26 protein-coding genes and 1 tRNA gene are annotated in these 44,615 nt (G+C 36.1%); 13 read left to right on the top strand and 14 right to left on the bottom strand.

Features of this window, described 5'->3' with window-relative positions; translation table 11 throughout:
* Nucleotides 1-32: 32 nt before the first annotated feature.
* From EDM02_RS04605 to ndk, 7 genes are all read right to left on the bottom strand, one after another.
* The gene (locus EDM02_RS04605; RefSeq protein WP_070064646.1) at nucleotides 33-1,829 is read right to left on the bottom strand and encodes an ankyrin repeat domain-containing protein; all 1,797 of its coding nucleotides are present in this window, start codon (nucleotides 1,827-1,829) and stop codon (nucleotides 33-35) included.
* A gap of 838 nt (nucleotides 1,830-2,667) precedes the next feature.
* On the bottom strand, nucleotides 2,668-4,167 hold the full coding sequence (locus EDM02_RS04600) for an ABC transporter ATP-binding protein (protein WP_478210134.1): 1,500 nt from the start codon (nucleotides 4,165-4,167) through the stop codon (nucleotides 2,668-2,670).
* A 384-nt stretch (nucleotides 4,168-4,551) separates the two neighbouring features.
* On the bottom strand, nucleotides 4,552-5,178 hold the full coding sequence (locus tag EDM02_RS04595) for a DUF5683 domain-containing protein (protein ID WP_123663453.1): 627 nt from the start codon (nucleotides 5,176-5,178) through the stop codon (nucleotides 4,552-4,554).
* Between the two features lie 35 nt (nucleotides 5,179-5,213).
* Entirely contained in the window at nucleotides 5,214-6,146 is a 933-nt protein-coding gene (locus EDM02_RS04590; protein ID WP_123663451.1) for a ParB/RepB/Spo0J family partition protein, read from the bottom strand.
* 26 nt (nucleotides 6,147-6,172) lie between these two features.
* Complete coding sequence (locus EDM02_RS04585) at nucleotides 6,173-6,937, bottom strand: ParA family protein (protein WP_123663449.1); 765 nt, start codon at nucleotides 6,935-6,937, stop codon at nucleotides 6,173-6,175.
* Between the two features lie 477 nt (nucleotides 6,938-7,414).
* Nucleotides 7,415-9,277: a tRNA uridine-5-carboxymethylaminomethyl(34) synthesis enzyme MnmG gene (gene mnmG / locus EDM02_RS04580; protein WP_123663447.1), complete on the bottom strand. Its 1,863-nt coding sequence runs from the start codon at nucleotides 9,275-9,277 to the stop codon at nucleotides 7,415-7,417.
* 159 nt (nucleotides 9,278-9,436) lie between these two features.
* Complete coding sequence (gene ndk, locus EDM02_RS04575) at nucleotides 9,437-9,856, bottom strand: nucleoside-diphosphate kinase (protein WP_123663445.1); 420 nt, start codon at nucleotides 9,854-9,856, stop codon at nucleotides 9,437-9,439.
* Nucleotides 9,857-10,430: 574 nt separating this feature from the next.
* Here ndk and EDM02_RS04570 point away from each other — a divergent pair.
* The gene (locus EDM02_RS04570; RefSeq protein ID WP_123663443.1) at nucleotides 10,431-12,041 is read left to right on the top strand and encodes an ABC-F family ATP-binding cassette domain-containing protein; all 1,611 of its coding nucleotides are present in this window, start codon (nucleotides 10,431-10,433) and stop codon (nucleotides 12,039-12,041) included.
* 156 nt (nucleotides 12,042-12,197) lie between these two features.
* On the opposite strand, the gene mgtE is transcribed toward EDM02_RS04570, so the two are convergent.
* Complete coding sequence (gene mgtE / locus EDM02_RS04565; protein WP_123663442.1) at nucleotides 12,198-13,601, bottom strand: magnesium transporter; 1,404 nt, start codon at nucleotides 13,599-13,601, stop codon at nucleotides 12,198-12,200.
* Nucleotides 13,602-14,001: 400 nt separating this feature from the next.
* On the opposite strand from mgtE, the gene secDF reads away from it, so the two are divergent.
* The 4 genes from secDF to EDM02_RS04545 all read left to right on the top strand — a co-directional run bounded on the left by secDF (nucleotide 14,002) and on the right by EDM02_RS04545 (nucleotide 24,473).
* A complete protein-coding gene (gene secDF, locus EDM02_RS04560) occupies nucleotides 14,002-16,896 on the top strand; it encodes a protein translocase subunit SecDF (RefSeq protein WP_123663440.1) in 2,895 nt (964 codons plus the stop codon).
* A 171-nt stretch (nucleotides 16,897-17,067) separates the two neighbouring features.
* On the top strand, nucleotides 17,068-18,222 hold the full coding sequence (locus EDM02_RS04555; protein WP_221179608.1) for an MFS transporter: 1,155 nt from the start codon (nucleotides 17,068-17,070) through the stop codon (nucleotides 18,220-18,222).
* 209 nt (nucleotides 18,223-18,431) lie between these two features.
* Nucleotides 18,432-21,308: a putative LPS assembly protein LptD gene (locus EDM02_RS04550; RefSeq protein WP_123663436.1), complete on the top strand. Its 2,877-nt coding sequence runs from the start codon at nucleotides 18,432-18,434 to the stop codon at nucleotides 21,306-21,308.
* A 192-nt stretch (nucleotides 21,309-21,500) separates the two neighbouring features.
* On the top strand, nucleotides 21,501-24,473 hold the full coding sequence (locus EDM02_RS04545; protein ID WP_123663434.1) for an SET domain-containing protein-lysine N-methyltransferase: 2,973 nt from the start codon (nucleotides 21,501-21,503) through the stop codon (nucleotides 24,471-24,473).
* Nucleotides 24,474-25,040: 567 nt separating this feature from the next.
* Here EDM02_RS04545 and EDM02_RS04540 read toward each other — a convergent pair.
* The 4 genes from EDM02_RS04540 to EDM02_RS04525 all read right to left on the bottom strand — a co-directional run bounded on the left by EDM02_RS04540 (nucleotide 25,041) and on the right by EDM02_RS04525 (nucleotide 30,690).
* Nucleotides 25,041-26,153, bottom strand: a complete 1,113-nt coding sequence (locus tag EDM02_RS04540; RefSeq protein WP_123663432.1) for a hypothetical protein — start codon at nucleotides 26,151-26,153, stop codon at nucleotides 25,041-25,043.
* A 389-nt stretch (nucleotides 26,154-26,542) separates the two neighbouring features.
* Nucleotides 26,543-27,997, bottom strand: coding sequence for a UDP-N-acetylmuramoyl-L-alanyl-D-glutamate--2,6-diaminopimelate ligase (locus EDM02_RS04535; protein WP_123663430.1), 1,455 nt, complete (start codon nucleotides 27,995-27,997; stop codon nucleotides 26,543-26,545).
* Nucleotides 27,994-30,117: a penicillin-binding protein gene (locus tag EDM02_RS04530; protein ID WP_123663428.1), complete on the bottom strand. Its 2,124-nt coding sequence runs from the start codon at nucleotides 30,115-30,117 to the stop codon at nucleotides 27,994-27,996. The genes EDM02_RS04535 and EDM02_RS04530 overlap by 4 nt, the downstream gene beginning before the upstream one ends.
* Nucleotides 30,118-30,135: 18 nt before the next feature.
* Nucleotides 30,136-30,690: an FtsL-like putative cell division protein gene (locus EDM02_RS04525; protein ID WP_123663426.1), complete on the bottom strand. Its 555-nt coding sequence runs from the start codon at nucleotides 30,688-30,690 to the stop codon at nucleotides 30,136-30,138.
* Between the two features lie 320 nt (nucleotides 30,691-31,010).
* On the opposite strand from EDM02_RS04525, the gene recG reads away from it, so the two are divergent.
* The 5 genes from recG (at nucleotide 31,011) to EDM02_RS04500 (ending at nucleotide 39,424) form a co-directional block, all read left to right on the top strand.
* Nucleotides 31,011-33,107 carry an ATP-dependent DNA helicase RecG gene (gene recG / locus EDM02_RS04520; RefSeq protein WP_123663424.1) on the top strand — a complete coding sequence of 699 codons (2,097 nt, stop codon included), beginning with the start codon at nucleotides 31,011-31,013 and terminating at the stop codon, nucleotides 33,105-33,107.
* 58 nt (nucleotides 33,108-33,165) lie between these two features.
* Nucleotides 33,166-34,677, top strand: a complete 1,512-nt coding sequence (locus tag EDM02_RS04515) for a carboxypeptidase M32 (RefSeq protein ID WP_123663422.1) — start codon at nucleotides 33,166-33,168, stop codon at nucleotides 34,675-34,677.
* A 729-nt stretch (nucleotides 34,678-35,406) separates the two neighbouring features.
* Nucleotides 35,407-36,531, top strand: a complete 1,125-nt coding sequence (locus EDM02_RS04510; protein WP_123663420.1) for a hypothetical protein — start codon at nucleotides 35,407-35,409, stop codon at nucleotides 36,529-36,531.
* A gap of 161 nt (nucleotides 36,532-36,692) precedes the next feature.
* Nucleotides 36,693-37,514, top strand: a complete 822-nt coding sequence (locus EDM02_RS04505) for a hypothetical protein (RefSeq protein WP_123663418.1) — start codon at nucleotides 36,693-36,695, stop codon at nucleotides 37,512-37,514.
* Between the two features lie 56 nt (nucleotides 37,515-37,570).
* Entirely contained in the window at nucleotides 37,571-39,424 is a 1,854-nt protein-coding gene (locus EDM02_RS04500; RefSeq protein ID WP_123663416.1) for a DNA topoisomerase IV subunit B, read from the top strand.
* A gap of 28 nt (nucleotides 39,425-39,452) precedes the next feature.
* Here EDM02_RS04500 and mreB read toward each other — a convergent pair whose 3' ends face one another.
* On the bottom strand, nucleotides 39,453-40,484 hold the full coding sequence (gene mreB, locus EDM02_RS04495; protein WP_123663415.1) for a rod shape-determining protein: 1,032 nt from the start codon (nucleotides 40,482-40,484) through the stop codon (nucleotides 39,453-39,455).
* Nucleotides 40,485-40,522: 38 nt separating this feature from the next.
* Complete coding sequence (locus tag EDM02_RS04490; RefSeq protein ID WP_184891147.1) at nucleotides 40,523-41,281, bottom strand: UDP-2,3-diacylglucosamine diphosphatase; 759 nt, start codon at nucleotides 41,279-41,281, stop codon at nucleotides 40,523-40,525.
* Nucleotides 41,282-41,642: 361 nt separating this feature from the next.
* Between EDM02_RS04490 and EDM02_RS04485 the strand changes: the two genes are divergently transcribed.
* The 3 genes from EDM02_RS04485 to EDM02_RS04475 form a co-directional block, all read left to right on the top strand.
* Nucleotides 41,643-43,145: a glycine--tRNA ligase gene (locus EDM02_RS04485; RefSeq protein WP_123663411.1), complete on the top strand. Its 1,503-nt coding sequence runs from the start codon at nucleotides 41,643-41,645 to the stop codon at nucleotides 43,143-43,145.
* Between the two features lie 59 nt (nucleotides 43,146-43,204).
* Nucleotides 43,205-43,278, top strand: a tRNA-Ala gene (locus EDM02_RS04480).
* Between the two features lie 25 nt (nucleotides 43,279-43,303).
* The coding region (locus EDM02_RS04475; protein WP_221179607.1) for an Ig-like domain-containing protein at nucleotides 43,304-44,615 on the top strand (1,312 nt) is incomplete at its 3' end.

Below are 44,615 nucleotides of genomic sequence, written 5' to 3'. Positions count from 1 at the left end.
TTCTAGCTACAGCTTTGTTCAAGGCGCTTTTTTTATGAATAAGGTATATCTATTTTCATTGGTATCGTGTAATTTATATCAGCCTCTCTTTCAATCAATAGTTTAGCTATATCCCATTTCCCACGAGTAGCAGCCCATCCTAATAAAGGTATAGTTCTTTCTCTTCCCTCTATTTTTGCCCCTCTTTCAATCAATAGTTTAACTATATCCCATTGCCCACAATCAGCAGCAAATCTTAATAAAGGCGTAAAGTAGTTATCATTAACTCCTTTTTCAATCAATAGTTTAACTATATCCCATTGCTTATGACCAGCAGCCCATACATATAAAGATATAGTTCCTTCTTTTCCCTCTGTTTTTATTGGCATCAAGCAATTTATATCAGCCCCTCTTTCAATCAATAGTTTAACTATATCCCATTGCCTATGCTGAGCAGCCCATCTTAATAAAGGCATAGTTCCTTCTTTTCTCTCTATTCTTATTGGTATCACGCAATCTATATAAGTAACTCCTCTTTCAATCAATAGTTTAACTATATCCCATTGCCTATGCTGAGCAGCCCATCCTAATAAAGGCATATCTATATGTCTCTTATCTATTATCATTGGTATCACGCAATCTATATAAGTAACTCTTCTTTCAATCAATAGTTTAGCTATATCCCATTGCTCACGAGCAGCAGCCCATCCTAATAAGGGTATAGTTCTTTCTCTTCCATTTACTGTTATTAGTATTATTGGTATCACGCAACTTATATAAGTAGCTCTTCTTTCCATCAATAGTTTAACTATATCCCACCGCTCACAAAAAGTAACCCATCCTAATAAAGGTATAGTTCTATATCTTCCACCTATTTCCACTGTTATCATGGAATTTATATCAGCCTTCCTTTCAATCAATAGTTTAACTATATCCCATTGCCTATGACCAGCAGCCCATTCTAATAAAGATATAGTTCTTTCTCTTCCCTCTACTGTTATTGGTATCATGCAATTTATATCAGTAGCTCCTTTTTCAATCAATAGTTTAGCTATATCCCACCGCTTACAAAGAGCAACCCATCCTAATAAAGGTATAGTTCTTTCTCTTCCACCTATTTTCACCACTGTTATCATGAAATTTATATCAGCCTTCCTTTCAATCAATAGTTTAACTATATCCCATTGCCCACGAGCAGCAGCCCATCCTAATAAAGGCATATCTGTATCTCTCTCATCTCTTATTATTGGTCTTATTATTGGTATCACGCAATTTATATCAGCTCCTCTTTCAATCAATTGTCTAACTATATCAAGATGACCATAATAAACAGCATAGAATAAGGCTGTACCATTAGCGTCTGTAATGTCTACCTGAATGTTCTTGCTATGGAGCAATATTTGTACGATTCTCTTATGTCCATTCTCAGCAGCTAGGTGTAAAGGCGTTTTATTATTATTCGTTAATGCATTTACATCAGCATACCAATCTAATAATTCCGCTACGATTTCTAAATGATCCCTAACAACCGCATGGTGCAGAGCAGTCCAGCCATCTGTATCTGATTCATATACGCTAGCACCACTATTTAGCAATCGTTTGATATCACCTAAAACATCATCATTAACAGTACTATTAACAATTACACCATATAGGGTATTTCGTTCGGTATTTCGTTCATTTATTACTGTATTGGTCATGCTAATCTTCTTGGCATGCACTTTATTTTCGTTATCCTGAGCTGCATGATGCATAACTTTGTTACAACCGGTTAAAGTTAATAACCCGTACGATATAAACCATATTATTTTTTTCTGTAGCATTTCTTTTTTTGTAGCATTTCTCTTCATTTTAATTTTAATACGCTTTTCCTTGCACTATGATGTAACTTGTTCAACTACTGTAAAATTCCCATTTCAAGTAGTGATACCTCTATGGACACTATCTAGTAAAGATTATCTCCCTTGTCCTTTCAGGTGTGCATAATTATTTGCGTTGCAAGTTAAGGAACTTACTAGAATTATCATAATGCAGCTAAGGACAGTCATGTAGATAGGGGGCAGTGTATCCGTTCAGCCGCGTGGCCCATGCGTATCCATGTTACCTATTAGAAATAGTGCAATAATGCAAGATCATAAAAACGCGCCTTGAACAAAGCGAGGCCGTTGCAATAGAAAAATCGCAACGTATTTTTTATAGAAATCTAGATGTAAATTGTACATTTTTGTACGTTCACAGCACTAAAATATTATTTTTTATGTACTTTTAAAGACTTTTTAGTAATGGTTAGGTAGACGCTTGTTTCTTTTATTAAATTTTTGTTTCCTATTGCAATGGTCTCAGATTGTAACCCGGTTTTTGATCCTTAGCCTTCTATTTGCTATTGCTACGCTAATAACCTTAAAAATCGGATGGCTAAACTAAAAATGATATATGCTGAGGCCGTTGCAATAGAAAACAAATACATTAAAAACATTTCTGCCACGTAGGTGAACGGACAATGGCGTCAACTTAAGGCAATTCATGATTAACCTACCCTCCTATTCTACTTGGTTATCAATAACAGCTAAACCTTAAGTTGACGCCATTGGGTGAACGGATACAGCCAACCTAACAGTTTTTTGTACCCCCGCCAGAAAATCTTCTGAGCATTAATTTAAACTTTTTAAAAAAGGTCTACTGAAGATTTTATGCCTCATCCTCCATTCTTTCATCGCCCAAAAAGCCACCAACTTGGGCATCCCACAAACTTTTATAAAGTCCAGCTTTGGCTAGCAACCCATCATGGGTACCATCTTCTATAATCTTGCCTTTGTCAAAAACAAGTATGCGGTCCATATGCAGCAGAGTCGATAAACGATGGGCGATGACGATTGTGGTTTTGTTTTGCATTAACTCCCATAAGGACGCTTGGATCAGGCTTTCCGTAACAGAATCAAGTTGGCTGGTGGCCTCATCAAGAATAAGAATTGGTGCGTTTTTTAAAATGGCACGCGCAATAGCAATACGCTGTCTTTGTCCACCAGAAAGTTTTATACCTCGCTCACCAACCAGCGAATTATATCCTTGTAGCAACTTCTCTATAAACGCATGGGCATGTGCTTTTTTAGCAGCATCAATTACTTCCTCATCAGTTGCATCCATGCGACCATAACGGATATTTTCCATCAAACTTCTATGAAATAGCGATGGATCTTGGGGGATCATGGCGATATTTTCTCGCAAACTATCTTGAGTAACGTCCCTGATACTCTGTCCATCAATCAAAATAGCACCATCTATTACATCATAAAGCCTAAGTATCAAATTTACGAATGTAGATTTCCCACTACCTGAATAGCCTACAAGACCAACTTTCTGACCAGCTTGAATTTCGATAGATTTATTCTGGAAAAGAGGCTCAGTGCCTTTGTAATGAAATGTAACGTTGTCGAAGGCGATTTTGCCGTTTGTGCAATTCAAAGCTATGGCGTTTAGTTTATCCGAATGCGTAACCTCGCTTATCTCTAGCAATGCTATTGCTTGATCTACTGCACCCCAGTTAACCATAAAATCATCCCTTAGCGTATGAGAGAATTGGTATAGAATATTAATGATGTTGAAATTGGTCATAATAACAAATGCAAAATCACCAGGACTTATAACACCTTTTTGATACCCAAAAATTAATGCACTTAAGAAAGCTAGCGCATAAAGTGATGTGAGTATGCTTAGAAATCCATACAACCAAATATTGTAAAAACCTACTTTTTCAGCTATATCAACAAAAGGCTTTTGTAATTTGAAAAAACGACTTTGTTCAAAAGTTCTGGCTGCAAAAAGCTTCACGCTCATCATATTGCCAAGATAATCTGCAGCGAGCCCGATTATTTTGGATTTTGCCTCGGCGGATTCTTTACTAAGTTGCATGCTTTTCTTCAGGGAAACAAAAATGATAACAATAAACAATAAAACCCAAATCCCCATACTTAATGCAAAGATTGGCGCAACGGTTGTGAGCAGCCCTAATGAAATGAGTATCAATAGAACAAAATACATAAATGCATTAATGATCGTGAAAATAAGAGATGTCAGGTGTTGAAAAGCATCATTTATTTTCGATGTTAAAGAACCAGAAAGCTGATTTTGAAAAAAGCTATACGNAATTTCGCTATATATTTTGTTATGCAATAGCCGGTCATAGCCCATGCACTCACCAACATAAATTGAAGCAAGGCATAGAAAACAAATACAACCCATAAATTTCCTTGCGCGTGATTTGAGACAATATCAATAAACTGCTTCACTAAAAGCGGCTTGAAGGTATGATCTACCGTGACCAAGCACATAGCTAAAAAGAGACCAAAAATATACTTTTTATATGGCCTTATATTTGCAATAATAAATTTAAGTACTCGCATAAAACTTACTATCCTCTACAGAATGTTCCAAAAAAATTCCCACCATCAACAGTAATGCATGCGCTCGTTATATTCAGACGGATACGCATAGGCCACTCCACTGAACGGATACGAACGGATACAAATTATCAATTTTATTAAATATGGCTACCACGCAAGTGAAAGGATACTATTAAAAATAAATAGGCAAAGAGAGGCTAGCCATTGGCGTAAAAGAAGCTGGTATAGCGACCTCGGTTTGTGGTGCAGCAAGCGGTGCAGCAAGCGGTGAAGCAATATCATCTGTAAAATTAACGGTTTGATCATGTGCCATTGCATAAGCATCATATATATTTAATAAATACCAGGCAATTGTAATCATAATAAACAGATCACGCGTACGTCCGCACTCCTTTATACGCTTTTCCGTATTTCGCGGCAATTTACCGGAATCTAAGAGCTCAAGCTTCTGCCGCTTACATTTATTCATTTCTTTATGCTGTTGATAAGTCAAATAGCCAATAAGCCAAAAACCTAAATAGAAGCAGGGAGGTTTCCAATAATTTTTATTATATATTTGCCCTAAACCAGGAACAATCATGGAAGAAATCCAGGAACGTTGTACCATAGCGTTTACCCGCATATTTTTACGCCGCAATTGTTCTTCATCAGTTAGCTTACGCTTACTAGAAGAAACCGTAGGGGGTTCTTTGGGAAGATCAGGAGGCAACAAGGTAGAAGGTGGATTAACAGCATCTAATACATTAGGCGCATCTAAAATAGCAGCCTGACTAGAAGGAAAAAAATGCAAACAGCCCATGACTATTAAAAAGCACTTATACTTATAACATAATCTCATAGCTCTTTTGTATGTGAGATAATGGCAATAATCCTTTTTAATTCCTCCTCAGAATCAAACAAAATATTAATCGTTCCTTTTTTTTGTGCATCAGTTTTTATAAGTACTTTTGTGTTAAATTGTTGCGCCAATTGTGTTATGGTATTTTTTAAACTTTCCTTAAAAGAAACATGCAATTCTTCAGTTTTAACCGATCGATTAGACGTTTTATTAGTTAGCTGCTTCAGATTACCAATAGTTGATAGAGCTTGTACCAATTTTTCTACTTCTCGTACAGAAAGAGATGATGCTATAATCTTGTGCAGCACATTTAACTGGGTTTCTGGGGCGTGGAGATTAATGAGGGCTCTTGCATGGCCCATGGAAATTTTTTGATCTCGAAGGGCAATCTGAATATCAGGGGGTAATTTAAGCAACCGAAGGTAATTATTGACGGTAGTTCTATCTTTTCCAACCCGCTCAGCTAATGCTTCTTGCGTTAATTGGCACTCTGTTAACAATCGCTGGTAACTCAACGCAATTTCAATAGCATTTAGTGACTCTCGCTGGATGTTTTCAATTAGTGCTATTTCTAGCATATGCTGATCATGTGTAGCACGCACATAAGCTGGAACTTCTTTTAAGCCAGCTAGTTTAGCAGCACGCAAGCGGCGTTCTCCAGCTATTAACTGATACGTACTACCATCTAATTTCCGAACGGTAAGGGGCTGTATAATTCCATGTAACTTTATAGAATCGCTTAATTCATTAAGCGATGCTTGGCTAAAATCTTGTCGAGGTTGGCAAGGATTTACTGTAATCGATTCAAGCTTAATAATTTTAAAAAAATCTTCACTAGGAACAGAGGGCTCTTGTGTAATAGAGCCCTGCAACAAGGCACTTAATCCTCGGCCTAGCACATTTTTATGATTACCTTTTGTAGGCTGCATAATTTGCAATAGTATAAAAGTTCATATTATTTGGATTTACCAATAATTTCCTCAGCAAGGCTCAAATAGCTAACAGCACCTTTACTATCTGCATCATAAATTATGGCTGGCATACCAAAACTTGGTGCTTCGCTTAATTTTATATTTCTTGGAATAATCGTTTCAAAAACCATACTTTGAAAATGTTTCTTTACCTCTGCTACGATTTGGTTTGCCAAACGCAACCGTGCATCATACATGGTCATCAAGATCCCTTCGATTTCAAGATTAGGATTCAGCCGAGATTGGATAATTTTAGTTGTATTTAACAGCTTTCCAAGCCCCTCTAATGCAAAATATTCACATTGTACTGGTATAACCAAAGCGTTTGCAGCCGTAAGGGCATTAATGGTTATTAACCCTAAAGAGGGAGCGCAGTCAATAATAATGTAGTCATACGCTGGACTTACAGGCTTTAACGCTTCTCGTATACGTCCTTCTCTATTCTTAAAATTTACCATTTCTACTTCCGCTCCGACTAAATTGATATGAGAAGGCAAAAGATCCAGATTGGGTATACTAGTCGATTTGATCAATAGTTTAGGGTCTACGGCCTCCACAATACATTCGTAAATGCTATATTCCACCTCTTCTGGCTTAATACCCACTCCAGAAGTTCCATTTGCCTGAGGATCAACATCAATAAGAAGGGTTTTTTTTTCTAAAATAGCAAGGCTTGCTGCTAAATTTATAGCAGTAGTAGTTTTACCAACTCCCCCTTTCTGATTTACAATCGCTACGATCTTTCCCATAAGTGCTGCAATTTATTCGCATAAAGTTTATAACTAATCATATTACAAGTTTTCATATCCAAGCCCTATACAGATGTGCATTTGGTTGTTTTCTTATTTCTGATACCTTATGCATAAGGCACTAGTAACCAAAAAAATGCACATCAACAAAAGGCATAAGGACCACACTTTTAACGACAACACTTTTTTTAACGATAATACCAAGAAAAATCATTGGAACAAAGGCATCAACTCATCCATTTCCTTACCCTATATGGCTATAAACCACCTATGGCATTCTACTTTTCTAATCTATGAAAAAAGAGAAATATATCAAAAACAAATATCGATATGTTGCTTATATTTTTCACTTATAATAAGCATGATCAATTAAATTATTTGATATTAAGCTTAAAATAAAATTCCAAAAAGGGGAACAAAATTACACAAAAAACTATTATTCTTTTTTATGGCAACCTTTTACCAGCACCACCCCGATTAGCCTTTTAAATAAACCATTAGAATAGAAATATCAGCTGGACTTACACCGCTAATACGAGAAGCTTGTCCTAAAGTTGCTGGTCTTTTCTTATGAAGCTTTTCTAATGCTTCTGCAGAAATTGATTTTAAAAGCGTATAATCAAAATCGGCCGGAATTTCATAATGCTCTAATCGCTCCATTTTTTCTACAAGATCCTTTTCTTTAAGGAAATAGTTCTCATATTTAATCTGGATGCTAACCTGCTCCAGCACCTCTTGTTCATAAACAGCTAAAGCATTTGCTTGCTGCCTGTCTAACACAAGCAGATCGTTAAGATCAATTTCCGGCCTCTTGAATAGCGCATACGCAGTCTGTGTTTCTTGTATTAAACTTCCACCCACTGCTGCTAATTTAGGATTAATGTCTTCTGATGATATCTTCCATTTTCCTAAATAATTCAAAATCAACGCTATGTCCTCTTTTTTTTTGTATACTTTCTGCAATCGTTCATTTTCAGCCAATCCTATAGAATGCCCTAACCCTGTTAAACGAAGATCTGCATTATCTTGCCGGAGCAAAAGACGAAATTCAGCCCGGGAAGTAAACATGCGATAAGGCTCTTCTGTTCCTTTGCTTACCAAATCATCTATTAGTACGCCAATATATGCATCTGATCTTTTTAAGACTACTGGACTGAGCGCATTGATTTTTCTATGTGCATTGATAGCGGCCATTAAACCTTGACAGGCCGCTTCTTCATAACCGGTGGTACCATTAATTTGTCCAGCAAAATAAAGATTTTGTACAAGTTGGGTTTCTAGTGTATAATGCAATTGGGTAGGAAGAAAATAATCATACTCAATGCTATAACCCGGACTTAGCATTTTTAAATCTTCAAATCCGACAATAGACCTTAGCATCTTGTACTGTACATCTTGTGGCAATGAGCAGGACAATCCATTGAGATACACGTGAATGGTATTCCAGCCCTCTGGTTCTACAAAGATTTGGTGCCGTTCTTTATCTGCAAATCTATGAATTTTATCTTCTATGCAAGGACAATAGCGAGGACCTTGCGTTTGTATTTGACCATTATATATAGGAGAACGTGCTAAATTTTCCTTAATGATTTCGTGCATTACGCTATTCGTATAGGCAATAAAACAGCTTTTTTGCTTAGTAAGCGGCACAGAATTGAGGAAAGAAAAACTACCCGGCAATGCGTCTCCTAGCTGTTCTTCCATCTTATGGTAATGCAACGTTCGCCCATCTACCCGAGGGGATGTACCCGTTTTCATTCTTCCAGTTTCAAAGCCTAATATTTGCAGTTGTTCGGCAATACCTGTAGAAGCCCTATCCGCAGCACGCCCTCCCGCCATTTTTTTTTCTCCAATATGGATAAGGCCATTTAAAAAGGTCCCATTGGTTAAAATCACAGCCCGACTCCTTACTTCAATACCTAGCGCTGTTTTAACACCCATCACCATACCATCCCTTATAAAAAGCGCGGTAACCATATCTTGCCAAAAATCGAGATTAGGAAGTGTTTCAAGTGCTAGTTTCCAGCACTCTGAAAATAACCTTCGATCATTTTGTGTGCGTGGGCTCCACATAGCAGGGCCTTTGGAAGTATTTAACATTCTAAACTGGATAGCTGATTGGTCTGCTACTATACCAGAAAATCCTCCTAAAGCATCTATTTCCCTAACAATCTGCCCCTTGGCAATACCGCCCATAGCTGGATTACAAGACATTTGACCAATGGTATTCAGATTCATGGTAATAACTAAAACCTTGGAGCCCATTTTGGCGCCGGCTGTAGCCGCTTCACAACCGGCATGCCCGGAACCAACTACAATAATATCATATTCAAGCAACATCTATTTTTTACTGTTCCACGTGAAACAGGTAAGTAGTAAGTAGTTTAAGTAGTTTAATTAACTGATTTTACGCGCTTTATCTATTAAATTTTCCAAACAGGTCTAAACAAAAACCGCTTTTACGCAACGAGCAATTTGCCCTCCTTGGCATTGCTGTTTTTATACAAATTCCCGACCAGCGAAAAAAAATGAAATTTCCCCGGCAGCTGTTGTATCTGTATCTGAACCATGGATGGCATTATGATCGATAGAGGTAGCAAATAACGCTCTAATCGTACCTGCAGCCGCTTCAGCTGGATTGGTAGCTCCCATTAGTTTTCGAAAATCTACTACTGCATTTTCTTTTTCCAATACCATGGCAACTATAGGGCCAGAAGCTATAAATGCACATAGCTCTTTATAAAAAGGTCGATGAACATGTATATCATAAAAGCGTTCAGCAACTGGGTGGTTAAGCTGAAGCATAACCATTGCCTGAATAGAAAAATCTGCTTGCTCTATCATAGCAAGAATAGAACCAATATGATTGGCTCTAACTGCATCTGGTTTAATCATCGAAAAAGTTAATCTTCTTTGCATACGGTTACTTACTTTTGAGGTATAATAATTATATTTAAAATGTTCTGTATGAACTGTTTTTACTCGTTAACGTTTAAATAGGCTACATGGTCTTGTGGTTTTTAACTATATTTTGAAATATTATTCATGTTCAATACTAAATGACAAAACAGCGTTGTCTTAATCTATATCTTATATAAAACCATATACGCTGCATTTTACCACACCTATACGTATAGAACATCCCTCTACCACCTATCCCGGGAATAGCGACTTGATTTTTTTATATTTTTAACCAAGTAAAAAATATGGAGGAGCAAAAACTACAGTCTGGCTTCTAGGAGGCAAATATAATGCTTTTTAAGCACTTACCCAAGCATCATTTGTGGACGAAGCATAACTTCTAAAGAAAGGTATACTACGTATACGCCTAATCTATACTACAGATTCCCCTATGCATTTATATGGAAAAATTATCTTATATTTCGTCTTTCGTACAGTATGGTTCTATATTATCCTACCGTGACCGTGCTGTTGCACTTGGAGCTATACTATTTTTCCCTAATTGGTTTATATAAAGAGCTAATAAAATTTCATGATTGCCATCAACGACCTTACTTACCATTTGGGTAAGAGAACTTTATATGATGCGGCTTCTCTGCATATTAAAGACAAAGACAAAATTGGTTTAATAGGACCTAACGGAGCTGGAAAATCCACTTTGTTAAAAATTATTACTGGCGAGCTTATGCCAGATAGTGGTAAAATTACCAAACCCAAAGAATGTTCCATTGGTTTTTTTAACCAAGACCTGCTTTCCTATCAGACTGAGGATAACATCCGGAACGTAGCTATGCAAGCTTTTAGTGAAGCGTTGGCCACTCAAAAAAAGATTGAAGCTTTATGTCATCAGATGGAGCACAACTATTCAGATGATTTGCTTACTCAGCTATCGCATTTACAGGAAAATTTTGAAAGAATAGGCGGATATGATATACAGTCAAAGAGTGAGGCCATGTTGGAGGGTATGGGTTTTGCTACCAAAGATCTTGATCGATCCCTTTCTGAATTTTCAGGAGGATGGCGCATGCGCGTTATGTTTGCCAAATTGCTCTTGCAACAACCTTCTGTATTGATATTGGATGAACCAACCAATCACCTAGATTTGGTTTCTATCAAGTGGGTAGAAGAATATTTAAGAAATTATGATAGCGCTTTTATAGTGGTTTCCCATGATAGAAGCTTCTTAGATGGCATTACAACTAAAATTGTAGAAATTTCAAATAAAAAATTCACCATGTACGTTGGCAACTATAGCAACTATGAAATAGAAAAAACGGAAAGAAGTGAATCACTCAAAAATGCATATACCAATCAACAGAAACAGATGAAACATGCACAAGAATTTATAGACCGTTTTAGAGCAAAGGCCAGTAAAGCCAAGCTAGTTCAATCTAGAATTAAGGCCTTAACTAGGGTAGAGCAAATAGAACCCCCTTCTGCTAATCGTAAAACAGTAAACTTTCATTTTCCTATCAAACAAAATCCAAGCAAAATTATTGCTGTGATAGAAAAAATAGATAAGTCTTACGGCCCTGTAGAAATTCTAAAAAATACGGCCGTAGAAATTAACCGAGGAGATAAAATTGCCTTAATTGGCGCAAATGGACGTGGTAAAACAACGCTCTTACGCATTATAGCTGGACAAGAGCCAGCCGAGAAGCAGCAAAGAAATTTTGGCAACAATGTTGATATGGCTTTTTATTCTCAACATCAGCTAGAAGATCTAAATATGCATCACAATATTCTAGAAGAATTGGCCCAGCATAGTACTCATGCGGGAAGAGAACGTACTGAACAAGAACTCCGTACCATAGCTGCCATGTTTCTTTTCACTAAGGATGATGTGTTTAAAAAAATAGAGATACTTTCTGGCGGCGAAAAGGCACGTGTTGCCTTAGCCAAGGTACTACTCTCCCAAGCGAATTGTTTACTCCTGGATGAACCAACGAACCATTTAGATATCAATTCTATTAATATATTAGGACAAGCGCTGCAACAATATGAAGGCACCTGCTTGTTTGTATCCCATGATCGTAACTTTATTCAACAGGTCGCCAATAAAATTTGGTTTATCGAAGATAAAAAGGTAAGGGTGTTTCCTAGCAATTACGAAGCGTTTGAAGCAACGGTACAATTGGCTTAAGGTGGTAAAGATTATTTTTTGTATCCGTTCACTCAATGGCGTCAACTTAAGGTTTAGCTGTTATTGATAACCAAGTAGAATAGGAGGGTAGGCTAATCATGAATTGCCTTAAGTTGACGCCATTGACCGTTCACTTGCGTGAACGGATACGAATTTTTAGGCAGGATTAGCGATATCAGTAGCTGGATGTAGTAACCAACATATTACGACATAATAAATGATTAATCCCAACAGCTCAACAATAGTACTAATGGCAGGGTTTGCTGCTACAGCAGGGTCCCCCTTTAAATATTTGGCAGCCAATGGGAGCGATGCCCCTATAAAAGCAGAACCAATAACCTGAAAGACAATACTCAAAGCCACTACAAAAACCACCCGGTAGTTTCTAGTAACTTCTTCACCTATACTACCAACAATAAACATTTTAATAAAAACAAGAAAAAATAAAATAGAAGCAAGCATAATAGCAATTCTGATCTCTTTTAAAATAATGCTAACCCAATCGGATAGGGTAACTTGGCCACGATTTAGCGCTTGTAATACTACGGAAGCAGCTTGCGTACCTACATTGCCTCCCGTATCTCCAATCATGCCCACATAGAACATAAGGTTAAATTGCCCAAAATAATAGCCTTTATAATGCAAAAAGATTTGGCTAACGATACCTAACATAAATACCCCTATAATCCATTTTATTCTTTTTTTGAGATGTTGTGCACTTGATATTTTGAGATAATCCGGTTCATCTTCTTCCGAAGTAATACCCATAAACTTATCCATATCCTCAACTTGTTCAGCCCTGATAATATCTATAGCATCGTCATAACTTACAATGCCTACTATTTGTTTCTCGTGATTTAAAATAGGAATGGCTACTAAGTCATATTGCTCAATTTTTTTAGCTACTGCTTCTTGGTCTTCATCAACCGTGGCGTATAAAAAATTTGTCTTGAGTATCGTATCTATCCTTTCTTGGGGAGCGTGCATAACCAAATCTTTCAGGGAAATAAACCCAACTAGTTTCATCTTTTCATTTACTACATAGATGTAATAAAGCATTTTTTTAGAAGGCGCATCTTCACGAATTTTAGCTATAGCTTCTTCTACCGTCATTGCATTCAAAACGGTTGCAAAGTCTGTACTCATAATACCTCCTGCCGTATCGGGTGAATAGGCATTAAGCATGATAACGTCTTCTCGGACCTTTCTACTCAAATAGGGTAATAAATGGGCATGTTCCTTACCGCTTAAGCGTTGGTAAAAATCGACACGCAAATCGGAAGGCATGCAAGAAAATATCTTTGCAAAAATACTTTTGGGAATACTACCATAGAGTTGCATTTGTAACCCACTATCGTTAAATAATGCAAATATTTCGCCTTGTCGTGCAACAGGAAGAGCACTAAATATGCGTATGATTACATCAATAGATTGTTTTTCTAAGAATCTGGCCACCTCTATCGGGGATGTACGCTCTAAACAATAAATAAGCCTTTTGTCTTGCTGTTGTTTCAACAAACGCATCCATTTAACAAACTTATTATCTCCTTTTTGTTTCATAATATGCAGTGTTTTGCCTCCATAATGATACAATTATGTTTAGCGATGCTAGCTCCTCTACACCAATCCACATTTAGCTTTGAAAATTACACTACGCTTACCCCTACTGTGTTAGCCACAAGTACCATGAATAAGGAGCCCCATTGGGAGGTAAATTTAAGGGAATCTGAATAAAATCGCCAACAAAAAATGCATATGCAAAATGCATAATATTAAATAATATTTACTACCACGCTAAAGGCTATTTTTGTATAGAATCCCTTTATATTTAGGTAATATTAGCCATTTTATAATACCCTCATTTTGAGGTTAACCAATGAGATTAACCAATCTATCATTTGTTTTAATACATTAAAGCAAATATATTTGCTTTAATCAAAATTAAACTTGTATACCACAAATGAGATCTAAAAATATAGTACTTTCCTTGACCATCATTACTTTTTTACTGTCAATCTATTATCTATCTTTTACTTTTGTGGACTACCGCGTGCAACGGCACGCTGAGCAACAGGCCATGGATGCAGAAGGGAAAGTAGATTTTGATAAAAAACAACATTACTTGATGGAGCAGTGGAAAAAACCTGTCTACAATTTGTTGGGCGCTACATATACCTACGAAGAAGTAAAGGAACGCTCATGTAAACTAGGCTTAGACCTGCAGGGTGGCATGCACGTAACCATGGAACTTTCTCCTGTGGAACTGGTAAAAGGATTGGCCTCTTACCATAGGGATCCCTCTTTTGTAGAAGCGCTACAATGGGCACAAAGAGAACGAGAGAAAGGTGCACCAGCCTCATTTTCTAAGCTTTTTGTAGAAGCCTACAAAAGAATGGCACCAGAAGGAGATATAAGAGATATTTTTGCTACTGCTACGAATCGAGCGAGGGCTTACACTTTTTCTAGCGAACAAGATGTTATAAGGGCTATTGACCAAGAAATTGCAAATGCACTAGACCGCTCCCTTACGATTGTACGTTCTAGGTTAGACCGCTTTGGCGCTTCACAGCCCAATATTCAGCAGCTACCTGGCACAGGAAGGATACAAATAGACCTCCCAGGTGTTACCAGTCCTGAACGGGTCAGAAAGCTCCTACAAGGGGTAGGCCAGTTGCGTTTCTGGGAAGTAGCAGAAGTTGAAGAATATGGCCCTCAATGGGAAGCCGTAAATAATTTCTTACTAGATGAAGAAAAAAAGGCATTAGAGGCCACCCTTCCAAAGGATATTACCGAGGAAGAAAAAGCGCAACGCATGCCTAAACAATCTATGCTCCAGCGGCTTTCCAAATGCCCATTCTCTTCTGGGTTAGCTTATGCCCCCCAAGATATGGACCAAATAGAGGCAATCCTTCGAAAGGAAAAGGTCAAATCTTTATTACCACAAATTACTTGGATGTGGGAAAAGAAAGAGCACACCCTAAAGGATGGCACACAAGCGGTTACGCTTTATGCAATTAAACAGTCTAAAGAACAAAAACCTCTTTTAGAGGGAGATATTATTACCCATGCCACTCAAAATTTGGGCGAAGCTAACGAACCATGTGTAAGTATGCGAATGAATAGCAAAGGTGCACAGATCTGGAAACGTATTACGGCCAATAATATTGGTAAACGTATTGCCATAGTTTTAGACAACCGGGTTTACTCAGCACCGATGGTACAACAAGAAATCCCAAATGGCTATTCACAAATATCTGGTAGTTTTACCGTAGAAGAAGCCAAAGACTTAGCAAGTATATTGCAAACAGGGTCCTTACCAGCACCGCTTAAAATGGTTGAAGAAGTCATTATGGGCCCAAGTTTGGGTAAGATGGCGCAAACACAAGGACTTGTTACCACAGCACTGGGCTTAGGGCTCGTGCTGCTTTTTATGATCGTTTATTATGCAAAAGGAGGCATAATAGCCAACATTGCACTTTTATTTAATTTACTGTTTATTGTTAGCGTTTTGGCCCAATTGGATGCCACTTTAACGCTACCAGGTATTGCAGGTCTTGTGCTTACTATTGGTATGTCCATCGATGCAAATGTGCTTATATTTGAAAGGATACGAGAGGAACTAGCCAAAAAAGTTCATATCAAAGAGGCTATCATCCGCGGGTACGAAAAATCGTATAGCTCTATTATTGATTCTAATGTTACTACCTTTCTTACTGGAGTTATCCTCTTTTATCTTGGTCAGGGGCCCGTGCGTAGTTTTGCAATTATTTTAATGATTGGTATTATAAGCTCGGTATTCTCTTCTATTTTTATTACGAGATTGTTTTTTTCTTTTTTTATAGATGGCTACCGTACCCCCAACTTAACTTTTTCCTATGGAAAGTTACCAACGCTTTTTAAGGATATACAGATTAATTTTATTAAAAACCGTTATCGTTTTTACGCATTCTCCTTATCGTTTATAGCCCTTGGGGCTTTCTGTTTTTACCAAAACAAAGGTCTTACTTTAGGGGTGGATTTTGTAGGAGGTCGTTCATACGTGGTGAACTTTTATAAACCTATGGACTCCTCTTTCCTTAAAAAGGAACTCTCCTCTTCTTTTGAAGAAAGTGTAGAAGTGCGTACGTATGGAACGAATAGCGTAATGCAAATCACTACTAGTTATTTGAGTAATGAGGATGCTCCTGAAACTGATAAAAAAGTAAAATGCAAACTGGTTACTGCGCTCAAAGCGCTAACTCCATTAGAAAAAACCGAAACCAATCAGGCTCCCCCAAAAAAGAGTTTTAGTATTATAAGTAGTAGCAAAGTAGGTGCTACAGTAGCGCAAGATGTACAAAAAAGTGCAAAAAAAGCGATTGCGCTGGCCTTGTTTGGTATTTTCCTGTATGTCGCACTACGTTTTAAAAAATGGGCATTTGGATTGGCAGCTGTATGTGCGCTTATACATGATGTCCTGATGGTTATGGCTGGATTTAGTATCGCACGCACCTTCGGATACAATTATGAAGTGAATGAAGTATTCCTAGCTGCAATGCTTACCGTTATTGGTTATTCCATAAATGATACGGTAGTAATATTTGATCGCATACGGGAAAAATTAATCAATAAAACCGCAGCTGTAGATATAAACGTTATCAATCATTCTATTAGAGAAACCTTAAGTAGAACTATTATTACTTCTTTAACAACATTGTTAGCTGTTTCTATGCTCTTCTTCTTTGGTGGAGAGGCATTGCGTAGTTTTTCTTTTGCATTATTATTGGGCGTGCTATTTGGCACTTATTCTTCTATTTGTATTGCAGCGCCACTTATGGCAGATTTTGGAGGTAAGTCTTCTATACTAATTAAGTAGTAGATACAGTTTGGTACGGATACCAAATTCGATACAATAGCCCCATACTATGCAATATAGTACCAAAGTAAAAAGTACATTAACATGAATTTGTATTTACAAAAGAAACATATCATTCCTATTTACTTATGTTTCTCTGGACTGGGCTCGATCGTACAACCCATGCTCCTCATGGGTTGTACGATCGCTCTATTCGACATAGATAAGAGTGGTGTTTCTGCTGCTTACCTAGAACCCGCTCGCTTATTAGGTATTAGTTGTACTGGACTGTTGGGTGTTTTTTTTATTAAATTTTTTTCGTCTTATAATACCATAGTTAAATATATACTTTTATTGACCTTATGCACCTTACTAGGTTTTCTGTTGTATAATGAAGTTAATATACGTTCTGCTGCTATAGCCATATGGGCACTTTCTTGCCTATTTAGTATGATACACCCTATTAGCATTACTTGTATTAATACACAAATAGAGACAGCGGAAAAACCTTTCTTTTTTTCTACTTGCCAAATTTTTTCACAGGGCCTTAATATATTAGCCCCAAAATTGGCTAATATATTATTAGCCAATTTTGGGTTTAAATCATTGCTGCTTTTTTGTATCCTCATTAACATTTTACGTATTTTAGTGTGGAAGCAGTTGGACGCTATAAAGGTTGCTACAAAAGAGGAAAGGATGCAAAAATATGGTATGCTAACCGGGTTTAAGGAAATAGTTCAAAATCCTGGACTATTATGGATGATTAGCTTTCGCATCATTAGTCATATAGGCATTGTAGCCTATACCATTAGCTTGCCAATTATAGCAGCAGAAATAGCCAATGGAAATAGCCAAATACATGCGCAATTATTCAGCCATAATATGAGCATTAATAATCTAGCTTTTATTGTAAGTGGCATATGGGGTTCATGGCAGTTAAAAAGAAACCCCAAATTAATTATTTATTTTTTCAACATTAGTCCTATGCTTATTGTTTTAGCTGCTATTATAGCTTTTTATGCTAGACAGCCCCTGTATTTGCAAATAACAGCATTGTTTTATGGCGCTGGGCTTTATTTTTTTAGAACAGCTACTTCTACTATAGCGCAAGCCTTAACAAAAAAAAATAAGCTCGCATATGCTATTTTAGCTGGAGATGGTACAGTAAAATTTTTTGCTTATGGCATTAGTTATTTGATGCCATTGTGGGTTGTTCTTCCGCCTATTTGGGGCATAGCGCATCCATTTGTAGGATGTATTTTGTGTTCTTTGCTTTCGCTCAGAATAGCAAAACCCATTGTCAAAATGTATTTGTCATCTCTGCGCAAGGAAAATAGTGTGAAATAAGTGTAAACTGCTAAGCGCTATAAACGTATTTATTTTAGCTTGTTTTTTAGAGTTTTTTGTATTTAGCTTTATTATAAGCACAACCAGGTTGTAGGCAATTGCCCTATACAAAACAGTTATATTAATACTTTTATATTTTATAATAACTATTTTTACAGGATCTATTCCAGTGGTTCTAAGAGGAAAATAAAGCAATAAAATTTGTTTATGTGACTAGATCTTATTTTCTACGTATTGCTACTTTGGTGCTATTAATGATTAGTGATATATCTATTCTATTGCAAGCGACTGAATATACTTATTACTACCATTCTGATAGCCATGTTAGTTATTACTATACCCCTGAGACCCACTGCTGGATATTTCCGAAAAGTTGCGTAAAAAAAAGCGATCAAGTCTCAGCCTATACAAAAGTTAGCAAACGACTTTTTAATAAAGATGCCTTCTGGCTTTTCACAAAGCCTAGCTCTAAAAAAGAAGAGGATCAAGCATTAGCGATTGTTAAATACCAGGCGGCAGATCAAATTGTTTTTGATGCAAAAAAAAACATACTCTCTTTACATGGGGCTAGCGTGCTTGATTACGATAAAATGAAGCTTGAAGCGCATGCGGTTGCTTTGGATGTAAATGCACACACGATCCATTCAAAAGGCAAAAAAGATCTGCATAATAAACCCATAGAGAACCCTATTTTTACCTATAAGGATATAAAAAAAGATAAATATGGTAAGGATGGTGCTGAAAAAACCAGAATTTTTTTTATGGAAGAAATTCATTACAACATTGACACAAAACGGGCTTTGGCTTATAAATTACTTACCAAACAAGAAGATGCTATTATAAAAAGTGAACAAGTTAAAAAAGAGGATGAAGAAACATTTTATGCTAAAGATGTGTACTTTACGACTTGCACACTAGAGCGTCCCCATTTTTACCTACGAACTAAACGAAGTAAACTGGTTCAGGATAAACAAATTACTACTGGTCCTTTTTATTTTTCCTTTGATGATGTACCCACTCCATTAGGCTGCTTTTTTGGAGTTTTATTTCTGGAAGGCAAACGTAAACATGGTATAATTCCACCATCAGAAATTACGGAAAGTAGTGATGAGGATGGAGGAAAAGGCTTTTGCATTCGTAATATTGGATATTATATAAATTTCAACGATTACGCAGATAATTCTTTTTTACTTAGCCTTTATACCAATCTAGATATAGAATTTGAGAATAAATTTCGTTACAAAAAAAAATATCTATGTCAGGGAAACATTGATTATGCACAAAATCATTCAGGAGAAGAAAAAAATTGGTCTTTGGCCTGGAAACACATACCGAAAACACGTGGCAACAGAAGCCTACGTGTAGAGGCACGTATCCATAGTAAAGGCTATAAAAAAAGATTTGATGATGAAGGTGAACATAAAAAAAAATCAAGCACAGAGGAAAGTGAATCGACTGGAAGTTTAGCTTATACAGACAAACTAGTAGGCCTACCTTATACACTAAGTGCAAACTTAGATTATAAAATCAATCATAACTCCAATTTTAAGCATTTCACCTTACCAAAAGGAGTATTAAGTGCTACTTGGCATCCTTTTAAAGGAGATAAATCTGAGAGTGGATTCAAGGCATGGTTCCATAACATTAAATTACAACACAATATTGATTTTGAAAATCATTTTCAAAATTTGAAAAAAGAACCTCGCCTTAGTGAAAAAGTTAACGAAGAAGACTCCAAAGCGCTTACAAAGGTTAAATGGAATGAATACAGAGAATATGGTATAAATCATACGCTACCTCTTAACACAACTGGTAAGCTGTTTAAATACTTTAACTTAACGCCCAACTTCACTTATAAGGAAACATGGTACTGGAAAAGGCTAGACTGGAAAAAAAGGGTTTTTAAGAGAAAAGAGTCAGAACCTATGCAGATATCAGGATTCAATCGTGTCTGGAGTTATAATTTTGGCGGATCATTGCATACAACCCTATACCACTTCCAATACTTTAGCAAAGAACAATTCATGCAAGGACTTCGGATTACAACCACGCCAACGATGACTTTTACCTATACCCCGGATTTCTCTAAAGAAAAATATCATTATTTCGAAGAAACAATAAACGATAAAGGGGAAAAAAAAGCAGAATATAAGTTTGAAAATTTTAAACCAGCGCATAGTTTAATGACACGCGCTCAATCTGTTTTAGCGTTTAAGCTAGAAAATAAGGTTCATTTAAAGGTAAAAAAGGAAATAGATTCGAATACAAAAAAAAAGCAAAAGGCTAGTCGTAAAATTGTTTTGATAAAAAATATAGATTTTTCTACAAAATACGATTTTGAGGAAAAAAAACGTCCTTTAGATGATATTAATATATACATTGCTAGCGAAACAGAAATGCTTAAAATAGGCCCAGTTGGAGCCACCGCTGGATTTGGTTTAACTACAACATTTGACCCCTATCACCCCATAGCATCAAAAGAAAATGATAAGCATACAACAGAAAAAGAATCGTTTGATTTTGATTTTGCATGGAACCATGGTGGATATTTAGGAAAATTGATAAAAAGAAAGCTCAAAATAAATATGAAATTACAATCCACAACAGAGGAGAAGCATAAAAAAAAAGCATTATTAAGTGATGATAGTGAATTGGATAAAATTGATGAAAAGGACAAAAAGACAGATTTCGACAATAGCTGGTCCTTTGGTTGCGACTTTGGTATGGATATTACAAGAAAAAGATTATATGAAAAAGATGAAATAGATGAAAATGCATATACAAAAGACAAATATAGAGAAGGAGATGTTAGATATCGTCACAATTACGTAAACTTAGAGGTGGAATTTACATTATTAAAAAAATGGAAATTTAGTCTAGATACCTCTTATGATTTTGATACGCGTAAGCTGAAAGAAGATGATACAAAATTTACAATTGCACGAGATTTACATTGTTGGCTACTTAGTTATAAATGTTATCCATTAAAAGAGAAGCGTAAATATGAATTTTCTTTAGGTGCAAAAGCAAATATTTTAAAAAAATTGAAGCTACCGAGAAAAAGAGAATTTCTGAAATTAAAATAATGGATACTGTATTTTTTTTCAAGTCATAATTTTTGCAATTATAATTTTTTTTTGTATAAACTGGAACCCCTTAACGTGAGTGGTAAGCTTGTAAGCAATAGGAGATGTTTTATTTTATTAATCCAGATTGTATATATGGTCAGGTGGCTGTTAACCCCACATTCACGTTAATTTATACATATTCATTTTATTATGTCGCGTTATACTTTTTTTAGATACCTTAAGCTACAATACTTTTTTATTGCGTTTATATGGCATGCTGGACAATCAACTGCACAAGCTCAGGAAAAAAAGAAAAATACACCAGCTGAAAGTAATCAAAAGTCGTTACAGAATAAAGCAACAACTTCCAATTTAGAAACGAGTGAATATTCTATTAATGAACAGCATATAGAATATGTACATACTATTTTTAAGCGTATGGAAGAAATGAGAGGTAAGCCCACGTGTCCCCCTTCAACAGATCCAGATTATGTTGGTATCCATTTTATAACGATGCTATGTAATTCTAGGGGGGCTAACGCTAACTCTAAAACAAAACTCCACAATAATTTTATAAAAACTATAAGGGAAAACCAAGATGGTATAGCCGTTCTAGCCTATTTATTTAAAGATAAAAAATCCCCTTTGCGTACTTTTTTTCAGAGCACATTATACAGGTCTGGTAAACAAGCAGCTACTAATCTACTAGCATTGGCTAAAGAGTTGTATACAATCCAGCGGAATGAATCAAATAGCGTAAATGAAACAAGTAGTATTACATTTGTTAAAACAAGCAAATTAGAGGCATTGAGAAAAAACCAACATGCTATAGCCTCAAGAAATATTTCTAGTATATTAGCTAATTCAGGTGCGCAGAGTGTTGATCAATTTAAAGCATTATTTGATCTATTTTTTGAAGAAGATGCAGTAGGTGATTATATTTTATCAGCAAAATTGAAAGTTTTTTTGGATAATAATGTGGCGTTTGAGTGTATCTCCAGTATATTGAATGGTTCAGGCAAAAGTGCCGCTAAGGCTTTTGAGGACTTATTTGAGGCACTATTTGAGAAAGAAAATGGAGAAGAAAATGGAGCATATGTGCCTAGTAAGCGGCTAAAGGCCTTTAATGACCATGGTGTAAAGCTAGCAAATGTTTCCAGTATATTACATAGTGCAGGAAATAGCGCTGCTAAGGCTTTTGAGGAGTTGTTTGATACACTATTTGAGAAAGAAAATAGAGAAAAAAATGGGGCATATGTACCTGGTAAGCGGCTAAAGGCCTTTAATGACCATGGTGTAAAGCTAGCAAATATTTCCAGTATATTAGGTGGTGCAGGAAACAGTGCTGCTAAAGCTTTTAAGGAGTTATTTAATGCATTATTTGAGAAAGAAAATAGAGAAAAAAATGGGGCATATGCGCCTGGTAAGCGGCTAAAGGCCTTTAATGACCATGGAATAAAGCTAGCAAATATTTCCAGTATATTAAGTGGTTCAGGCCGCAGTGCTACTAAAGCTTTTGAGGAGTTGTTTGCAAAGTTATTTGAGTGGAAAGATGGAGCATATGTGCCTACTGCTGAACTAAAGGTTTTTAAGGAAAATGGCGTAAAGCTAGCAAATATTTCCAATATATTAAGTGGTTCAGGCAGCAGTGCTGCTAAGGCTTTTGAGGAGTTGTTTGCAAAGTTATTTGAGTGGAAAGATGGAGCATATGTGCCTACTGCTGAACTAAAGGCTTTTAAGGAAAATGGCGTAAGGATAATAAATATTTCCAATATATTAAGTAGTTCAGGCCGCAGTGCTGCTAAGGCTTTTGGCACATTGTTTAAATTATTCTTTACTTTGGAAGGCAATCGTTATGTTAAAACAAATAACCTAACAAATTTAGAAAAAAAAGATATACATCTAGTGCAGCTTATTACGCTCTTATCTGGGGCAGCTACTCAAATAGAAGAAAGATTTAATAATGTATATAAGCTATTAACAGATCCTACACTTCAAGCAAATTTACAAAATGCCTTCGCGCTTTATGATAAAGCCCAGCAAGGTATAGAAGCCACTGTTGAGAAAGATGAGTTGCTGATGGGCCAACAAGCCAAGGCTATTATAGAAAAGTTTTTAGCCCAGCCCGCTACCCTTACAAAGGGGAAATTGTACTATTGGGATAGCAATAATGAAACACCAACCTATAAACTCTCCCCTTATCATTATCAAAAAGAATTTAAAGAATTCTATGAGAATGTATATAAAAAAGATAAAAAGTACTATAGATCAGATTTGTTAAAAGTACGTGGTATAACGAAGCTAGACAGTGGGCCTGAGGCGTTAGTAGGGCAAGAGGGTGTTTTTGCAACGAAACCCATTCTGCCCAATACTATATTGGGTATCTATACAGGCATATTATTATCCTTAGATGAAGATGAAAGAAAAATAAGCCTAGATTTGCAGTCCGAAATAGAATGTCTTCAAAAGCAGCGGTGTGGTGGTTTTAATAAGCTAGATTCCTATGCCTTTAATATTGACTTAGGTTCTGATGTGTTGTGTTTAAGTGGTTACTGTAGAGGTAATGCTTTGCTTAAGATTAATGCGTCCACTACACATGGCCTCCTTAATCAGGAGACACGTCTAGCCAATGTATCCGTATCCCAAGTGCGTTACAATAATGGTGTTCCTTTTATTGTTTTTTATACGGATAAACTTATTGAAAAAGACGCACAATTATTATTTGATTATGGTCGCGACTACTGGGAAGAAAATAAAAGCAATTATTGCGATCTTGCTACCCATGATGCGCCCATCTATAGCCAATATATGGACTTAAACAAAAAGCCATTGGCTTTACCTTTTATAAAATTTCTGAAGTATAATTATCGGGATGTGTATAAAAAATTAATACAAACCAGTGATAATATCTTTGAAGTGCATGATAACGTATTAACCGATGCAGATAGAGTAGTAACAGCTATAACTATAGATAACAGTGGTTTAAATAGTTCTGTTACGGAACCAATACCAAAAGTAAAAAAAGGAAAAAAAGGAAAAAAAAGAAAATTAAACGAAACAGTTGCTAATCCAGCAGCTAAACAAAACAAGAAAGACGTTGAATCTAAACAGAAAGATAAGGGTAATGTAGGCGTACGTCAGGAGCAGGTCTTTCTAAAGTATCCGTTCAGTGGAGTGGCCTAAGCCTCTATAATCGTATCCGTTCACACAATGGCGTCAACTTAAGGTTTAGCTGTTATTGATAACCAAGTAGAATAGGAGGGTAGGCTAATCATGAATTGCCTTAAGTTGACGCCATTGACCGTTCACATGCACGTAACGTATCCGTTCAGTGATGTGGCCTATGCGTATCCGTGCTCGTACCAATTAGAAATAGTACAATAATGTAAGATTATAAAAAACGCGCCTTGAACAAAGCTGTGATTAGAAAATTTTAGTTTGAAAGCTGGTAGAAAATCAACCTGTTTGAGCCCAAGGCTGCAAGCCTGGGCGAGTTTTGATTTTCAGCTTTCAGGCTGAAATTTTCAATAGCTTTGTTCACCAGCGCTTGATTTTTTTTGGCTACTTTTTTTGATCAAGCAAAAAAAGTAGCTTTAATCTATAAAATATGGCTGCCACGCAAGTGAACGGACAATGGCGTCAACTTAAGGTTTGTATCCGTTCAGTGGAGTGGCTTAAATCGGCGAAAGTATAATGCGGCCAAACCTTACATTATTGATGGCAGTAACGATAGGTGTTTTGAAGAGAATACTATCTAATATGTTCCCTAATAAATTTTACTAAATCATCTAAAGCTGGTTCACAATCACTCAATATTTTTACCTTACCACCACTACATTCATATAACCCAGGACTTATTGGTATAATTTGTTTAAAATGAATAAGGTCTTTATAAATATATCCCTCTATATTATTCTGCTCAGGCATCTTCATATAAACTTTATCTTTAAATAACTCGGTTTCAGTAAGGTCATGAAAACTATTCCCTCTGCACAATTGGTTACGTAAGGGAACCATATTATCATGTAATTCCTCCTCCTTCCCGGTAACCAACTTTGTATAAGCCTTCTCTAAATTTTTTATCGTCTGATCATGTGTATCATTAAAATTTTTTTCGCTGAATAATTTTTTAAAATCATTCTGATAACCAGCAATAAGTAAACAAGGAATACCATTAGCTCCTGCTCGTAGGAAACTAGACACCTTTTTAATAGATTCACTACCAGGAAGTAAATCAGTCCCTCCACTGGCGAACCCAGGGATAATTTTTAACAGAGAATAACCCCAACTCCTACCCCTAATACTTAGTTGCGTAGAAAATGCAGAATCACCTTCAAGCAATTTTATTCCATCGCTTGCCTCAGATATGAATTCAGATCCCTTATCTACATTGTTTAACAAGGGGTATCCATTTAAAGGAGCTCCTACAGGAACTAACGCACAAATATTAAGCTCATTTTTATAATTTTTCGCTAATTCAAAAGCCAGCACACCTCCTGCTCCATGGCCTATGATCGCCAATGGAAAAGTTTCAGGGTTTTTATAAAATTTCTTCATTTCAACTTTAATATAATTAAATACATCACTCGCTTGATTCGTTATGGAACGCGTAGGTAAAGATTGTATCGAGGAATTATGATTGGGCTGAATAATGAACATTTCTCTTCCGAATTTATAAGAAATCTTTTCTGCAAGCGCTTGATCTGGACCTACCGCTAAATCATGTAAGAGCAATACAGCAAATGTAGGTTCTTCTTGCATGAAGATAGACGTACTTGCTTTTTGCTGTTCTAATATTTCTCCTTGCTTTTCTGGTTTAGGCATACGCATGTGAACGGTCTGCTGCGTGCAACCAACTAGCATACTTATTTTGGCTAATGCCACTAAAACTAACGAAATGTATTTTTTTGTGCTAAATATGAACATATCCTTTACTTTAAATTTTTTACAATGTAATTAAGTATTAATAAAAATGTAATTAAGTATAATAAATTTTACAACCTATTGTAATTGTAGGATAGCAAAAATATATGGAGTATACAAAAAAATTGGCAAAAAAATGGAACTAATTACAATACTTGTAGGCTAGCTTTTTTTCCCTCCGTTTGCTTATGTGCAAAACCTTGACGCATGGCTTCTACATCTACACATTGAGGCCGTTGCAATAGACAATTAAACTTAGTCATCAATATTCGACTTTCCCCTCATTGAGAAAATGGTTAACTTAACTTGAGTATTTAGAGTTTATTTTTTTACTTATAAATTGCTTGAATAATCTCTTCTTCACAAAAATAATGCTTAACGCCCTTTATTTCTTGATAATTTTCATGACCTTTCCCAGCTATTAAAATCACATCATTGGCATTAGCTAACAAACACGCCATTTTAAGTGCCATAGTCCTGTCTATAATATGAAGTACTTTTTGGCGTGCTGCTACAGGTACACCTAGTTGCATCGAATTGATAATTTCCTGTGGATCTTCATCCCTTGGATTATCGCTGGTAAATATAGCCATATCACTATTATCAGCTAATATTTTTCCAATCATAACCCTTTTCTGTTTATCACGGTTACCCCCACAGCCCATAACGGTTAAGAGTCTACTGTTAGTAGTAGGACGCATAGCATATAACGTAGCCATTACCTTTTCAAGCGCATCGGGTGTATGGGCATAATCTATAATAACGTGTTGTTTTTTTCCATGATATACTTTGTTCATCCTTCCTAAAGCGGGTGGAATGGCAGATAGTGCTACTAAGCTTTTCTGGCTATTCAATCCTAATAACTGTGATGCACCATAAGCCGCTACTAGATTGCTTGCATTAAATGCCCCTATTAATTGAAACCAAATCTGTTGTTGCTCTATTTCCAATTCTAAGCCATCTAAGGTATTGGTAACTATTTTTGCCCTAAAATTAGCTGGATCACAGATAGAAAAGGTAAACTTTTTTGCCTTACAATTCTGAAGCATAACAGAACTATTTTTATCTTCCTGATTCACAAGTGCAAAAGCTGTTGTAGGCAATGTATCAAAGAGTTTTTTTTTAGCTTTAATATAATGCAAGAAATCAATATGATAATCCAAATGTTCATGGCTGATATTGGTAAAAATAGCGCCTAGAAGGTCCACGCCAGCTAATCTATTTTGAACAATTCCATGAGAACTTGCTTCTATAAAACAATATTGACAACCTGCTTCTACCATTAGGTGCAAAAAAGCCTGTAATTGCAGCGCATCTGGAGTGGTATGGCTAGGGGAATAATTTTGATCTAAAATTTTATTGCATATGGTAGAAACCATACCCGCTTTATAACCCATTTGCTTAACCATGTTATACAATAGGTGCACCATCGTCGTTTTACCATTTGTACCTGTAACAGCTACTACTTTTAATTTTTTACTGGGATGGTCATAAAAGTTTGCAGCCATAATCCCTAAGGCCTTATCCGTAGCATCCACAACTATATAGGTTACATCCGCTTGTATGGGTTCAACCAATTCCTCACACACAATAGCGCTACTACCTGCTGCTATAGCCTCTGATACGTAATTATGACCATCTACTTGCGTACCCACTATTGCAACAAAACAGGAATGGGCTACTGCCTGTCGGCTATCAAAACAAAGGGTAGTTATGGGAATATCTATTGGACCTAATAATTTTTTAATAGAGAGGCCTCTTAAAAGGACCTGAAGCATTTTCATAGTTTTTGTAATGTAATAATAATCTGTCGATCAGCCGGTATAGATTTATAAGGAGGAAGTGATTGCTTACATACATGGCCATGGATGGTTCCCTCTATGGCAACGGTTAGGCCACTACTTTCTAACAAAAAGAGTGCATCCCGCAATTTCATATGCAATACATTAGGCACCTCTTTTGGAGCTGGCAGCTTAAGTGCTTGAAAATGGTTTTTAGCAGGGCTAAGGGTAAGGTTTGCCCACATTTCTGCTCCATTTAGCTGGCCGGGTATAGGGAGTTGAAGCCATTGGTATAAAAAACTTAATTCATCGGTCTTACCAGTATTGGATAGATTTACTGCATTAGCATTAGATGGTGCAGGCACTACCTCATTTATTATCTTTCTTCCTTGTAGATCTTTCCCAGCTATTCTATCTACAATATCTTTAAAGATAGGTGCTGGGACCTCTGCACCAAATCGAAATTGTTCGCCTTGCGGGCTGTCTACCACAATAATACAGCTATAGCGCGGATGATCTGCTGGGAAATAACCGGCAAATGAAGTAAGATGATTATCTGTATATTTTCCATTTACCAGTTTTTCTGCTGTACCTGTTTTTCCAGCTATTTTATAAAAACTATGTTTAATACATCGTGCTGAACCCCGTTCTACGGTTCCTTCTAATAGGTTTTGAAGTTTATGCAAAGTTTTGTCTGAACAAATCTTTTCCTTTAAAACAATAGTGGGAAATGTTTGTACAATACCATTGGCTGATTTTATATTTCGTATAAACATCGGTTTAACCATTTTACCATTATTAGCTACTGCATTGTAAAGCACCAATGCCTGAAGGGGGGTTATTTGCAGATTGTAGCCAATAGAAAGCCATGGAAGCGTAACTAAATTCCACATTTTATTTTTGGGAGTAATCATATAAGGTTTCCCTTCCCCCGCCAGTTCAATGCCCAATGGCTTGTGCATATGTAATTGTTCGATATAGTCAATAAATTTTTGAGGATTGGCACCAAATGTTTGTTGAATAATCATAGCAGTACCTACATTAGAGGATTTTTCAAATAATTCTTGCAATGTAATCAATCCATGGCCTCCTTTTTTTACATCACACATCCATCTATCATAGAACTTAACTTTTCCATTTCCCGTATCGATAGTTTCGGTGAGCGGCAAATCTGTTTCCTCCAGAAAGGCCAGCATCGAGACCAGTTTAAAAATAGAACCTGGCTCTACAGTACCTTGGTTTCCCACTGCATAGTTATACGTTTCTGCATATTTTCCCGATTGTGTACGCGTCAAGTTAGCCATTGCTTTAATAGCTCCCGTAGAGACTTCCATTACAATAGCACAGCCATTTTGAGCAGTAGTTTTTTCAAGTACAGCTAGTAAACTACTTTGGGCTACATCTTGTAAATTGATATCGATGGTGGTTTCTAAATCATAACCATGAATGGGACGTACCATAGCACTTTCTTCCACCTGCTTCCAATTACCCCCTACTACTTTTTGATACAGTGCCTGTCCATCTATCCCTTTTAGTTCGTTATTAAAAGCATATTCTAAACCAGATCCATGCGTTACCCTATGGATGCCAATGACACGCTTAGCTAAATCTTGAAAAGGATAATACCGTTTGTATTGTTCCTCAAAAATTACACCACCTTTGAATTTACCTTGCTTAAAAATAGGCCATTGAAGCATTTTTTTCTTTTCTTCGTACGTAATATATCGTTTATGTATCCGTATATATTTTTGTTTTTTGTTACGAGCATGCGTAATCCGTTTTCGGTAAAGTTCGGGGGAAGCATCTCCATAGAAATCAGATAGCTTTTGACTGAGTAACGCTATGCCTGCTTGAAAGGATGCTTCTGAAACTATGGTAGGGTCCAAAGCAACGGTATAAAAAGGAAGAGACGTCGCTAATAAAGCTCCATTATCAGCATAAATATTTCCCCTAGATGCTAAAATAGGTTTATATGCCAATTGTGCAATTTTAGCACGGTTACGCCATTTATCCCCTTCTAAAAATTGCAGGTTAGCTATTTTCCCTATAATGGCAAGCATAAAAAGTACAATAGCAAGTAAGATTATTCTAGCACGTAATAAAATTTCCTTAGTAAATAGCACTTTTCTATAAGTTTATACCTACGAATGTATGTTTGTGATTTTTATCTGTGGATCTGTGGATTTTTTAATTTTAATTCTATAAGGGGGCACTTTGCTCTCATAAATTCCCAAAAGAGCAGCCCGTTTAGCCACTTCTGATTGTTTACTACTAAATATATAACTAGACTGCCACCTCATATATTTTACGCGTAATCCATCTACTACCGGTTGTAATTGATTTATTTGATGGAGTACTTTTTCATGGTAATGGGCATTCCAAATATAAAGCAACCCCAAAAAAAAGAGATATAGTAAGCGATAAAGATAGTAGGTAGACAGCTTTTCTAGAAATGCATTATTCAGACATAATATTTTTTCTAACCGGCCAAATAAAGTTATTTTTTTAATGGGTTTATATATATTTTCTCTCATTTTTATCCAGTTTTTATATAATGGTTTTTCAAATGGATGCAACCCTTTCTCGGTAAAAAGACAGAGTTGGGATTTTCCACAAATCTTTCCACAAATAGCTTGTTTTTTTATCTCCTGATGCGATTTACTAAAAAAAATAGAGGGATCCAATAGAAATAACAACCGTTAGACTAGGGATATACACAAAGTTATTAAGCATGCAATTATACACCTTTTTTCCACAGCTTCTACTATACGCATGGGTTTATGTAAATATATAAACTGATATTCAGATTATTAGCTAATAAATAAGCAGAAAAATGTATACTTATATATTCCACAAGTTATTCTTAACTTATGTTTTCCACAAATCCACAAGGTAATAAAAATTAAATATTCTTCTATTTAATAAATTATGATTATTAAGTAAGGGGTTAAAAGGTGTGGACAAGTAAAATCATTAGAAGCATTAGAAGCATTAGAAGCATTAGAAGAAAAACGTTATGAATATTTTTTTTTCTAAAAGTATAACATTGCTTACAGGCCTAGATAAAGCACAACTACTTAAGGATGAACTGGGGATAAGTACTTACGAGGACCTTTTAAAACATTATCCATTTCGCTATGAAGACAGAAGCAAGCGGTCCACTATTGCAGCACTGCACCCTACTATTTCTGGTGCACATGGTGTACAATTAGAAGGATATATTAAAAAATTACAAAAGATAGAAAAAGGTAAAAAAAGGCTCATAGCACTTTTTGAAGACGAAACAGGACAAATAGAACTCATATGGTTTCAAAATTTTTCTTGGGTTATAAAAAAAATACAACCCCATTTACGCTATCGCATTTGGGGCAAACCTATTTTCCTATCGTCTGGTTATAACCAACTGGTTCATCCAGAAATAACCGCCGTTATTAGCCATCAACATAAGAAGCCTTGCCAACTTCCCTTATACCATAGTACAGAAAGACTAAGAAAAAACCAACTAGATGCTAAAGCTATTTTTACTTGGCAAAAAAAATTATTGGATCAAGTGGGTGGAGATATAAAAGAAACCCTTCCCGCTTATCTGTTGACACATTATAAATTAATTTCCTTGCAAGAGGCTTTTAAAAATATTCATTTACCAAGTAGCCAACAGATGTTAAAACAAGCCCAGCGGCGGCTCAAATTTGAAGAATTATTTTATATTCAGCTTAAATTTCTCAAAATAAAGCAGCGGCGTATGGAAAAGCAAGCCAGTAAAGCGTTTCAGGATTTAGCTCTATTACATACATTTTATCACAATCATTTACCCTTTAATTTAACCAATGGTCAGAAAAAAAGCATTAGGGATATATATCGTGATCTAGCTTCTGGCAAGCAGATGAACAGGCTCTTACAAGGTGAGGTGGGAAGTGGTAAAACAATTGTTGCTTTTATAGCTATGTTAATAGTAATGGGTAGTCAGGGTCAAGTAGCTATTATGGCCCCTACTGAAATTTTGGCTAAACAACATTACGAACGTTTTTATATTTTTGCACAACAGTTACATTTGAATATTGCCCTTCTTACAGGAAATACCAAAAAGAAAGAAAAAGAGCATATTTTATACAGACTCCAAGCAGGTATATTACATATTATAGTAGGTACCCATGCTTTGCTTAGTGAAGGCGTAATTTTTAAGGAACTAGGCTTTTTTGTGATAGATGAACAACATCGTTTTGGTGTAGCACAACGTGCTGGTCTTTTAACTAAAAATAAAGATTATGCACCACATATACTGATTATGACAGCTACTCCTATTCCCAGAACGTTAGCAATGACTTTTTATGGCGAATTAGATCTTTCTACTATTTATGAGTTGCCAGCAGGAAGAAAACCTATTAAAACACAACATTATTACGAAAATTCTCGATTAAAAGTTTTTCAGCTTTTAAGAGCGCAATTGGCACTAGGTAGGCAGATATATATGGTTTATCCGCTTATTGAAGCATCTGCTGTATTGGATTATCAAAACCTTTTGGCAGGCTATGAAAGTGTGGTTAGGGCTTTTCCGGATATTCCCGTTGGAATAGTACATGGTAAAATGGATAGTATGGCTAGAGATATAGAAATGAAACGTTTCCTAAAAAATGAAACGCATATATTAGTGGCCACAACCGTTATAGAGGTGGGGGTAAATGTACCCAATGCGACTGTTATGGTTATAGAGAGCGCTGAGCGGTTTGGGCTCTCCCAACTGCATCAATTGAGGGGAAGGGTGGGACGTGGTGGCGAACAGTCCTATTGTATGTTGATGACGGACTATCGTTTAAACAAAGCAGGCAAGGCGCGGATTGAAACGATGATTAAAACCAATAATGGCTTTGAAATAGCAGAGCTAGATTTAAAACTTCGTGGCCCAGGAGATTTAATGGGTTTGCAACAGAGTGGTATTTTAAATTTAAAAATAGCTGATCTATCAACAGATGTTAATATTTTAGAGGCAGCACGTAAGTCAGCCAAAAATATTATTCAACAAGATCCAGATTTTCAACATCCCCTTAATTTGCCAATTTGCCAGGAATATGCTAGATTAATTGCCAAAATAGGTAGTTGGGATATGATCGGATAAACATCTTTTTTGCTGAATTATACTATATTAAATCATTAATAATACATATTTAGAGCTGATGACCTTATATAAAAAATTTTTAGAAAAGTTTAGCTACATTCAGCTGCTACGTCAGGTAGAGAAGCTTTTACATTGGGATCAAAATACATATATGCCTTCGGGTGCGGTTGAGATACGGGCCAAGCAACTTGCTTATATTGCTGGCTTGGCACATGCAGAAGCAACTAGTAGCGCGTACCGAGAGGCATTAGAACAAATGGTTGATATTAATACAGGAAAACTTAGGGTAGAAGAGGAAGGATTGACCTTAATCGAGAAAGCCAATCTAAAGGAATGGACCAAAGACTTTAGGCGGATGATTAAGTTGCCTCAAAGTTTTGTTAAAACATATTATACGGTTACAACTACCGCAACGGAAGTATGGAAACAGGCTAGACAGTTATCTAATTTTGCGTTATTTAGTCCGTGGTTGCAAAAAGTTGTAGAGCTTAATCGAGAACAAGCAAGCTTGCTGGGTTACGTGGAGAGTCCTTATGATGCTTTGATTGATTTATATGAACCAGGTGTAACAGCCTCTGTTTTATCTACCCTTTTTAGCGATTTAACTGGTTTTTTGTCTGCTATTGTAAAAAAAACCAATGGCAAAGGGAGTCCTTATAGGGCATACTTTAACCATGCTTTTGTGCAAGAAGATCAAATGAAATTTAATTATTTACTATTGGAAACCATGGGTATTGGTAATGAAAATAGTAGATTGGATGGTTCTGCTCATCCTTTTTGTACCGGGATTCACCCTTCTGATGTAAGGTTAACCACTAACTTTGATAATGGATTATTGGAGAATATTTTTGCTGTTTTACATGAGGGTGGCCATGCACTTTATGAATTGGGTCTTCCTAAAGAAGAGTGGGCTACGCCTGCTGGTCAATCCGCTTCTATGGGGTTGCATGAAAGTCAATCTAGATGGTGGGAAGTAATGGTTGGTAAGTCTTTGCCCTTTTGGAACTACATGTATCCTAAGTTTCAAGAAGCGTTTCCTCAGCTTAAGTCTTTGTCGCTTTCTAATTTTTACCAACACATAAACCATATTCAATCTTCTTATATCCGCATTTATGCTGATGAAGTAACTTATCCATTGCATATTATCCTCAGATTTGAACTGGAAAAACAATTGATAGAAGGAACCATTACTATATCAGATGTGCCAAATATATGGAATACTACAATGGAAGCATATTTGGGTATTATACCTAGAAACGACGCAGAAGGCTGCTTACAAGATATTCATTGGGCTTCTGGTTCTTTTGGTTACTTTCCAACTTATGCACTTGGAAATATCTATGCAGCGCAATATTTTAGCACTTTTGAACAGTCTTTTCCAGATTGGGAATCAAAAGTAGCTGCTGGATCATTTACTTTTATGAACAACTGGTTATGGGAACATATCCATCGGTTTGGTAGAATGTATAATGCGGAACAAAGTATAAAACGTGTTACAGGCCACTCCATATCTACACAATTCTATAAAGATTATATAACTAAAAAATATATAGATCTTATTAATCAGTGATAATAATGCCTCTAGTATATAGTGTGTAATTTCTAAAAATTAATGCTTTTTTCGAAAAAATTAATTCCGTTCACCTGTTTGCCCTATTATAGTAATATTATGGCCATGAGGCAGTAGTCAAGATTTTAAGAAGCAGCAAGGTTTGATGCAAATTTAAAGCTACTTTTTTTGCTTGATCACAAAAAGTAGCTAAAAAAAATCAAGCGCTGGGAACTAACCTGCTGAAAATTACTGTATAAAAGCGAAAAAGCAAAACTCGCCCAGGCCATAGGCCTAGGGCTTAAACAAGTTGCTTTTCTTATCGCTTCCATACAGTAATTTTCTAATCGCAGCTTAGTTCAAGGCGCATTTTTATCGTAAAGCGCATTGTTCAGAACTGGACTACGCTAAAAATTTGAATACATACGTTCCTCATTATAAGCCTTCCTTTGTAAGGAGCTGTAAAAATTTGGATCATATTATATTTTTCCATAATATTGCAATACGCTTTCAGAAATGTTTTAACATGGATGCTGAGTGAGCGTGAGTAAAGTATCCATCAAAAGCGTTATTCCCCTAGTGCTAGGCTGTAAAACGTGTAATAGGGGTGTATAGGCTAGAAATGGTAGCGAATATAATACTAAAGCAGTAGTCAGTAGTAAGCATAAGCATAGATTGCACCCTATGGCTAAATCTCACCACTTATTACTGTTTTACTGTCAACCTTTTACCTTAAAATAGTATAAAAAAATGAAAAATACAATTCAAACATTTATATCCTTTGTATTTTCTACGCTAGCATTAGCTGGATGCAGTAAAACAGAAAATAAGATGATAAAAACAAACCAACAGTCTCTATCTCGTAAAAGAGCAGTGAGCCAAATAGCAATAAGCCAAAGTAATACGGCAGAATCAAGTAAAAATAAAAGGTCGCCTTTTAGCAGAATAACGAATACGCAAAAAGCAGCGAACTGCCTGATTGAGGATAGGCATGTGCCACAATCATTGAATAACGTAACGACTCTTAAAAAGACTGCTTTGATGCAACTATGGAGTTCATACTGGGAACACCACGCAAACTATCAAAAAAGTACAAGAGTATTAGCTAATCTCCAGAATGATCTGGATAAAATCCAACAACAAAAGGTTGATATAGATAATAAGCGTATACAAAGCGAGAGAGCACTCGAAAGGGCACAACAGTCCCTTCAACATACCACTACACAAGAAAATCAAGCATTGGCACTATATGAACAACAAAAGAAACAATGTATAGAAAAAAGTTTACAAGAGCTGGAAGCACGTACTAGTGTCGAGGAGCAAGGTAAGCAGTTTAAAGAAAAACTGGAGGAAATAAGAAATTTTGTTACAAATAAAATGGAGTATATAGCATCAGCATCAGCACTATCCAATTCGGTTACCCTACAAAAAGAATCGTGTCATGAAGCAATAAATAATATGAATGACATTCTATCAATCGAAAATCAGTTTAAAAAATATCTTGTAGAGCATAAGAAAAGTGAAGACACGCTCAAAAACGCAGGGGATCAGTTTAATGCCTACTTAGAAACATTAGGCGACAGAGAACAAGAGGTCAGGATAGCCCAAGAAGACGTAAGAAAGATGAAAAATACATGTACAAAACATGAAGGAACGTTAAATTCCATAAAAGAACGGATGAAGGAGATTGATAACTCATTACGTAATGAAGAAATACACAATAATAGTATAAAACCAGACTACGAACGAGACCGCAGTCTATTCAAGCGTTATATAAAGGATGAATTAGACTCATTCTCAGATAGTGATACGGAAAGCAGGTCTTCATACGAAGAAATAGCAATTAATTTATCAGACAGTGATGAAGAAGTATAATGTTAGCAAGAGCAAGTATATGGTAAAACGCAATAGTTACCTTTAAGCATGTTGTAAATTGCAATTAAAATTTTTCGGAAATATGCGTGAATAGATCAGCTTATTTATGTTCATGCACTTAATATAATATAACTCACGTTACACGAAACTTACTATAACAGATGAAGCATAAAATTCAAACAGCTATCTTTTTATTTTCTACATTAGCATTAGCTGGATGTAGTAAAGCAGCCAATACATTAGGCATGGACAACAAAAATAATGCTCCTAGTAAAGAGCTAGTATTAAGGCAATTTAATGCATACTACAGCCAAAAACTACAGTATAAAGAAGAAAAAGCAGCATGCGTTGATCTAAAAAGACAACTTGCAGTAAGCAAAAATAAATTAGCTGATGCAGAACAGGCGTATAAAGCAAGTAAATCAACCTTCAAAGAACTAACATTTACTAAGCAACAAGAAATAAAAAAATTAGAAATCATTGGTAATGCAATCAAAAAAAAATACCATAATGCAAATGTAAAGTCTCAGGTTATAGAGAAAAGGTACAATACGCAAAAAGCGGAATTAACTAATTGCCTTAAGAAGCAATTGAAAAAAATAGAAGAAGATAATCTAGAATCTGATTCGGATTCGGAGGAAATTTTAAATGAGCCGCATGCCTCCTTAGGAAGGAAAAATCTAAAGGGAATAGAACAAGAGCGTGAAGCACAAAAGCAAAGTATTTGTAAAATACAGGAACAGTTAAACGTAAATAGGTCAATGTTAATAACATTGAATTGCGAAATCCAGGCACGACCTAAGTCTAAGGAAAAGCAGCAGTGTAGTAAAACAAAGGAAGCATACAATGCTGCACAAAATCATTACAATACTCTAGTGCAACATTTTAAAAGGAGGCAAATGGCTATGCAATCGTATAAACAAGCTAAAGCTCAATACAAAAATACACTGCAAGAGATAGATAAAATCATTAATGAGGTCTAGGTCTATGCTTAAAAAGCAAAGCATATTTTACATTTTACGATAAAAAACATTAGTACATGCATACAACTACTCCTCATTACACAGAAGCCAATATCCGTTCTTTGGCCTGGCAGGAGCATCTTCGGTTGCGCCCGGGTATGTATATCGGAAAATTGGGTGATGGTAGTGCACCAGATGATGGCATTTATATACTTATTAAAGAGGTTATGGACAATAGTATAGATGAGTTTATAATGGGCCATGGCAAAAAAATTGAAATAAAAATAACTGATCATGAAGTTTCTGTTCGAGATTTTGGTAGAGGTATTCCATTAGGAAAAGTAATAGACTGTGTGGCTAAAATTAATACGGGAGGTAAATATGATGGCAAGGCTTTTCAAAAATCTGTAGGTTTAAATGGGGTGGGCATAAAAGCAGTTAATGCGCTTTCGGAATATTGTAGGGTGCAATCCTTTCGAGATGGTTTGACCAAGTCAACTACTTTTACTGCTGGTTTATTGATAGAAGAGGAGCCTATTACGGCTACCCATGAGCCAAATGGAACACATATTGTATTTAGGCCAGATCCTACTATTTTTAAGCAATTTGCTTTTGTTCCCCAATTTATAGAAGCACAAATAGCTAATTACACTTTTTTAAATACAGGCCTTGTTTTATTGCTAAATGGTAAAAAATATCATTCCAAAAATGGTCTTTTGGATTTGTTACAGGCTAGAACAGATAGTGAAGCCATTGCTTACCCCATCATTCATTTAAAAAAACAAGATATAGAACTATCTATAACGCATCATCGTAGCCTCTCCAGTGAAGTCTATTATACCTTTGTAAATGGACAGTGCACCTCTCAAGGAGGCGTACATTTACATGCATTTAAAGAAGCAATGGTAAAAATTATACGAGCGTTTTATAAAAAAGAATTTGAGGCAAGTGATATACGTGGGGGACTCGTAGCTGCACTGGCTATTAAGATGCAAGAACCTATTTTTGAATCCCAAACTAAAACAAAGCTTGGCTCACTACTGATAGGGCCTGAGGGGCCCAGCGTTCGTAGTTTTGTTATGGATTTTATCAAAAGCGAGCTAGATAATTTTTTACATAAAAACCCTACAGTAGCAGAAATTTTACATAAACGTATTCTGCAGTCTGAGCGCGAGCGCAAAGAAATAGCAGGTATCAAACGATTGGTACATGAAAAGACCAAAAAAGTTCATTTGCATAATAAGAAACTAAAGGATTGCCATGTCCATTATACTTCTAAACATCTCAATAGTGACAAAAGTACTATTTTTATTACAGAGGGTAATTCTGCAAGTGGTTCTATTACTAAATCTCGTAATGTTGAAACACAAGCCGTATTTTCTTTGCGCGGAAAACCTTTAAATTGTTTTGGGCAATCTAAAAAGTTAGTTTATGAAAATGAGGAACTTAATCTACTACAACATGCCTTAAATATTGCCAATGGATCTGATGGATTGCGTTACAATAAAATTGTAATGGCTACAGATGCTGATGTAGATGGCATGCATATAAGATTGCTTATATTGACCTATTTTTTACAGTTTTTTCCAGAATTGGTTCATAATGGCCATCTTTATATCCTGGAAACACCTCTTTTTAGGGTACGTAATAGAAAAATCACCCGTTATTGTTACAACGAACAAGAAAAAATAGCTGCTATACGATCACTTGGAACGCAAGTTGAAATTACCCGTTTTAAGGGACTAGGAGAGATATCTCCGGATGAGTTTGCCTATTTTATAGGAGAGCATATTCGATTGGTTCCCATAACTTTATCTACTCATATCGTTTTACAAGAATTATTGACCTTTTATATGGGTAAAAACACGCCGGAAAGGCGAGATTTTATCATTCATAACCTTAGAATAGAAGAAAGTATACACAGTATTTAATAAGGCTATGGAAGTAGACTATTTGCGTCTAACCCATCAGTACACTTCTATAGATTTCTTTGTTTTTTAATGCAATACCCGTTCCACGCACTACCGCTTGTAGCGGGTCTTCTGCAATGTGCACAGGAAGATTGGTGATGCTATGTAAACGTTTATCTAAACCGCGCAGTAAAGCCCCCCCACCTACCAAATGAATGCCATTTTTGTAAATATCAGAAGCTAATTCAGGAGGAGCCATTTCCAATGCCTTGAGGACGGCATTGTCAATTTTAGAAATTGATTCTTCTAAAGCAGTAGCTATTGCCCTATAGCTAACCGATATGATTTTAGGAATGCCCGTTAGTAGGTCTTTTCCATATACCGCATAGTCAGGCGGAGGATCATTTAAATCAGTCCAAACTGCCCCTATGGTTAGCTTAATTTGTTCGGCAGTACGTTCTCCAATAAGTAGGTTGTGCTGCTTCCGCATATGGTCTAATATATCCATATTAAAAGCATTTCCTGCTACTTTAATGGATTGATTACAGGCAATTCCGGCCAAAGATATAATGGCTATTTCCGTTGTTCCACCCCCAATATCGACAACCATACAGCCAACAGGATCTGCAATATTCACACCTATACCTATAGCAGCCGCAATAGGTTCATAAATCATATATACCTCTTTAGCCCCTGTATGCGCAGCGGAGTCCCGTACTGCCCTTTTTTCTACATCGGTTGTACCAGATGGTATACAGATAATAATGGTATTAAAAAATGGGGTAAAAAAACAGATCTTTTTTTTATGTAACATTTTGATCATACCTTGGATCATCAATTCTGCTGCATGGTAGTCTGCAATTACACCATCCTTAAGCGGTCTGATGGTCTTGATCGTATCATGTGTTTTTTCATGCATTTGCATAGCAACTTTTCCTACTGCTATCATCTTACTTGTATTCCGATCTATGGCAATAATAGAGGGCTCATCTACAACAATTTTGTCATTTTGTATGATTAAAGTATTCGCTGTGCCTAAATCAACAGCAATATCTCTATAAAAATAACTACGAAATCCCATTGGTATATTTAACAGATTGATACGTTGATGTTTGTTTTTTAAAAATTGAGCAATGAAAGCGCTAAACCGTCAAAACAAGCATAGGTATAGTGGGAGACCCAGTCTCCAATATTGTAATAATAGCTTGAATCATTTAACACTTTTATAATTGGCGCATGCATATGACCAAATATATAAAAGTCGTGATGCACAAAAGGCTCTATCTGTTCTTGACAGTACTTAAATATACGGTCCTTTTTTTCGAAAACCGAATTATTTCTAATAGGATTTTTTCTTAGGACAAATCGGTGTATTAGGCCATAAAGCCAATCAGCTGGAACGGTTCTTGCAAGAGATTGTAAAAAAGCACTATGATACCATCTATAGAATATAGCGTGATAGGGATTAGGGTTAAACGTATCGCCATGTCCAATTAAAAAAGATTGGTTACAAATAGTAATGGATTCGGGTTTTTTAAATAACTGTACACCACAAGCTTGTGTTAAATAATCTATACACCAGTAATCATGATTACCTAAAAAAAAATATACAGGGATTTGTGCTTTATGAAACTCCAAAAGTTTTACAAGCAATCGTATGGCACCCTTAGGAACAAGGAATTTATACTCAAACCAAAAGTCAAAGATATCTCCTAATAAAAATAGGGCGTGCGTTTTTGGTTTTATGTAGTCTAGCCAAGCCAATACCTTATCCTCCTGCTCAGTAGCGTTAGCTGAGCCGCTAAATTGAAGAGGTAGATGCAAATCCGATATAAAAAATATTTTCTTCTTCTTTTGCAATTCTGCTATTTGTATCAAATCTGTTTTTCTGTAACTATAATCTATATCTTATATTTATATCTGCTATTTTTATTTTAATTTTTTAATGGCACACTTGCTCTTTGGCTAGATTTTGCTGGCTATTTCAATAAACACAGGCATAGGGGATAATTTCTACGGCTTGTACCATAAGCTTTAGGGCAGATAGCAAAAACCTCCACCGTTATAGCTTTTGAAAGTAACTACACAATCGAGTTGCGTACCATGATAAAATTATTTTGGATGTTAACTTATTTTGTTTCTTAAAAAGATTTTCAATAAAAAGAATAAATAAAAGTATTAAATTTGCATTAGGAAAACAAATAAGCCCTTTGCATGATAACCTTACCCTTAATAACAGATGCGTACCGCGACTGCCAATTTACATAACCCAATCAATAATAACCAATCCAATACTTTTTTTAAAGCATTGATTGCCCATGCCCAGGCCTCTGGTTTTATATATCCCTCTAGTGAAATTTATGATGGCTTACAGGCTGTTTACGATTATGGTCCTTATGGTGTGGCATTAAAACGCAATGTGCAAAATTTTTGGTGGCAGAGTATGACCCAGTTAAACCAAAATATTGTGGGAATTGATACCGCAATTATGATGCACCCTACTACTTGGCAGGCTTCTGGCCATATAGATGGATTTACAGATCCAATGGTAGATAATAGGGATTCTCAAAAACGGTATCGGGTGGATCTGCTCCTAGAAGCGCACGCAGCACAATTGGTAGAGCAAAAAAAAGGTACACAAGCAAAAGCATTAATTGCAGAAATGGAAAGCTGTTTACAAACGGCTAATCTATCTGGGTTAGATCAACTGCTTCAATCTTTTGCTATTGTATGTCCACTTTCTAAAACAGCCAATTGGACGCCTGTACGTCAATTTAACTTAATGTTTTCTACGCAAGTGGGCGCTCAAAATGATGCGACAACTATTTACTTACGTCCTGAGACCGCACAAGGCATTTTTGTCAATTTTTTGAATGTACAAAAAACGGTACGGATGAAAATTCCTTTTGGCATTGCACAGATTGGTAAAGCATTTCGCAATGAAATTATAGCGCGCCAATTTACTTTTCGCATGCGTGAGTTTGAGCAAATGGAAATGCAGTTTTTTATTCAACCCGGAACGGAAAAAGAGTGGTTTGATTATTGGAAAGAAAATCGCCAGGCCTGGTATAATACGTTGGGTATTAGTAATGAAAAAATTAATATACATCCCCATAAACAATTGGCTCACTATGCTGCAGCTGCAGTTGACATCGAATATGCCTTCCCTTTCGGGTTTAAAGAAGTAGAAGGTATCCATTCTAGAACAGATTTTGACCTTAGCAACCATGAACAGTATGCTAAAAAGAAATTACAGTATTTTGACCCTGAGTGGAAGAAAAGCTATACGCCTTATGTTATAGAAACTTCGGCAGGTCTTGATCGTCTGGTATTAATGCTGCTTAGTAATGCTTTTATACAAGAAAAAGAGGGAAAGGAGGGGCATAAGGCCAGAACCTATTTAAAGCTTCCCTTTCCATTGGCACCTGTTAAAGCAGCGATTTTTCCATTGGTAAAAAAAGATGGGCTAGAAGCAAAAGCGCTCGAGCTGTTTGATCAGCTAAAATATGATTTTCCTCTTATGTATGAGGCCACTTCATCTATTGGCAAGCGTTATGCTCGGCAGGATCTTATAGGAACGCCTTATTGCATTACCGTTGATCATCAAACCTTAGAAGATGCAACGGTTACGATACGTGAACGAGATGATATGGTACAAAATCGCATGGCTATTGCTGATATAGTAAACTTTTTACATAGTACAACCAGTATAAAATCACTGTTGTTGCAACTGAGAAAGTAAGGCAATATTTGACTTATTTCTAAAATAGTAGTATAGTTGTAAACGACCTTATGTATCTTGGGGGATTAGCTCAGTTGGCTAGAGTGTCTCGATGGCATCGAGAAGGTCGGGGGTTCGAATCCCCCATTCTCCACCCGATAAAGCTTATATCTTGCGCTATGCTTACATTCATCTCCTTATTTTCTCTTTCACGATTATATAAGTCTTTTTGGCGTGATGGGTTTATAATGCTGTTATTCATTCCATTATTAATTTTTTCTTGTGTTGCAGTAGAAGAACCGCAAGGCGGCCCCCCTGATGAGACGCCTCCTAAGCTAGTGCATTCTTTTCCAGAAAATGAAGCAACAAATTTTAAGGGCAATAAGATACGCCTTATCTTTGATAAAGAAATTGCTGTAGATAATCCTTATAGTAAGCTACTGATCATACCTAAGCTAGATAAACCGGCAAAAAAACGGCCCTATAGCTATAAAATAAATGGAGAAACGTTAGTGATTAAACTTAATGCCCCTTTAAAAGCCAACACGACTTATTCTATGCATTTTAATGATATGGTTAAGGATACGCATGAGGGTACTAAAGCCATCAATACGGTGTTAACTTTTAGTACCGGTGCTTTCATAGACCCTATTACGGCTAAGGGAAAAATAAAAGAACTATTAACCAATAAGCCAGTAGGAGAAGTGAGCGTCTATCTGTATAATGCGGAACGAGATCCTAAAGAATGGCAGGAAAAGCAAAATACTAAAGAATGGCAAGAAAAAAGTGGTCCAGATTATTATACTACAACTGATAAACATGGGAATTTTGTTATAAATCATATACGATTGGGTAAGTATTATATACGTGCTACTACTGGAAAGAGCGATAAACATGAAATTGATTATGAAAAGGATAAATATGGATTTTTAAAGGACCCCATTGATTTAAATGATTCTAAAGAAGATATTGAATTGGGTCTTATAGAATCTGATGTACGTGATTTTAAGCACATAAAAAATGTTCCCCAACAGGGATTTTGTGAAATTGTCTTTAACAAGGCTATAGAAAAATATCAACTTGTAGCGCTCCAAACCTTAGGCATTAAGGGAAAACCGCAAATATATAGTTTACTTTCAGAAAAATCTCCTAAACTCATTTCTATTTTTAATACGTTTCATTTGTTAGAAGGAGAATCGCTTAAAGTTAAGGTAATTGCCGAAGACGCTTTGCATATGGTATTAGAAAAAGATATGGATATCAGTTTCAAGAGCGGTAAGTCAACGGCTGCGCAAGTAGGCTTACACCTGGGTCCGGAACGACGGTCGCTTCCCTCTGTGTTACCTGCTTTTAAAGAATCGATCTTGTTTCAGAAACCGATTAAAGAAGTAAAGAAAGAATTACTCTATTTTGAATGCAAAAACCAGAAAAAAATTGCGCTTAAGGAAGATGAGCTGGAGTGGAATGCAGATAGAAGCAAATTAACTATAA

The organism is Candidatus Cardinium hertigii (assembly GCF_003788695.1).
This window is presented reverse-complemented; position numbering and strand designations above follow the sequence as displayed.

What these genes read in the sequence shown, in the direction of transcription:
- EDM02_RS04605 (WP_070064646.1), bottom strand. Translation starts at nt 1,829, where the DNA reads ATGAAGAGAAATGCTACAAAAAAAGAAATGCTACAGAAAAAAATAATA.
- EDM02_RS04595 (WP_123663453.1), bottom strand. Translation starts at nt 5,178, where the DNA reads ATGGGCTGTTTGCATTTTTTTCCTTCTAGTCAGGCTGCTATTTTAGAT.
- EDM02_RS04590 (WP_123663451.1), bottom strand. Translation starts at nt 6,146, where the DNA reads ATGCAGCCTACAAAAGGTAATCATAAAAATGTGCTAGGCCGAGGATTA.
- EDM02_RS04585 (WP_123663449.1), bottom strand. Translation starts at nt 6,937, where the DNA reads ATGGGAAAGATCGTAGCGATTGTAAATCAGAAAGGGGGAGTTGGTAAA.
- mnmG (WP_123663447.1), bottom strand. Translation starts at nt 9,277, where the DNA reads ATGTTGCTTGAATATGATATTATTGTAGTTGGTTCCGGGCATGCCGGT.
- ndk (WP_123663445.1), bottom strand. Translation starts at nt 9,856, where the DNA reads ATGCAAAGAAGATTAACTTTTTCGATGATTAAACCAGATGCAGTTAGA.
- EDM02_RS04570 (WP_123663443.1), top strand. Translation starts at nt 10,431, where the DNA reads ATGATTGCCATCAACGACCTTACTTACCATTTGGGTAAGAGAACTTTA.
- mgtE (WP_123663442.1), bottom strand. Translation starts at nt 13,601, where the DNA reads ATGAAACAAAAAGGAGATAATAAGTTTGTTAAATGGATGCGTTTGTTG.
- secDF (WP_123663440.1), top strand. Translation starts at nt 14,002, where the DNA reads ATGAGATCTAAAAATATAGTACTTTCCTTGACCATCATTACTTTTTTA.
- EDM02_RS04555 (WP_221179608.1), top strand. Translation starts at nt 17,068, where the DNA reads ATGGGTTGTACGATCGCTCTATTCGACATAGATAAGAGTGGTGTTTCT.
- EDM02_RS04545 (WP_123663434.1), top strand. Translation starts at nt 21,501, where the DNA reads ATGTCGCGTTATACTTTTTTTAGATACCTTAAGCTACAATACTTTTTT.
- EDM02_RS04540 (WP_123663432.1), bottom strand. Translation starts at nt 26,153, where the DNA reads ATGCTAGTTGGTTGCACGCAGCAGACCGTTCACATGCGTATGCCTAAA.
- EDM02_RS04535 (WP_123663430.1), bottom strand. Translation starts at nt 27,997, where the DNA reads ATGAAAATGCTTCAGGTCCTTTTAAGAGGCCTCTCTATTAAAAAATTA.
- recG (WP_123663424.1), top strand. Translation starts at nt 31,011, where the DNA reads ATGAATATTTTTTTTTCTAAAAGTATAACATTGCTTACAGGCCTAGAT.
- EDM02_RS04515 (WP_123663422.1), top strand. Translation starts at nt 33,166, where the DNA reads ATGACCTTATATAAAAAATTTTTAGAAAAGTTTAGCTACATTCAGCTG.
- EDM02_RS04510 (WP_123663420.1), top strand. Translation starts at nt 35,407, where the DNA reads ATGAAAAATACAATTCAAACATTTATATCCTTTGTATTTTCTACGCTA.
- EDM02_RS04505 (WP_123663418.1), top strand. Translation starts at nt 36,693, where the DNA reads ATGAAGCATAAAATTCAAACAGCTATCTTTTTATTTTCTACATTAGCA.
- EDM02_RS04500 (WP_123663416.1), top strand. Translation starts at nt 37,571, where the DNA reads ATGCATACAACTACTCCTCATTACACAGAAGCCAATATCCGTTCTTTG.
- mreB (WP_123663415.1), bottom strand. Translation starts at nt 40,484, where the DNA reads ATGGGATTTCGTAGTTATTTTTATAGAGATATTGCTGTTGATTTAGGC.
- EDM02_RS04485 (WP_123663411.1), top strand. Translation starts at nt 41,643, where the DNA reads ATGCGTACCGCGACTGCCAATTTACATAACCCAATCAATAATAACCAA.